The sequence below is a fragment of the Terriglobales bacterium genome (assembly GCA_035543055.1).
In the GTDB taxonomy this organism is placed as follows: Bacteria; Acidobacteriota; Terriglobia; order Terriglobales; family Acidobacteriaceae; genus JAIQFD01.
The window spans coordinates 1-57,671 of sequence record DATKKJ010000148.1 but is presented as its reverse complement, the minus strand read 5'-3'; the positions used below and the strand labels follow the sequence as shown (position 1 = coordinate 57,671).

The window sequence follows — 57,671 nt, the reverse complement described above, 5'->3', positions numbered from 1 at the left end:
CCGTGGTATTGAATGTGCCATCGCCGTTGCCCTGGAATACCTCTATCTTGTGGGCCGCGGCCTCGGCCACTATCAGGTCGAGGTTGCCATCGCCGTCCATGTCGGCCAGCACAGCGGCCGTGGCGTTGGCGGCGACCGCGAGCGGGGAGCCGGTCGCTGGCGTCACGCTTGCCCATGCGGGTCCCGCAGCAATGAATCCGATGAGAAGGATGAAAACTGTGGTGATGATGAGACGGCTCCGGCTCATGGTGGCATTCCTCCCTGACAACGGTCCAGCTTCTCTCGATTCGCGCACGACGGCTCCTCGGTGAAGCGAGTGCTCAAGAAACTCAAATCGAATGGCCCGACTGCTTGACTCGGCCCTGGTGCAGCCAACAAAGCGCGCCTCTCCTGGGAGACAAAGGCGCAAGTGGGGGAGATGTGGTGATAGGGAGGGAAAAATCGTATGCCCGTCACCTACCACGGTCAAGCGCCGACCCTGCCCATCAGGCCATGTCGCCGCCTAACCTTCCTAACCTTACCTTCCTTGCCATCGCCTGCTCGCGTCGCCGCGGCGGCGATGCCGAGGCCCAGCGTGACCGTCTGCGGGCCCTTGTCACTTCCCAGCCGCAGCATCCAACCGGGAGGCTGCGGCTGGGAAGTGGCCCTCCTGGGGGAGGGCCGAGTCCCTTACCAGCTAAAGCGCACGGCCAACTGGATCTGCCGTGGGTCGTGCGCCGACTTGATCTGTCCGAACGCTCCGCTCTCTGACACCCCGTTGTCGCTGATCGAGCTGATCGGGTTGTAGTAGTTGGCGCGATCGAGCAGGTTGAACAGTTCGGCGCGGAGATAAAGCTTCTTACCCTCGCCGAAGATAGTGAAGCCCTTCTGGATCCCTACGTTCAAATTGATGTATTTGGGTCCGATGAACGCGTTGCGGCCCGAGCGTCCGGTGCAAGCTACGCCGGGCGCCGGCATGAACGTCGATGCGTTGTTCGCGGGAATGAAGGAAGGGCAGACAGTGCTGTTCAGGACGAAAATGAACTGCGACGGATCGATTGCGCCATTGGGGTTGTCAGTGATGACGATGTCACCGGCCGGCACGCCGAGCTCGGCGCGCTGGTCGATCGCCCCCGCGATCGGTCCGCCAAAGATGCTGAACGGCTGCCCGGATTGCGCGGTGAAGATCCCGCTGAAGCTCCAGTCATCCCACCATTTCGAGGAAGACTTCGTTTCCCAGACATAGTCCAAGGTAAAGCGGTGCTTGGTGTCGAAATCCGACCGTCCGTAGTCGTTGACCAGGAAGTTGAATGGATCCTGCGGAATCAGATAAGGCGTGACCAGTACCGGTCGAGCACCGGTGGTGGTCAGCGCGCCTGGGCTGAAGTCCAGGTTCGGGAAGACCAGGGACGCGCTCTGGGCTGCTCCCGGTAGTGGGAACCCGAGGATGTCTGTGTTGCCGAAGAGGATTACCGCCGCCGGGTAGGAGGAGTTGGCAAAGTACTGCCCGCTCAGCAGCATGCCGCGCGGTGACATGGGCAGCGTCGGGAAGACCCCGGTGGAAGAATTGTCCAGCGATTTCGACCAGGAGTAGGTGCCGTTCACGCGCAGCCCGTGCCACCCGAGCAGGCGGGCGCGCGCCATCAGCCCGTGGTACGACGACTTGCCCCGGTTGGTCATGGTGTACACGGGGACCTGGGACATGTTGTCCTGCATCACACTGCTGATTGCAGGACCCGTCCCAAGGAACTGCACGTGGCCCCATTCGTTTGCGTAGTTCTGGTCGTAGATGACCGGCAACGAGCGGGCGTGCGTGTACACGTAGCCGACCTCGGTGGTCAGCTTGGACGAGATCTGCTGCTGCACGGTGAAGCTGGCCTGGTATGCCCAGGGAGTGCCAGAATGCGCCGTATCACGCGCGGAAACCGCGAATGGCTGGGTCATCGCGCTGTAAAAGCTCCACGTTGCTCCAGCGGGAGGAGGGAGGAAGCTGAAGGGATTCACCGGCGCTACGCTTGTCTGCACGGAGGGATCGATGATGGTGTTGCCGAGGCCGCACTGGGATGCTCCCGTTCCCCCGCCATTCCCGACGCAGATCGCAGAGGCGGCCAGGTCGGTACCCAGGAAGTGTTGACCGAGCACGGAATTCGGAGCGCCCAAGGGCTTGTTGTACAGCATCTGGGAGAAGTAGCTGAGCGGCGTCTGGTCGTAGAACATGCCGAAGCCGGCGCGGACGACGGTGGGGCGGGCCACGGCGTCTCCGCGGACGTTCCAGGCGATGCCCACACGAGGCGCGAAATTCTTCTTGTTGCTATCGGCAATCTTGTTGTAGCCGCCGCTGCCGGCGGCTGCGCATCCCGCCGTGGAGTAGGGAGCTTGCGCGGTCGTGGCCCAGTTGTCGACGGGCAGACCACCAAACAGGTAATTGAGATAGGGGTCGATTACGCCCCAGAGCGGATTCGTCGCGCTGCAGCTGTTACCATACGCGTCGACGATGCCGGTGCCATTCTGCTGCACCAGCCCGTTCGCCGTTGGATCAAAGTTCCAGATGTTGTTGTTGATCTCGTAAGGAACAGAGAAGTATTCGTACCGCAGTCCGTAGTTCAAGGTCACGTTCTTGTGGATGCGCCAGGTATCCTGCGCATATCCCGCGATCACATACGAACTGAACTTCCCGCTGTACCAGGGATTGGATTGGGCAAAGTCGAAGCTGGGACGCATGAACGCATTCCCAAAGCAGGCGCCGAAGAAATTAATGTCGATATTGCAGCTCTCGCTATCGTTGGTGAATTCGCCGATGTTGCCCGAATAGATGAATCCGCGGTTGAAGGCGCCATTGGAGAAGTCGTTGTCCAGGTGGCGGAACTCCCCGCCGAACTTGAAGGAATGCCGGCCGATTGACCAGCTGACGCTGTCAGAAACGGAGAAGGTGGAATCCCGGCGTTCGCCGGGAGCTCCGAGAGGCGCGCCCAGGCGGGTAAACGGGAAGCGCCCGTCGGCCCAGGGGAACATGGTCGCGGTACCACCGCTGACGTCAAGCCAGGGTCCGAACGCACCCAGTGTCCCCGGGGCCGCGCCGCTGCTCTGGGTATCGATGCCGCTCAGCAGGATGGTCGGCATCTGCTTGCTCGGCAATCCAAGGGTAGTGGCATCAAAACTGGCGTCCTGGGGAGATTCCCCGATGTCAAAGCGGCTGTAGCCCAGGCGCAGCTCGTTGATGAGCTTTGGCGTGAAACTATGACTGAGGGCCAGGCTGGCATTCTGGTTGACGGCGTCGCGGAAGGCGCCATTGCCAGGATAGGCGCCCACTTGGGGCAGCGTATCGTCGTGGAGCTGCTTCAGGAACTGGGCCACATAGCGCAGGGAAACGGTGGTCTTTTCCGATTTGACGTAGTCGGTGCGGAACAGGAAGTTGTGCACGTGCGTGTAGTTCGGCGTTTCGCCTTGATAGAACTCAAGCACGCCGGGCACCGCCCCCGAGCCCAACTGATTGATCGTGGAAGCCGGGTACAGGCTGAGGATGTTCTGCGCCAGCGCGTAGTTCGGATCAGCCGTCCCCAACCCTGACGCGAATCCGTATCCGTGGTCGGCCTTATCAAAGCTGGACGGTACGCGCTCCAGGACCGGATTGCGGTTCTCGATCAGCGTCCCTTCGTAACTGCCGAAGACGAACAACTTGTCCTTGACCAGCGCCCCGCCCCCGCTGGCGCCAAACTGTTTCGAGTCGAACGGTTGGGAGAACGAGTTGTGGTTCTTCAGGATGACAGCTGGTTCGAACCTCGTATTCAGACCCATACCGCCGTTGGCGCAGGGGACGGATCCCGCCGCTCCGCTGCCGATGGAATCAGTGCAGAACCCCTGCGACTGGGCGTTGGCGACGAACTGGTTATAGCTGAACGGCGTGTAGTACGCCAGCGAGCCGCTGGCTTGGGGCGAAACGGTGGAGCTGCCTGCGTACGCGGCGGCCTGGTCGAAGGTCCCGCCGTTGTAAACCGATAAGGGAGTGTCCGCGTTCAGCGCCTCATTGGCGAAGTATCCATACGCACTGCCATGGAACGAATTGACCGCACGTTTGGTGACCACGTTCACCGTGCCGGAGAGGTTGCGGCCGTACTCGGCATTTGCCGTTCCTGAGATGACGCGGAACTCCTGGATCGAGTCGTTCACCTGAAAGGGAATAGCTTGGTTGCTGCTGCTGGCCAGGTTGTCGGATCCGTCGAGGAGGAAGTTGTTCTCCGTCGTGCGCCCGCCGGCCACGCTGAAAGAGGCGCCGGTCAGAGGCGAGCCCTGTTCCGCGTCGTGCACGTTGGGGGTGATCAGGCCCAGGACCAGGAAGTTGCGGTTGTAGAGTGGAAGGGCACGCAGCTGATCGCCGGTGACCACACCGCTGATGGCGGTGGTGATGGTTTCATTGCGCACGGTGGGAGCGCCGCGGGTCGGCTGCGGGGCCGGCTTCGCCCCCCCGGGGGCGCCCGCAGCCACCACCGGCTGTTCCGTCAAAGGAGGAAGGATCACGCGCTCGTCGCCCACGTTGACCGTGACCCCGGTGCGCTGGTCCAGGGTCCTGCCGCCCTGCTTCGCTGTCACCGAGTAGTTGTCGGCTGGAGGGACTTCGGTGAAGGTGTACGAACCGTCGGAGCCGGTGACCGTCGTTCGCGTGATGCCGAGCGCCTTGTTCTCCAGCACCACCGTGACGTCCGGCATCGGATTGCTGGCCACGTTGTACACGGTTCCGTAGATGACGGCGTTCTGCGACGCCCCCAGCATCCACCCGGTGCAGCCTAGGACGACCAGAATCAATAGAAGGGCGTGACGTGTGTTCCAGCTCATGTTCTCTCCTCCCCTGCGTGCGTCTGGCGATGGGTAGCGGTGCGCATAGGCCGACCTGGGAACGAAGCGGCTGTGCAGACGCATTGGTGCTCCCGTGTAAGGTGTGGGCAGTGTGTCGCCTGACGTTACTACTGTGGTTACTAAGCGGTCGAAGTAATACCACTTCACCGCTGAAAAGGCTACCTTCTTTCCTTTCTAAGGCTTCCGAACCTGGAACTCTTGACTTTGCTGTCAAGAGGGAGCATCTGTGCCGAGCTCACGCCGACACCTGAACCCGAAACCTTAACCCTGGGGGAGGCTGAATTTTGCCACTACTCCAGCTCAAAAAACAGCAAAAAAGACGCAGTAGTCACCGGCCAGTCAACGGGCTTGAGGTTGTGATTTGCGTCACGGAAGAGGGCCATCTTCGGGGGATATCGTAGAAGTAGCGATCCCCCGGGCAATGATCGAGGAGGTGGATGATGCTGCGACTGGCGCGTTACGTGATCTTCGCCACACTGGCTGTTGTTCTGTGGGGCAGCGCTTGGGCGACGGAAAAGCGTCCCAAGGTGAAATATGACCCCGCCACCGAGACCAAGATCAGCGGCACCATCGAAGAAGTGAAGGAATTCGAGTGCCCGGTCAGCGGGACCATCGGATATCACCTGGTTCTCAAAACCGGTGCCGGCGCGCTCACGGTGCACGTGGCGGCGTCGAAATTCATGAAGGAATACGACATCCTCTTCGAAAAAGGGCAGCACATCGAAGTCGTGGGTTCGAAGGTGAAGCTGGAAGGCGGGGAGGATGCGATCCTGGCGCGGGAGATCGTCCGCGGGCAGAACACTTTCGCCTTCCGCGACAAGCAAGGCAATCCTCTCTGGTAAAGTTCCCCCCGGGCTTCCCACCCGCCCGCTGCCGCCATCCTGCCTCTAGCCGCAGTATTTGACGCCGCTGGCGGCTTTGTTGAGAATAACAGGGCCTCCCAGGAACCTGGTTAGGTCGTTCCGGTTTCAGGTCACGCCTCAATGAAGCGCTACCCGACAGGAATCACGGCCCGTCGGCGCCGCGATCCATTACCTGAAATCAAGCACTCCCTAGAGGCACCTGAAATCGCCAGGAGAATCGGCGATCTCGAATGTGGGCGGTTGACCGCCAGGACCGGTGAACCTTGTTTCTGATCGAAGACCTCGGGGTGCTTGTTCTCTGGCTGATCGTCATGGTCATCGCCGTGAACACCGTGTTCCTGTGCTTCGTGTTCTATCGCCGCGCCGCCCGGAAGCGTTATTTCGAGGCCAAGGATGCAGCCCGCGACCGCTACCAGGTGCCGGTCGCCGAGTTCATCGCCCACAACATCTCCGTGGAGCACGCCCGGGAGGTCCTGCGCGAGGCGGATGCCGAGGCGGAGATCGACGCCGTGCAGCAGATGCTGCTGTCCCAGGTGACGCCGGAAAACGCCCGCCGGGTCTCAGAACTGTTCTTTGCGCTGGGCTATGTGGACCAGTGGGCGGCACAGGCGTTCGGCCGCAAGCGGGCAAGCCTCATGGTGCTGCGGTCCCTGCAGCAAGAAAAAATGGAGCTGGCCGCCCACGGGCGCGGCGGGTGGCTGGCGCCGGTGCGCCGTCTGAAGCTCCTTTACGTGACCCGCATGATCGCCGTGGACCACCTCGGGCGACTCGCCCCGGAGTATGCCCAGCCCTTTCTGGCGGAGGCGCTGCTCGACCCCGCGGTCGAGGTCCGGCGGGTGGCGGTCACTTCGATGGGTCGCAACCGCAGAGCCGAGGCCGTCCCCTTGATCGTCGAGGAGCTCCGACAGGCCCTGCGCGTGCCGGGATCGGTCTCGGCGCGTTCGGCCAAGTCCGCTCTGGTCTGTTACGGGCTAAGCGACCTCCACCGCTTCATCCCCTTCCTCACCCACCCCGACGATCAGCTGCGCTTCAACCTGGTGGACGCCATCCGCGAGATCACGGCACGGGAAGGGAAGCGGGGCATCCTCAACAAGAACGATTTTCCCGCCGAGTTGTACACCTTGTTTCTGGAGCACCTGGCGAGTGACCCTTCGCCCGATGTGCGCGCCCGGAGTTCGGCGGTGATCAAGCATTTCCGCGACCGGGCCGCCGCCGACGCCCTGCGAAAGCTGTTGCGCGATGAGAATGACATCGTACGTCTGCACGCGGTGCGCGCCTGCTCCGACCGCCATTACGCCGAACTGAGCGACGACCTGCTGCAGCGCGTCGGGGACCAACGCTGGCGAGTGCGCGAAGCCGCCGTGCGTGCCCTGGCTGCCCTGGGGCCCGCCGCCACCAACCGCCTTTACCAGCAATTCGTCGGTTCCCAGGACCAATACGCTAGCGAGCAGGTGGCCGACGAGATCCAGCGGACCGGCCTGTTCCGCGACATGCTGGCCGCCATGGCCGGCGGTGGAAGCGATGCCGAGATCGCGGCCGCCGCCTGCAAGAAGATGGTGGTCGTCGGCAAGACCTCGCTCCCCACCAACGCGGTGTTGAGTGTCGAATCCCAGCCCCTGCGCCTGGTGCTGCTGGATGCGCTGGCCGCCGCGCCCACGCAGGAGTTCGCCGAGGTGCTGGCCTATCTCCAGTCCACGGATACGGGCCCGGTGGGCTCCCGCGCCGCCTTCCTGCTGCAGAGCGGCCGCATGCAGGCATTCAAGGCTGGAGGAGCGAACTGAATGCAGAGCTTCCTCCTCCACCTCTTCGACTACGCCAACACCATCATCCTCATCTACTTCATCGTCACCAACACCGTCTATACCTTCTTGATGGTGTTGTCGTTGTACTCGGTGTCGCTGCACGCCAAGTTCGCCTCCCGCACCGGCTACACCGACCTGCTGGACTCGCCGGTCACGCCCCCGGTGACGCTCATCGTGCCGGCGTACAACGAAGAACCGGGGATCGTACAGACGGTGCAGTCCCTGATGGAGCTGAACTACCCGGAAAAAGAGATCATCGTGGTCGACGACGGGTCCACGGATGGCACGGCTAGCGCGCTGATCGAGCACTTCCAGCTCCTGAAGATGGACCTGATCTACCGCCCCTCGCTGAAGACCAAGCCGCCCACCGCGTTCTATTACAACCCCGACCGTCCGGAGCTGCTGGTGATCAGCAAGGAGAACGGGGGCAAGTCCGACGCCCTGAACGTCGGACTGAATATGGCGCGCAGCCCTTATTTCTGCACCGTGGACGCCGACACCCTCATCGAGCGCGAGGCCCTGCTCCGCCTGATGGCGCCCATCATGCACTCGCAGGAGAACACGATCGTCAGCGGCGGGGTGGTCCGCATCAGCAACGGCTGCACCCTGCAGGGAGGCAATGTCGTCGAGATCGACCTTCCCAAGACCTGGCTGGAGCGCTGCCAGGTGGTGGAATACATCCGCACGTTCCTGTTCGGCCGGCCGGGCTGGAACGCCCTCAACGCCACCTTCATCACTTCGGGCGCCTTTTGCCTGTTGCAGCGCGACGCGGTGATCAAGGTCAACGGTTTCAGCACCGACACCGTGACCGAGGACGTGGACATGGTGGCGAGCCTGCACCGTTACTTCCGCACCAAGAAGCTCAAATACCGGATGGTCTTCACCACCGACCCGATCTGCTGGACGGAGGCCCCGCTGACCATCTCCATGCTGGCGAAGCAGCGTCGCCGGTGGCAGCTCGGCCTGACCCAGACGGTGATGAAACATAATCAGGTCATCGGTTCTCCGCGGTACAGCCTGCTGGGGTTGCTCAGCGTGCCCTTCCACGCCTACGTCGAAGCGATGGGCTGTGTCATCGAAGCCGCGGGGACCTTCCTCATCCCCTTCTCTTTTCTCATCGGCGCCATGCCCTTTTCTCTCTTTCTGCTGCTGATGTTCCTGGCCGTCGGATACGGAACCTTGCTGTCGATGGGTTCCGTCCTGCTGGAAGAGACGACCCTGAAGCGCTATCCCGGCCTGAACCACGTCCTCATCCTTATGGGGTATGCGGTGCTGGAGAACCTGGGTTACCGGCAGATGGTGACCTTGTTCCGGGCGCAAGGCGTATTGCAGTATTTCACCGGGCTCCGCGAGTGGGAGCTCGTCAAGCATCGGGGATTGAAGTCCCGGATGGCCCCCGCGCACCAATGAGGCTGACGTTCTGGCTCACAAACCGGGTTTTGATCGGCATGGCCGTGTTCTTCACGGTGGTGGGTTTCTGGGAGTTCAAGTGGAAGCCGCAGTATCGCCCCTTCTACGAGAATGGCGTCGCCCAGTACCAGCGCGGAGATTACCGCCGGGCCCTCGATGAGTTTCAGAAGGCCTACCGCATCGCTCCCAACTCGCTGGACGTGATCATGATGCTGGGTTGGGCCAACCTGAAGATGCGTCGCTACGAGGAAGCGCGTTTTTACTTCGATCGCGCCATCCGCATCGACCCGCGCACCGAGGAAGCGCAATTGGGCGCCGCCTTCGTCGCTTTGGAGACCGGTCGCGGCAAGATCGAGACCGGCGTGCTGAGAAAAGTCCTGGGCCGGCGCGGTGGCGACCCCAATGTGCGCATCGTGACTGCCGGAGCCCTGGTGCAGGACGGCAACAACCTGGACGCGGCGGCGATCTACCGCGACTTGCTGAACGACCGGAACTACGGCCAGGCGGCCCAGGTCGCCTTCGAGGACCTGTACGGTCTGAAGGGGTTCGCGAACGACCGCGTGCCCGAGGGCCTCCCCGAGGTACGCCGTCCCTCCCAGACCCAGGTGCGTTACCGGGCCGCCGAGGGCGCCATGTGGCAACTGGGCCGCGGCGGGTGGGAGAAGATGTACGTGAACGGGATCGATCTGGGACCGGCCGCGCCGGGATACTACCCAGCGGCGATGCCCACCGACGGCGAGATGTATGCCGCCTGGGTGCAGCAGGCGGCGCAGTTGAACGCCAACGTGCTTCGCACCTACACGCTGCTGCCGCCGGCCTTCTATCGCGCCTTCAAACATCACATGGACCAGGGCAGAAAGCTGCTGCTATATCAGCAGGTCTGGGTGGGCCGGCCTCCGGACGATGACCTCTACGACGACAAGTTCATGGAAGACACGAAGGCCGAGATCCGCTACGTGGTGGATGCTCTGCACGGCCGCGGCAACGTGCCGCCCAAGAAAGCCCGAGGCAACGGGCTGTATGTCACCGATGTGTCCTCGCAGGTGGGCGCCCTCCTGCTGGGTGGCGAGATGGGCGCGGCGGTTGCCGTCCACACCAATGTCATCAACGCCGGCAAGAACAGGTACGACGGCAAGTACCTGTCGGTCAGCAACGCCGACCCCGCCGAGGTCTGGTACGTGCAGATGCTCGATTACCTGGTCTCCTATGAGACCGAGACCTACAATTGGCAGCATCCGGTGGCCATCGTCGATCCGCCCGCCTCGGACCCGGCGCTTCCGACCGAAGGGAAGATGGGGGTGAAGCCGGCCCTCTATGCAGGACTGTTCGCTGCCTACGCCGCCTTCCCTTATTACCCGGAGACGGTGATGCGGAACCCGCAGTTCCAGCGGGCGCGGGACAGCGAGGGTCCGAACCCGGTGTACGGCTACTTGCGCGACCTGCGCAGCCGGTTGACCTATCCGCTGGTGGTGAGCGCGTTGGGCGTGCCCAGTTCGATCGGCATCAAGCGCTTCCAGTCCACGGGATGGAACGAGGGTGGGCACAGCGAGGAAGAGCAGGCCAGGATCCTGGCGCGCCTGGTGCGCAGCGCTCGCGAAGCAGGCTGCGCCGGCAGCCTGGTCTTCGAACTGATCGACGAATGGTACAAGGACGGCTGGCTGAAACACGGCTTCAAACCGTCGCCCGAGCGCGCGCCCCTGTGGCTGAACGACATGGATCCGGCTGAACGCTACGGTCTGACCGGGTATCGCCCCCGTCAGTGGAGGTTGTTTGCCGGCCATGCCGCGGCCTGGGAGTCCCAGCAGAAGCTCTACGCCGGCGCTGCTCCGCAGCCGTCGGGCGATGGCTTTGACGCCGACCGCACCATCCGCAGCGTGCAGGCCGGTACCGACGAGGGCTACCTTTATCTGCGCATCAATCTCGAATGCCTGGACTGCGCCGCCGGAAAGCGCGACGGCAAGGCCCACTGGGACAAGGCCGCCTTCGCCGTGGCCCTCAACACCCAGCCGGGCCGGGCTGGGATCCGCAAGCTGCCCTTCGGCAACGTCAATATCGCGTCGGGGGCGAACTTCCTGCTCTACCTGGGCGACCCGGCGCATTCCCGGCTGCTGGCCGCGGACAACTACAATCCTTTCGACCTGGCGGCCGATGCGGAGCTTTCCGGCGATCTGCAGGTGGTGTATCGCCGTGGGTTCGAGTCGTTCCTGAAGGACGGCGGTTCTTTCGTAGAGATGGCGGTGCAGCCGAAATCTCGACCGTTGGACAAGGGCGCGGGCGTGGTCGCGGGCCAGGATTACAGTTTCAGTGTGCTGCGCTACGGCAACGGAAACCCGGCGGCCTCCGATTACAATTCGCTGGCCGAGTGGTATGCCGATGTGAAGGACAAGGCGATCCTGGTAAGGATCCCCTGGTCCAGGCTTTTGGTGACCGATCCGTCGTCCAACCTGGTGCTCGGTGGCTATAGCGACAAGACGGGCGCGCGGGTGGCGACCAGCACGATGCTGGAGGTGAGTGTCTTCGCACTGAAGCCGGGCGAGCCTGGCGGTGACCTGGGCCGTATGACGGTGGTCTCGGCGCTGCCCGCGTTGACGGACGGGCGCATCCAGAAACCGCAGAGCATCACCTGGAAGCGCTGGGACAGCGTGGCCCCGGAAAGATACCTGAAGAAGGCTTATTCTGCGCTGCAACAGACCTTCTTACAGACCAGCGCCAGAGAAGGTTTGCGGAATGAGCCCGCGGGACGGGCTTCCGCTTTGACCGCGGGCATGGAGTAGGTCAGCGGATTCCGTGCGATACACTGCTGGTCGCGTGAGGTGAGATGGTAGGAAAAAAGCCAGCAATACCGCGGGCCGCGCTGATCGCAGCCATTCTCTTGGGGATGGCTGCGCCGATCGCGGCCGGACAGGAGGCGGCGGGAGGGTACACGTTCTCCCGGGCCCGCGAGCTGGCGTTCGCGGGAAAGCAGCACCGCCAGGAGGCCCTAGAGCTGCTCAAGCAGCGGCTTGTCCAGAGTCCAGGCGACAATGATGCGCGCACCATCTACGGTACCGTGCTGTCGTGGGAAGGACAATACGACGAGGCCCGCCGCCAGCTCACCCAGGTGTTGGACAACCACCCGCACCACAGCGATGCTCTCCCGGCGTTGATCAACGTGGAACTTTGGAGCGACCATCCGGCGCGGGCGGAAGAATTGGCGGCGGACGGCCTGGAGCACAGCCCGAAAGACACCGCCCTGATGCTGCAACTGGCGCGCGCGCAGCGCAACCAGGGCCACTACCGGGAATCGTTGCATACCCTGGACGAGGTGTTGAAGCTCGAGCCCACCAACGCCCAGGCCCTGCGCTGGCGGCGTGCGCTCACCGTGGAGTCGTGGAAATGGGAGGCCGAATTCAGCCACGCCAGCGATTTCCTGAGCCGGCACCAGGGCACGCAGCATGAGGATTCCTTGCAACTCCGGGGTCCGACCCCGATCGGTTCGCTGATCGGCCGAGTGAGCCGGGCCGCCCGCTTCGGCATCTCCAGCTACCAGATCGAGGCCGACATGTATCCCCACCTCCGGCCGGGGACGTACATGTACGTGAACGTGGGAACCTCGCCGGACCAGGAGCTGTATCCGAAATACCGCTTAGGCGCCGACCTCTACCAGAGCATCGGACATGGCTGGGAGCTGTCGGGGGGCTATCGGCACCTGCAATTCTCCACCGGGACGAACATCTACACCTGGGCGGCCGCGAAGTATCTCGGGGACTGGCTGTTCACCGGGCGCATGTACCTGACGCCGGATGATCTGGGGGTGTCGAAGACCGTCCAGGTGGGGGCGCGGCGCTTTTTCGGAAGTGAAGGCTTGCACGACTACGTTGAGGTGCGCTACAGCCACGGCAGTTCCCTGGCCCTGGCGCAGACGACGCTGGACATCATCGGGCAGAACTCGACCCGGGTGACGGTCGAGGGCGACAAGACGCTGGGACACTGGGCCCTCAATCTCAAGGGCGGAGCGGGATCGGAAGACCTGCCCTTCGGGAAGAGGAACCGGTACACAGCGCAGGGCTCCGTATACTATAGGTTCTGAAATGAACCCCGAGGGAAAACCCACGGGCCGGGGATTGCAGAAGTTCGTGCATTCTCCGGTCGGGCGTGTGCTGCTGCCGCTGGCGTTGCTGGTCATCTTCTACGTCGCCATCTTCAGCCGCTACGGGATCTTCGGCCGGCGCGCGCGGCCGACCCTGACCCCAGCCGAGGCGCAGCAGCTCGAAGACAAGAGCAAGGCGCTGCTCGGCAAGCAGAAGTACCAGGAGGCGCTGGAGCCGACCCTCGGGCTCTACCAGGCATACCCGGAGAACCACATCTACATCGGGCGGCTGGCCGACATCTACAACCACCTCGGGCGCTACGCTGACGAGGCACAGATGTGGGAGAAGTACGTGGACCGGGCGCCCACCCCGGTGGAGGCCTGCCCCCAATACGGCCAGGCCCACTGGAAGCAGGGCGACGGGCACGAGAAACAGGCGATCGCGGCCTTCCAGCGCTGCCTGTCGTTCGATCCTAAGAATACGGATTCCATTTTTTACCTGGCACACGCGCTGGAAATGAACGGGGAGTGGGACCGGGCGGCGCAGCAGTACGAGCAGGGGCTGACGATCTCTCCGCAATACACCGACCTGCTGCTGGGATTGGCGCGCTGCCGGGTACGGCAGGACCGGCACGACGAAGCAAAGCAGATCGCGGAGAAAGTGCTGGCGAAGTCGCCCGACAAGGCGGACGCCATGCTCATTCTCGGCATGGTGTACCTCCACCAGGACAAGTACGGGGAGGCCCGCAAGGTCCTGGAGCAGGGGGCGAAGCTGGCGGACAGCGACCCCGACTTCCATCTGCTTCTGGCGCGCGCAGCCTCGGGACAGAACGACCGGGCCGAGGAGCTGCGCCAGTACAACCGCCTGGTCCAGCTGAAGCCGAACGACCCTGAGATCCGCGCCAAGCGGGACTCGCTGGCAGCAGAAAAATGAGACTGGCACGGCTCGCGTTTTTCCTGGGCCGGCTGACGTACGCGACCGTCCTGCTGATCACGTCGGTGTACTGCCTGCTCGCGTTCATCCCTTTCACCTACCAGCAAGTGCACGTCGGCCGTCTGCTGCCCTGGCTGACCACCGTCGTCCACATCCATCCTTACCTGTACGTGGCTGCGCTGGTGCTTCTGGCGCCGACGCTGCTGGCGGACCTGCGGACGGGGCGGTCCAGGACGGTGACCGGTCTGTTCCTGGTGTCGGCGGCGGGCGCGGGGATAGCGCTTTGCCTCCATCCGCTGCTCGCCGAGCTCGGCAACGACCGGGTGAGCCTGCTGTGGAGCCTGGCTGCTCTGGTGCCCCTGGTGTGGGTCGCGGCCTGCGACTGGCTGGCGAAAGGCGGAGCCCTGGAGGGCGGCGCGCAGGATAGCGCCGATGAAGGGCGGGTCTTCCGCGCTGCCTGGCAGTCGGCCCTCTTCCTCGCGTTGCTGTATGCAGCGGTGCAGTGGACGCGCAGCGCGCTGCTCCACAACGTCCGATTCCCGGCGCGACAGTGGGCCTGGGGGCTGACCTGGAGCGTGCTCTCGCACCTGCTGTTCTTCATGGGGGTCTTCGTGGTGCTCAGCCTGACGATCGCGGTGGCGGCCCTCTTCCCGCAGAAGCGTAAGGCCGAGTTTGCGGGGGCGACGCTGATCGCAGTGGCGCTGGTTTGGGTGGTGTTCCGCTCTGTGGTTTTCCCGCCACTCTCCTTCCGCGGGTGGATGGCGGACGGCATGGCCTTGGCTCTGGCGGTTGCGTTGGTGGCGTTCAGCACAGGGATGAGCGTCAGCCTCTACCGCGAGGAAGAGGGTCCGGCCGAAAGCGGGCTGGCGCTGCTGCTGTGGCCCATGAGCTTTCTGCGCCGCTGGCGGCCCTGGATGCGGGTGGGATTCTTCGCCGGCCTGGCGGTGCTCACCTACTGGCTGGCAACGGCAAGCGCGATGCTCGACTGGGAGTACCTGGTGCAGAAATTGGTCGTGGTCTTCGTCTGGACGGTCAGCTTCGCGGCTTTCTATGCCATCGCCCCAGCGGGACGGGAGAAGGGAAGCGCGACCATGCACTACGTGGCGGCCGGCCTCGTCCTGGTCACGTACGTCATCCTGTTGAAGGCCGAACCGCGGCAGCCAGAGCCGGCGGGGGAACCGGCCGGCGAGGTCGCGGGCCTGCTGGACGAATACGCGAATTACGACGTGTCCTTCCGCCTGACCGAGGAACTGATCTCCGGCCCGACGCGGGGGACGGCAGCCGGCGGCGATGCAAGCTCGTCCTTCTACGCTTTCCTGGCGGAGAACACGCACATCTCGCGATCCCGGCGGGTCGCGCCGGTGGACATCAATCTGGTGGACCGGTTCCCGCCGGCGAACGGTCCCCGGCCCAACATCTTCCTTTTTGTGATCGACAGCCTGCGCAGCGACTACCTGGGCGCTTACAACCCGGCGGTGACCTTCACCCCGGCGCTCGACCGCTTTGCCCGCGACGCCGTGGTGATGGAGAACGCGTTCACGCGCTACGGCGGCACAGGGCTCTCCGAGCCCTCCATCTGGGTGGGCGGCCTGATGTTGCACAAGCAGTACATCACTCCCTTCCCGCCCATGAACACACTGAAGAAGCTGGTGGACGCGGCGGGGTACGACGCCTACGTCTCCAAGGACACGATCCTGCAGACCGTGCTGGGCCCGTCGCCGGAGATCCACGAGCTGGATGCGACCGTCGGCACCATGTACTACGATTTTTGCCGCACCCTCGACGAGGTGACCCGGACGTTGCCGTCGCGGGCGGCGGGCCGGCCGATGTTCGTTTACACCCAGCCGCAGAACATCCACGTTTCCGTGATCGACCGCGAAGGGCGTTCGGTGCCCCCCGGGGCGACTTTCCCCCCGGGCTTCAACCCGCCGTACGCCGCCCGCGTGGCGCGCATGGACCGCTGCTTCGGGCAGTTCATCGGGGCTCTGAAGAAGGCGGGGATGTATGACGACAGCGTGATCATCGTGACCGCCGACCACGGCGACTCGCTGGGAGAGCGGGGGCGGTGGGGACACGCCTACGCCATCTTTCCCGAGATCCTGCGCGTGCCCCTGATCTTCCACCTGCCGCCCGCCCTGAAGGCAAAGCTGGCGTACGACACGAAGAAGCCGGCGTTCCTCACCGATATCACGCCGACACTGTATTACCTGCTGGCCGCGAAGCCGCGGAACGACCCGCTCTTCGGGCGACCCCTGTTCACCGAGACGATCGCGGAGCAAACCCCCTATCTGCGGGATTCGTATCTGGTGGCCTCGAGCTATGCACCGGTGTATGGCCTGTTGAGCCGCGACGGGAGCAACCTGTACATCGCCGATGGGGTCAATTATCGCGAGTACTTCTACGACCTCGCCCAGGACCCGCGGGGGGTGACCAGGCCGGTCACCGACGCGCTGAGGACCCGCGAGCAGGGCCTGATCCGGCAGCATTTGAAGGAGATCGCGCAGTTCTATCACCTGGATTAATAGCGCTGGCGCGCCCCGGGGCGATGCGCTAGACTTCTCCGAATCAGTACCCATCTCTGGCCCGTCTCGTTACGTGGGGACGCATATGATTGGTAGCAAGATCGGCGCCTACCGCATCGACAGCAAGCTCGGTGAAGGCGGCATGGGCGTTGTGTACCGCGCCACGGACACCGAGCTCGACCGTGCTGTAGCCATCAAGACCCTCATCGCTGCCCAGGATCCGGAGAGCGAAGCCCGCTTCTTGCGGGAAGCCAGGCTGGCGTCGCGGCTGCAGCACCCCTCGATCGTCACCATCTATCACTTCGGCCTCCATGAACACACCCGCTACATCGTCATGGAGTTCGTCGAAGGCAAGACCCTCAAGAAGATCATCAACAACAAGCCCATGCCGCTCATCCAGCTGTGCGAGCTGGCCTTGCAGGTGGGCGATGCGTTGAACGTGGCCCATGAGAAGGGCGTCGTGCATCGCGACATGAAGCCGGAAAACGTGCTGGTGACCCCGCGGGGGCAGGTGAAGATCCTCGATTTCGGCCTGGCCAAGCTCAAGGAATCGGAGCAAGCGGGCGACAACGAAGCGACCGCTATCTTCAAGACCCAGGAAGGCCTGGTGGTCGGCACCGTCAGCCACATGTCTCCCGAGCAGGCGATGGGGGGCGACGTGGACGCCCGGTCCGACATCTTCTCGTTCGGGGTCGTGATGTACGAAATGGCGACCGGGGAGATCCCCTTCAACGCTCCCACCGCCCAAGCCACCATGGCGCAAGTCCTGAAGCACAACCCCGTCCCGGTGTCGATGCTCAATCCGGAGATCCCTCCGGAGCTGGACGGCTTGATCCAGCAATGCCTGCAAAAAGACCGGATGCTGCGCCCGGCGGCCGCCGAGGTCGTATTCCGGCTCAAGAACATACTGGCCTCGCTGAGCGCCAAGAATCTGTCGTCGCCTGAGATCCGGGGAGTAAGCGGCACAACGGCGGCCCAGTCGGCCGCGACCAGCGCCTACCCCACGGCCGTCCCCGTCCCCTCGGGGGCACGGGTGGCGACAGTTTCGCCGGTCAGTGGTAGAGGCGCGGCTGCGTCCACGCCTGCGACCGTCCCGGCGGTGCCTTCGAGCGGCACGACGGCGGCAGCCCCGGCCCCTCCCGTGGCAGCAAGCGCCAAGGCCGTCTACTACGCGGTGCGCGCCTTCAGCATCATCCTGTCGATCGCGGCCCTGACCGTGCCGCTGTCGTTCCTGCTGTACTTCGTCATCAGCGGCGGATTGATCCGGCCGCAGGTAGTCGAGGGGACTGCCCTGATGAGGTTCGTGACCGCCGTGGTCGCGCCCGCGCTGCGCTTGTCGGAAAGCGTCTTCAGCTTCCGCACCGTGTACCAGGGGTGGAATTTCGTGCTGCTCGGGTTCGCCGTCCTCGGTTTTGTCGCCCGGCAGCTCGTCCTGCTGCCGGTGGAGAAGGTCGAGCACTGGGCGAAGTCGCGGGTGGTCCGGGCCAAGACCGCGGCCCCGGTGGCCATCACCGTCGCCTCCACCGAACGCCGCTCCGGCGATCGGCTCGCCATGTTGCGGGAATATGCCGAAGCCAAGAAAGCGCTGTTCCAGGAGAAGCGCCGGTTTGCGTTCCTTTCCATCGGAGTGGTCGGCGCCTCCCAGATGAAGGCCGGGGAGGACAAGCTGGTGGTCGAACACGCGTTCTCCGAGTACCGGAAGTTCATCGAGCGGGAACTGGGCGAGCAGAAGGCGTGGAAGTTCTCCTGGATGGCCGAGAACGTCCTGGCGGCGTTCGAGTCCGCCGACCAGGCCATGGCCGCGGCCCAGCGCGTGCTCTCCAACCTCGGGTGGTTCAACGATGGCGTGCACCAGCTCCGTTCCAAGTTCCGGCTCCATTGCGGCGTGAACTGCGGCGACGTCGTCTTCCCCGAGAGCAAGCGCATCGAGGAGATCAACGACGAAACCATCGATCTCACGGTGCACCTGCAGGAGGCCGCCGAGGAGAACGCCATCTGGTTCACCCGCGAGATGCTTGCCATGCTGCGGGACCAGTCTGGATTCCATCCCTTGACCATGCAGCAGGTGAACGGCCACGCCATCATCCAATGGCATCCGGAGCACAAGGCTGCCGCCAGTGCCGACTAGCCACCGTTCAATGCAAGAATGACGTGGTGGTAAGCTGGCGGCGCTCTTTCTCACAGGGACATATGACCAGGAAAACTGCGACCTTGGTCGTCGACCGCTGGGAGGTAGGCAGCGAATTCCACTGGATGGGACTCCCGAGCGAGCCCTGCCTGAGCTGGCCGCCATCCGCCACCTGGTATGCACTCGGCCGGCACGCCGTCTCCGATCTGGCAGCGGACATGAAAGCGCAGGCCATCTGGGTGCCGGAGTATTTCTGCCACGATGTGGTGGAGAGCTGGCGCGCCGCTCTCCCGGTGCGCCTGTACCGCGACGAGCCGCGCCGTGCGGAGCCGGATTGGAAGACACTGCAACCCGGGCCACGCGATCTGGTCATCGCAGTGAACTACTTCGGGATACGGGAAGGGAAAGCCTGGTGGGCTTGGCGGCGCAAACACGACTGCGTGCTGGTGGAGGACCATTCCCACGACCCCTTCTCGCCCTGGGCGCTGAAATCCCGCGCCGACTTCGCCTTCTGCAGTCTGCGCAAGACCCTGCCGGTGCCGGACGGGGGCATTTTATGGTCGCCCCACAAGCTGCCGCTGCTCTCGGTCTCCGAAGGGACCGACTGGACCGGCAGCGCGCTCAAGCTGGCGGCCATGATATGGAAAGCCGACTATCTGGCGGGAAATGCGCCGGCGGAAGTGAAGACCGCTTACCGAGATCTGCAAGCGGACGGGGAAAGACGCCTGGAGCGGTCCTGTCCTTCCACCATCTCGCCCTGGAGTTCCAGGTACCTGGAACAAGGAGTGCCCATCGCATGGCGCACGCGGCGGCGCGAGAATACCGCCGCACTGCTGAAGTCACTGGAAGGCTGGAGCGCAGCGCAGCCGTTGTTCAGGGATTGGCCGGCCAACGCGACTCCGTTCGGCGCCGTGCTGGTGTTCCCGTCGCAGTCGGCGCGCGATGAGCATCGCGCCTATCTGACCAGCCGCGGGGTCTACTGTCCCATCCAGTGGGAAGCCCCGGGCTCAGCCGCCGAGGAGGTCAGGGAGCTGGCTTCCTGCGTGCTGACCATACCCACCGACCAGCGTTATACCGCCGGCGACATGGAGCGGGTGGCAAAGATCCTGATGGACAAATGAATGCGTCCGGCTCAGGGCTGGGGCAGATCGCCGGACGCTTGCTCCCGTACGCGGGGCGCGATGATGGGGGTCGCGGCCAGGCCGCAGAAGGCGAAGAAGAGCGCGGCATTGGCCGGGATCTGCAGGTTGAAATCCCAGAAGCTGTGGGCCACGATGGCGGTGCAGGATGTCAGCGCCGCCAGGGTCATGGCATCGATGATGCGGCTCTGCTGGGTCCGGGCCTTTCGCAGTCCGGCGCGATAGAGGACGAACAGGAACCAGGCGATGGCCGCAGCTCCTACCACTCCCGTCTCGGCGATGAGTTCGACGTAGTCGTTGTGCGCGTGATTGATGAACAGGCTGGTGTAAAAGCTGCGGAACTGGGGGAAGACCAGGGGGTAGGTTCCCAACCCCCAGCCGGTCAGCGGCTTGCGCGCCCAAAGGTGAAGACTGTCTTTAAGGATGGTGAGACGGCCCGGCTGCGCCAGCTCCTGCGGCCGCGGGACCGAGAAGCGCTGCAGCAAGGCCTCGCCTCCCAACCAGCCGACGAAGGCCAGGAAGCAGATCGCCGCCGCGGCCAGCAGGAAGTTGCGCCGATGGTGCCGTCGCAACGAGCTTTTGGGCAGGGTCAGGGTTGCCAGGAACACCAGCTCGAGCAGCATTGCCAGCACTCCACCGCGGGACTGAGAGAGGAAGATGGACGCCGCAATGGTCCCTGCGCTCAGCCATAGAAGAGCGCGCTTGGGGCCGCGCTCGACGCCCAGAACTGCCAGCACCAGCGGAAGCGGCAGAAGCATCTCCATCAATCCCGCGTAATGGCTGTGGTCCACGTAGGGCCCGTAGGTCCAGCCCGGGTTCCGCGGCAGGCGCACCCAGTAGAGCTTGCCCGTCTTGTCTGTGAATCCCTGGACGATGGCGAACAACGCGACCAGGAAGCCGAAGACCGAGAACCAGATGGAGAACAGCCGCAAGTCGCGGTCGCTACGCAGAGTGTGGCTCACCAGGAAGAGGATGGCAGCGTAGGTCACGAAGAGCACGGCGCGTGACAGAGTGATGGAGCGGTAGGCGGTCAGCCCGGTAAGCAACTGGAACAGGACCAGCGCGCCCAGCAGCGCCATCGGCGGGTACAGCGGAATCAGGTGGATCTTGACCCGGCCAAGGCCCGCCTGCTTGCCCATCCACAGCAATATGAGCACGGCCGTGCCGATCTCAAGCACGGCCACCGACCACGATTCGGTGGCGCCGAAGGCCAAGGGACCGAAACTCAGCAGCGCGCACAACCCGTACACCAGCGCGTTGTGCAGGTAGCGCCCGCGCACGCTCCGGATGTTGGATGCGGGGGCGGCCATCTCGGCGGCGCCTGTTGGAGCGATCACTTGCGCACCACCGAAAGATCGTCCAGCCAGACCTTGCCGCGGATCCGCGTTTTGCCCGGCACCCGCACCACACGGAGCGCCATCAGCTTGGTATCGGCGCCGGTGCGGAAGTCTCCTGTGACTTCACGCCAGGCGCCGCTCGCGGCGAACGGCTCTGACAGGAAGAACGGTTTGCCGGTGCGATCGGCAACCAGCAGCTGGGGAGCGCCCGCCCCCTCCAGATCGTCGGTCCTCACTCGCGCGCTCAGGCGGTAGCCGGTGTCAGGCTCGACGGCGATGAACTGGTAGATTCCCGCGTCCTGGACGGCCTCACCGTCGAAGGTGATGAGCAACGAGCGCCGCCCGTGGTAGGCATCGCGCTGGTCGATGGCCAGCGCGACATGCGGCTGATTCTGGTAGCGCCAGGAGAAACCGCCGTTGACGATGTCGTCCTCGAAGCCTCCGTTGTCCACCAGGCTTTCCCCGGTGGCGCGCGTGCCCTCGCGCCGCCTTATCTGGGTCCAGGCAGCGTGTGCGCGCTCGATCCGGCCTTCGTCGATCAGGTACTGGATGTAAGGGAGAGCGGAATCCAGGGGAACATTCTGCTTGAGCGCCATGATGCCGTCCCAGGCTTGCAGCGCGGCGTCGGCCTGGCGGCGCTCCATCAGCACCTGCAGGAAAAGAAGGTAGGCGTCGGCCGTCGGCGGCAGGACTTGGTTCATCACCGCGCGCGCATCCTGGGTCGCGCGCCAGCTCAGGTCAATGGCGCTGCGGGCGTTCGGCGGATCGTAGCGGACGGTCATGGCCAGCAGCCTGAGGGCGGTCTGGGTATCACCTAGCACCAGGTAGTAATTGGCGGCTTCGCGCGTCACCATCGGATTGGTGGGATCGGCAGCCAGGGCTTGCTGCAACGACTTCCGCGACTCCTCCGCCTGCGCCATGATCTGCTGCGCGTTGGCCAGGTCGAGCCAGTAGCGTGCCGAGTAGCGGTTCAGACGTGTCGCGGCGCCGTAATGTTCGATGGCTACGGGCAGGTCCTGGCGCTGGTAAAACGCGATGCGCCCCAGGATGTGTGGATAGGCGGCATTGAAAGGGTCGAGATGCGCCGCCAGCGCCACCCGCTCGGGGCGCAGGCTCGTGGCCAGCAGCTTGGCGGCAAGGTCGGCGCCCACCCAGGCGATGAACAGCGCGACCACGGCGATGCCGCAGGCAAGGAATCGGAGGCGGCGCCCTCCCTCCAGCGGCCAGCGCAGGACCCTCTCCTGTCCGTCGGGCGCTCGTTCTCTGGGTCGCGAGTTCTTTGCCGGAGCGGACACTTAGTTGCGCGGGTTCTCTTCGTAGTATTGCCCGCCGTACTTGGTGCCGTAGTAGTAGTAGTGGAGGTCGGGAGACTGGAGGTCGACCGCGTTGAGGACCACGCCCATCATGCGCGCGTTCACCTGGGTCAATATGCTGCGGGCGCGGCGCAGGGCTTCCTTGGTCGTCTGTCCCGAGCGGATGACCAGCACCACCGAGTCGGCATCCACCGAGAGCAGGACCGCGTCGGTAACGCTGAGCACCGGCGGCGTGTCGATCAGGATGTGGTCAAAGCGCTCCCGCCACTGCGCCAGATAGTTCTTCATGAGGTCGGAGCCCAGCAGCTCCGCCGGGTGGGGCGGGGCCGGTCCCGCCGGCAACACGAACAAATTGGGCAGCTGGGGCGAGGGGATCACGAGATTGTCGAAAGTCTCGCTGCCGGCCAGCAGCGTGCTCAGGCCGGCCCTCGGCTTCAGCCCCATCTTCTGATGGATGCCGGGACGGCGCAGGTCGGCGTCCACCAGCAGCACGCGCGCGCCCTTCTGCGCCAGCACGATGGCCGAGTTGATGCTGGTGGTGGTCTTGCCCTCCTGCGGCAGCGCGCTGGTCACCAGGATGACCTTGGGCGGCGCGCCCAGCGACGAGAGCAGGATGGAAGTACGCAAGGCGCGGTAAGCCTCCGCCATCTCCGACTTGGGACGCGAATGCGAGACCAGTTCGATGCCGTCGCCCCGTGCGGTGGCGGCCGCCAAAGTCAGGTTCGGCCGGCCGTTGCCCGCTTTGGGGGCCAGGCGCAGGCTGCTGGGGATGATGCCTAGCGCAGGCAGGGCGGCGATCTGAGCCACGTGCTCCGGCGTGCGGATGGTGTTGTCGAGCGATTCGCGCACGAAGGCCAGGGCCACGCCGCCGGTCAGCCCGATGAGCAGTGCGATCGCCAGGTTCCGCGGGATGTCCGGCGTCGCCGGTGAAGTGGGAACACGCGCGGAATCGATGATGCGGATGTTACTCGACCTCAGGCCGGCCGCCATCCCCGCCTCTTTGAGCTTCTGCAGCAAGCCTTCGTAGAGCTGGCGGTTGGTATCGACATCGCGCTTCAGCAGGTTGTACTGGATGGCCCGCTGGTTGAGCTTGTTGGCCTCCGCCTTCTGCTCCTCGAGGGCGCCCCGCAGCAGCTGTTCCCGTTGCATGGCGGTCTGGTAATCGCGCTGCATGCGCGCCAAGGCCTTGCTGTTCTCCTGCAGGATGGAGGCTTCGACCTGCGCCAGCTGGTTCTTGACCTCCCTGACCTTGGGATACGACGGCCCAAACTGGGTGCTGAGCTGCGCCAGCAGCGTCTTGAGGTCGGACTCCTGGGTGCGCAGCTTCTCCAGCAGGTTGTTCGGCTGGCCGGAATTGAGCTCGGCGCTGCCTTTCTGCGCCAGCTTGTAGTTGGCCTCTTTCTGGATGCGGTCGGCCTGGGCTGCGATCAGGTCGCGGTTCAACTCGTCCAGCTTGACGGTGACGATGTTCTGCTTCTCGTCGATCCCCAGGATGTCGTTCTCTTTCTGGTACTTCACCAGCTTTTCCTGCGAGACCTCGACTTTCATCTGCAGGTCGGCGAGCTGCTTTTGCAGCCAGTCGGAGGCCTGCATGATGGATTCATAGCGGGTCTTCAGGTTCTCCTGGATGAAGGTGCTGGTGAGAGTGTTGACGACCTGCGCCGCGCGATTGGGATCGGGACTCAGGAAGCGGATCTCGATCATGCGCGTGTTGGGAATCGTGGTGATGGTCAGATTGGAGCGGATCTCGCCGATGGCGGCCTGCTCCTGCTTGGGATCCAGGCTCGCGGTCGTTCCCAGGGGGATGGTCCCCAGGTTCTGCACGTTCTCCTTGGCGGCGGCGCTGCCAGCGGCGAGATTTCGCCCCACCGCCAGCGCCATAGAGTCGCTTTGCAGGATCTTCACCTGCGTATCCATCGCGACGGTGTAGTCCCAGTCGTCTGAGGTAGTGGTGCCCACGTCCTTGAAGTTGACCAGGTCGTTGCTGTCGCGGAAGATCGCAATCTTCCCCACGGCCATGTATAGAGGCGTGGTCCGCAGCGAGATGACCGTAGCCAGGGTCATGACCACGACCAGGGTCGCGATGACGGTCCACTTCCGCTTTACCAGGATCCGCCAGTACTCGCCAAGGGACGCCTCTTCGGGAGTGCCGGGACCGTAGGGATAGGGCATCAGGGGAGGCCCGAGTTCGGCCGGCTGAGCGCTGCGGACTAGCTTGTCAGACTCCACCCGTACTACTCCTCACCATCTTGGGCTTCGCTGGGCGCAGAGGCAGAGAGGCCGAGGCTTTGAACGCTGGACCGGATTACACACGATTGTATCAGCGGCCACCCTATGGAGAACGGATTGCTTCGTATCATACCACCCCATCGCGCCGGTCCTTTAGAATCAACTACAATCAGCCGCACCAAAGTCATCACTTCTCTTCCCGGGGCGGTCCCAGGCGTTTCAAAAGGGGAGGGAATCGAGGCGAGAGGCCTTTCAAGGAGATTATGGGCGTTCTGGATCGGCAATCAGTCCTCATCACCGGCGGCACGGGATCGTTCGGGAAGAAGTTGCTGCAGATCGCGCTCAAGGAACACCACCCGAAGAAGCTGATCGTCTTCAGCCGCGACGAGCTCAAGCAGCACGAGATGCGGCGCGATTTCCCCGACGGACCGGGCTCGCCGCTGCGCTACTTCCTGGGCGACGTGCGCGATCGCGATCGCATGGAGCGCGCCTTCCGCGGGGTGGACATGGTCATCCACGCCGCCGCCCTCAAGCAGGTTCCGGCCTGCGAGTACAACCCCTTCGAGGCAGTGCAGACCAACGTGGTGGGAGCCAAGAACGTGATCGACGCCGCCCTTGACCAGGGCGTGAAGAAGGTCCTGGCGGTCAGCACCGACAAGGCGGTGAATCCCGTGAACCTCTACGGCGCCACCAAGCTGTGCGCGGAGAAGATGTTCGTGCAGGCCAATGCTTACTCCGGTGACCAGGATACGCATTTCAGCGTCTCCCGCTACGGCAACGTCGTCGGCAGCCGGGGAAGCGTGATCCCGGTGTTCCAGGCGCAACGAGCCAGCGGCCGGGTCACGGTCACCGATCCGCGCATGACCCGCTTCTGGATCACCCTGGACCAGGGCGTGCGCTTCGTCCTGGAGTGCATCCGCCAGATGCAGGGGGGCGAGATCTTCGTTCCCAAGCTGCCCAGCATGAACATCATGGACCTGGTCGAGGCAGTGGCGCCGGGATGCAAGACCGACACCGTCGGCATCCGCCCGGGAGAGAAGGTCCACGAGGTGCTGGTTTCGGAGGACGAAGCCCGGCACACCGTCGAGTTGGAGAACATGTACGTGATCAAGCCCAATCATCCCTGGTGGGAGACCAACGGATGGAGGCACGGCAAGTCTCTACCAGACGGCTTCCGCTATGCCAGTGACACTAACACGCAGTGGCTGCGCGTCCCCGAGCTCCAGGGGTTGATCCGTGAAGAGGCTGCACCGGAGCCGGTGACGGCCGCACAGCACGAGACGCGACCAGGCGCACGCTAGGCGCCGCCCGTCCGCTCTGTCCTGGCGCTGCCCAGGCGCGAGTAAGCTTCCAGCAGTTTTGGGAAATTCCGGTGCCAGTCAGCGCGGGACTCGACGGCCCGGCGGTTGGCCGCGCCCATCGCTTCGCGTTCCCTGGATGAAGCCTTCACGGCGCGGAGCAGCCCGGTAGCAAACGATTCTGCGTTTCCCGGAGCGCCAAGCCATCCATTCTCGCCCGCCGCGACCCACTCGCGGTTCCCCGGGGCATCGGTCAGCAGCACGGGAAGCGCCGTGGCCATGGCTTCCAGCATCGAGACGGAACTGCCATCGCTGTAGGAGCAACTCATGAACAGGTCGGCGGCGCGGAAATAATCGGGAAGCTGGTCGTGGTCAATGTTGCCGGGACGATGAGTGAATCCCTCGAGCCCGCCTGCTGCAATCTGGGCCTCGACGGCAGGGGCCAGACTCCCGCTGCCCGCCAGCAGCAAGCGCAGGCGCGGTTCGCGCCGCGCCGCAAGGCGGAACGCCTCGACCAGCACGTCGATGCCGTACAGAGGTTCCCAGGAGCGGGTGGAGAGCACCACGAAGGCATCTTGCCAGCCGAGCCGCTGGCGTGACTGAGGCGCCGCTCCCGGACGGAAGCGCTGCAGGTCCACGCCCCATGGGAACTGCACCACGCGGTCGCCCGTGGGGCCGCCCAGGCTTTGTGCCTTCACTCGCACCGCATCGCAATCGCAGAACAGCGCGTCAGCGTGCGCCAGGGCCGACCGGGTGGCCTCTTGGTGGGCGGCATCACGATCGGCATCCACCAGGATGTCGGAGCCCCAGGATTGCAGCAGGAGCGGGTGGAAGCCGGCAAGCGCTGCCAGGTATCCGCACGACGGCACCGGGCCCGCGTGCACCAGGTCGGGTCGGATCTTGCTGAGTGAGGCTTGCAACCGGGGAGCGAGCCCGGGAAGCTGCCTGATCCCGAAGCCCGCCGCGCCGAGAGAGGGGGCGGTGCGCACCTTCGCGGCCAGGTCGCTGGGCAGCGGGGAATGCTCCTCCAGCGCCAGGAACCAGATCTCGTGCTCCGACTCCGCCAGCTTGGCCAGGAAGCGCCGGTCGTGGCCGGTGAGCGTCCGCGAGAAATAAAGGACGCGCATGCTCAGCTTTGGCCCGCGGCTTTCGGCTCGCCCTCGAGCATGGTCCAGCGAAGGTGCTGGCCGGCTTCGACGCGGGCGCGCAGGCGCATCCCGATCACTTTGTCGATCTCGTAAGGAAAGATGGCGTCCCGCGGCGCCGGGCGCAGGACGTCGAGGCAATCCCGGGTGAGCAAGGTACCCGGCTCGAGGTTGCGGGCAGCGCGGAGGCAGCGGCGCTGCACCACCACCGTGTCCTGTTCGTTGCCGGCGACCTTCTTCTCGGCGCTGCCCAGGGCCAGCTCCAACTCACGGGTGCGGTCCACCATCTCCCGCCAGGTGGCGGGCGTCATGGAGAAGGGGTGATCGGGGCCCTCGCGGGCATTGTCATCGGTGAAGTGCTTCTCGACCACGCGCGCGCCCAGAGCTACCGCCCCTAACACGGTGGCATGTCCGGGGGTGTGGTCCGACAGGCCCAGGACCAAGTCGGGGAACATGGTGCGGAAGGTCCTTAGCACATTGAGATGGATATGGCGGAAGTTCTCCAGACTCGCGGTGTAATTGGTGTTGCACTGCATGAGGCCGAGCCGGGGATTGACGGCACGGATGGTGTCCACCGCCGCCTTTACTTCACCGATGTCGGAGGCGCCGCAGGCCAGCAGCACCGGCTTGTTCTTGCTCGCCACCTTGCGCAGCATCTCCGGCCAGGTGATGTCGCCGGAACCGATCTTGTAGATCGCGACGTAGGGGTCGAGCATGTCCACGGCGTCGAAGTCGTAGGGCGTGGAGGAATACTCGATCCCGGCGCGGTCACACTCCGCCTTCAATACCGGCGTCCATTCCCAGGGCAGACTGGCTTCCTGATACACCTGGTAAACCGACTTCTTCCATTTGGCCTGATGGGAGAGCTGGGCGCTGAGGCTGCGGAACCCCTGCTCGCTGACGATCTTGGGTGCGCGGAAGTTCTGGAACTTGGCCGCATCAGCGCCGGCCCGAGCGCAAAGCTGGATGAGCATCTTCGCCCGCTCCAGGTCGCCGTCGTGATTGGCGGAGATGTCGGCGATGAAATAGGTGGGCTGGTCGTCGCCGATGCGGCGGCGCCCGATGTCAAGACTGAGCATGAGCGGGTCCTCTGTCCTTCATCCGTGCTGCAAAACCGGTGTCACGCAGGGCGTCGAAGGCGGCAATTCCTTCATCCACCGTGGGCATCGTCCGCCCCAGTGCTCGCGCGATCTTACCGGTGTTGAGTGACAGGTTCCGGGGCCGGCGGGCAGGACGCGGCACGTCCTCGGTCGTGCCCGGCCGTACCAGAGATTCGTCCAGGCCGAACTTCCTTGCCATGCGCTTGCCGAAATCATACTTCGTACAGGAATCGGAGGCGGCCACGTGGTACACGCCTTGCAGGCTGCGTCCCATCATTTCCAGCAGGAGCTCCGAGAGGTGATTCACCAGGAGCGGGGAGAAAACCAGGTCGCTAAAGCCGATGACGCTGCGGCCCGAGGAAAGCTCGGCCACCAGCCACTCGCCCAGGCTTTGTTTGGGCTGGAAATTCCATCCGTAGATGGTGGTGCGAACGATGAGCGCCGCTCCCAGCTCCTCGCGGACGGCGACCTCGGCATCCGCTTTGCTGCGCGAGTACTCGTTGACGGGATTGATGGTGTCGTCCTCGGCGTAGTTGCCGCGGGCGCCGTCGAAGACGGCATCGGTAGAGATGTGGACGAGGCGAGCGCCGGCACGGCGCGCTTCGCGGGCCACCATGCGGGAGCCGTCCACGTTGATTCGCCGGGCCTCGTCAGGATGTTGTTCGCACCAGTCGACGTTGGCGGCGGCGGCGCAGTGCACCACCCAGGCAGGCCGCGCTTTCTCCATCAGCCCCGAGACCGCAGCGGCATCGGTCAAATCAGCCCGGATCGAGGTCACGCCCAGCTCCTCGGTCGGATGCTGACGATACTGGGCCACGACCGGCCGGCCAGCGGCCCGGGCCACTTGCACGAAGTTCGCGCCCAGCAGACCGCTGGCGCCGGTGACAAGGATCATGTCGCTCGCATTGTGGCCCATACGCGGGTGCGGATCGGTGGGACCTGGATCGATGCTAGCCGGATGTTATCAGAAGCGCGCCGCGGGAGGGGGCGTGGAGAAGTTTGCTAGAATCGCATGCAAACATGCCTCCGTCCCCACAGCGGCCTCGGCGATTCCTGGTCGTCGGTTGCGGTTCCATCGGAAAACGGCACATCAGTAACCTCCAAGCCTTGGGCGTGGACGATGTGATCGCCTTCGATCCCCGCCCTGACCGCCGCGCCGAGGCCTCGGAGAAATGCCACGTGCCGGTCGTGGAGCGGTTGGAAGACGCCTGGCCGCTCAAGCCCGACGTGGCCGTCATCGCCACGCCGACCGCCATGCACATCCCTCCGGCGATCGAGGCGGCGGAGCGGGGCTGTCACCTGTTCATCGAAAAGCCTCTTTCCGACAGCCTGGACGGTGTAAGCCGCTTGCTGGAACTCGTCCGGAAGAAGGACCTGATCACGTTCGCGGGCTTCAATACGCGATTCATTCCCGGCATCCGGCAAATGAAGGCGCTGATCACTGAGGGGGCTGTCGGCAAAGTAGTGGCCCTCCGGGCCGAGACCGGGCACTACCTGCCCGAGTGGCACCCTTGGGAAGACTATCGCCAGGGCTACAGCGCGCGGCGCCAGTTGGGAGGGGGCGTGATCCTCGATGCCATCCACGAGCTGGACTACGTCCGCGAGCTGATGGGAGAGGTGGAGAGCGTGTCGTGCCTCGCGGGCAAGCTCAGCCACCTAGAGATCGATACCGAGGATGTGGCCGCCATCCTCCTTCGGCACAGCAGCGGCGCTATCTCCGAGATCCATCTTGACTACGTGCAGCGGGCCAGGAGCCGGACCTGTCATGTGATCGGAGACCAGGGCACGATCCGGTGGCACTTCGTGACCGGACAGGTCCGTTGCTATCGCTCGGCCACCGGGCAGTGGGAGACCTGGACCAGTCCCCCCGACTGGCAGCTGAACCAGATGTACGTGGACGAGATGCAGCATTTCCTGAACTGCCTTGACGGCAAGGACCGGCCGCTCTGCGACGTGTGGGAGGGCGAGCGGGTGCTGCGCATCGCGCTGGCGGCCCGGGAATCGGCGCCGACCGGTGCGGCGATGAGGATCCGCCCGCCGGACCGCCGGTCGTCCAAGGTCGTTGCCATCGTGCAGGCCCGCATGGGTTCCACTCGTTTGCCCGGCAAGGTCCTGGCGGACGTCGCCGGGAGACCGATGCTGTGGTACGTCACCCAGCGCGTGCGCCGGGCCAAGACGGTGCAGGAAGTGGTGGTGGCTACCACCACCTCCGCGAGCGACGAAGCGGTGGTCGGGTTCTGCCAGGGCGAACGGCTCCCGGTGTTCCGGGGGAGTGAGGACGACGTCCTCGACCGCTATTACCAGGCGGCGCGAGCGCACGGCGCCGGCGCCGTCGTGCGTATCACCGCGGATTGCCCGTTCATCGACCCTGGCGTGATCGACCGCGTGGTCGGAGCCTATCTGGACGGCGATGCCGATTACGTTTCGAACACTCTGGCCCACACCTTTCCGGACGGACTCGACACCGAGGTCTTTTCCATGGCTGCACTCGAGACCGCCTGGAAGGAAGCGAAGCGCGAGCCCGAGCGCGAGCACGTAACCCCGTATATCAAGCTCTCTGACCGCTTCCGCGTGCAGAACGTCTCCGCCCAGGATGGAGAGGGGCCGCCGGACCTGCGCCTGACCGTGGACGAGGGCGCAGACCTGGAGTTCACCCGCGCGCTGTACGCGTTGCTCGGAGGGAAGGTCAGCTTTGCTCTCGGCGAACTGCTGAAGGCAGTCAAGGAACACCCGGAAGTGGCTGCGCTCAATCGCGGGATCATCCGCAACGAGGGGTACTACAAGAGCCTGATCGCGGAGGAACCGATGGCTGCCACAACCCGCACGCTCGCCGCCTCCCAAGGCCTGAAAGAAGAGGCACGCCGGCTCATCCCTTCGTATTCGCAGACGTTCAGCAAGGGGCCGACGCAGTTCGTGCAGGGGGTTTCGCCAGTGTACCTGGCGCGCGCTCGCGGGTCGCACGTCTGGGACGTGGACGACAACGAGTACATCGACTATTCCATGGCCCTCGGCCCGGTGATCCTGGGCCATGCCGATCCCGACGTGAACCGGGCGATCGGGCAGCAGATGGAAAGCGGCTATGCATTCTCGCTGCCGCATCCCCTGGAGGTCGAGCTTGCTAAGGTCCTGGTGGAAATGATCCCGTGCGCGGAGATGGTGCGCTTCGCTAAGAACGGCTCCGACGTCACCGCGGGCGCGGTCCGGGCGGCACGCGGGTTCACCGGCCGCGACATGGTCGCCTTCTGCGGATATCACGGCTGGCAGGACTGGTACATCGGCGCCACCACCCGGAACAAGGGCGTCCCGGCGGCGGTCCAGCAGCTGGTCGCCGGCTTCGAATACAACAACCTCGCCAGCCTGGAACGGATCTTCGCCGAACATCGTGGCCAGGTCGCTGCCGTGATCATGGAACCGGCCGGAGTCATCGCTCCGCAAGAAGGGTTCCTGCAGCAGGTGAAAGACCTGGCGCACCGCGAGGGCGCTCTGCTCATCTTCGACGAGGTGATCACCGGCTTCCGCATGGCGCTCGGGGGCGCGCAGGAATATTTCAAGGTCACGCCGGACCTGGGTTGCTTCGGCAAGGCCATGGGGAATGGATATCCCATCGCCGCCGTGGTCGGGCGTAGAGACGTGATGGAGATCTTCGACGAGGTGTTCTTCTCCTTCACCTTCGGCGGTGATGCCTTGGGTCTGGCGGCGGCACTGGCCACCATCCGGGCGCTGCGGGAGCGAAAGGCGATCGACCGCATTTGGGAGCAGGGCGAGCGGCTGCGCGACGGGTACAACACGCTGGCCCAGAAACTCGGGCTGGAGCGCTACACCGCATGTATCGGGTACCCGCCTCGCACCGTCATCAACTTCAAGGACGATACCGGCGCCGAGTGGCTGGCGCTGAAAAGCCTCTTCCAGCAGGAAGTCATCAAGCGCGGGGTACTGTGCGCCGGATACCACATGCTCTGCGCCAGCCATAGCGCCCAGGATGTCGAGCACACGCTCCGCGCTTACCGGGCGGCGCTGGGCGTGATGGCGGAAGCCATCGCGGCCGGCAACGTCGAGACGCGCCTGGAGGGGCCTCCGGTCTCCCCGGTCTTCCGCCGGGCATGAGAAGGGAAGGGTCCACGCCATAAAACGATGCTCCGTTCCCTGAAGCACATGGTTCGCGATCACCTGCCGTATTCGCTGCTGCTGCCCTTGTACTATTGGCGGGCCCGGCGGACGTTTCAGCCGTTGCATGAGAAGGCCCATCGCCGGGCAGGTTTCAAGCGGCTGCAGGACTGCGACCTCGGCAGCGTCAAGCGGAGCGACGTCCTGTTCGTGCTGGGCAGCGGCGCCTCCATCAACCAGATCACCGCCGAGCGCTGGGCCGCCATCGCCGCGCACGATTCCGTGGGCTTCAATTTCTGGCCCATCCACCCCTTCGTGCCCAGGATGTACTTCTTCGAGAGCAATCCGGCGGACTTCTATCCCGAGCACGACCGGCGCCTCCTCCAGGTCCTGACCGAACGCGCGGCCGACTACGAAGACACGCTGAAGGTGGTGATGGACATCGCCAACCCCGCCCACCAGTACATCTTCGATCTGCCGGAGGAGTTTCGTCGCGCGACCTATTCGGCCGAGACCATCCGGCTGATCGCACGCGATCGCCAGGAACTGGCGGAGGGGATCCGCCGGCTGGCCGAGCGCGGAGAGTTCGCGCGCAGCGACCATGTCGGCGCCCTGCTCAAGGTGACCGGGACGCTCAGTACCATGATCACGCTGGGGGTCTGCATGGGGTATCGCAAGATCGTGCTGTGCGGCGTGGACCTCACGCGAGCGGAATACTTCTATCAGGACCCGGTGCTGTACCCAGAAACGGCCCAGCTCGAGTACATGCCGCGGACCGGTAAGCACTTCACCCTGACCCGCTACGCCTGGGGGACCATGCCCATCGATGAAGTGGTGGCGGAACTGAAACAGCAGGTGCTCGATCCGGCCGGCGTCGAGCTTTACGTCGAGAACCGGTCTTCGGCGCTCTGGCCGAACATCGCCGAAGTCCCCGGCGCCTTGCTGGAGCTCGCCGGCGCAGGCAGAGCAGCACGATGACCGCACGGAAGAAGTCCGGACACGCTTCCCGCTGTGACTATGAGGGGGTCGAAGCGCCCGCGAACTTCCCCTCCCGGCTGGAACTGGAGCAGTACCGCGCGCTCCTGTTACGCAAGACCGCCGCGCAGGTGGAGTTCATCCGGCGCAAGCTCACCCCCCGCGGCCGGAAGTTGCGCGTCCTCGAGTTCTGCTGCGGTAATGGGCGACTGCTGGTGGCTCTGGCACAGGCAGGGCTGGTGGAATACGGCCTCGGCATCGACCTCGCCGCCTCGCGGATCGGCTTTGCCCGGGATTGGGTCGCCGAATTGGGTCTCCGGCAGGTCGAATTTCGCAACGAGGATGTATTGCAGGTCGAGGCGCCGCAGAGGTCCTTCGACCTGGCCGTCTGCCTGACGGGAGCCTTCCAGTACTTCCGGCCCATCTCGGCCGCGGCGCCGGCCAAGGTCCTGTCGCGGCTACATGCCGGTCTCGCCACCGGCGGGAGGGTTCTGCTGGAGCTCTATCCCCTGGCGCCGAAGATGCGCAGGATGTTTGCTCTCAACGGGAACCATCTGCGTACCTGGGATCCACTTCCTCCGGAAGACCGCTTCGCCTATTACTTGCACGAACGGCAATACTGGCCGAAACGCGGCATCGTCCGCCATCAGAAGACATTCATCGGCCGCGACGGCGCCATCGACGCAGGGCGTACGGAGACCCTCGCCTATTACAACCGGGCGCAGATCGGAACCATGCTACGTAAGTCCGGGTTCGGCTCCGTTCAGTTCCTTCGCGGATTCGAAGCAGCGCGGAGGTCCGATTCCTTGCTGGCTAGGGGGGTGAAGTCTTGAGGGCGACAGTCTTCCCCCTGACCGCCCTGGGGCCGTTGCGATAGAGTTTCCCTCATGAGCATAGCCGACACACTGCTGCGAAAGTCACGGACGCTCATAAGTCAGGTGGCTGACTTTCGTTCCGACCCGCTGGCTTCTCTGGCTGCGGTCAAGAAAGGATTTGCTGACCGAGGGCAACCTGCGAATCCCCAACTCGTTTTTCGAGTCAGGGAAGCCTATCGCGCAGCGAAACGTGACCAGGCCGGTGCTGCGCCTTTCTATCAGCCGACCGGCGAGTGGACCACTATCATCGCAGAGAAACTGCAGTTGCTAAGTGACGATGTAGGGCCGCTAACGAAAGTGCTTGAGAACATGTTTCGCAACGATGCGGTTGCGAGTATCGCCGACCGGAGCGACCCTAAGGCCCTGTCCACGTGGTATACGAAGGTCGGGTTCGCCAACGCCGCACTGCACGATTATCAGGTGTGGCGGAAGCTCATTGGAGGCGATCTGACCGCACTGAATGCGCCACCGGTCGGAAACCCTTGTGGCTACTGGATCGGCGACACCTTGGTGATGGGAAGTACGTTCCGCCATCATTACACCACGTCCAGGATACTCACGTTATTGGGTGGGCCCGGGACTGTCGCCGAAATCGGCGGTGGATACGGCGAATGCGGTCATTTTGCCCTGCAACATCGCGGCGTCACGTACCTGGATTTTGACCTCCCCGAAGTACTGCTGATCGCCTCCTTTTGGCTGTGTTCTGTCAACCCAACAGCAACGGTCGCGCTGTACGGTGAATCGGACCCCCAAACCGTACTTGCTGACCCCAGGCGGTATGACGCTGTTCTTTACCCCAATTATTGTTTACCAACCCTGCCCGATATGTCGGTGGATGTGCTTTTCAATACGCGTAGTCTTTCCGAGATGGACGTTGGGACGATACGGGAATACCTAGCTCACATAGCGCGATGCACTCGTGGCTATTTCTATCACGAGAATAGCGATGTGGCGTTTCAGACACACGGCCACGTGGAAATACCAGCGTCAAGTTTTGCGATCGACGGCTTCCGCTTGCTCAGCAAGACGATTTCACCTTGGTATGCTGGTGCGGGCAGGTACCGCGAGTTCCTATACGCGCGAACTTGATACCCAGCCTATGACTGAAGCTCACCATCGTCGCCCGATTGCGCGGGAGCTCTCTTCCTCTTGCCGCTGACCCCAACCTCCGCCAACTCCACCACGGGCGAAGCCGGCTTGCCCGACGCACTCGATCCAGCCTCGATCAACGCTCCCTCGCTCGACCTGCGCGCCGTCGGTCTCCGCCTGGTGAAGGGCGCCGCCATTTATGGCGCCGCCACCTTCGGGATCAAGGCGCTCAATTTCCTGCTGGTGCTGGTCTTCACGCGATACCTGGGGCCGGCGGATTACGGCATCATCGCCCTCGCCGAGACCCTGGCGGCCCTGGTGGGATTGGTCGCCGGGATGGGCTTCGCCACCGGCCTGACGCGCTTCTACTTCCAGTACCTGGGCGATCCGGCGGCACTGCGCCGCTATGTCTCCACCGTGTCCTGGGCTTCCACGGTAATGATCGCCGGGATTTCCGGCCTGGCGCTGCTGTTCCTGCCCTACCTGCTCGCTGCCTTCCGCTTCTCCGTCCCGTTCTATCCTTATCTGGCTCTGGCCATCGGGACGGCAGCCTTCTCCGCCTTCTCCGACCTGCGCCTCACCCTCTACCGCTGCGAAGAGCGGAGCAAGGCTTATGCCGCCCTATCGGTGGTGACGTTCGTGCTCACCACGGCGGCCGCACTCGTCCTGGTAGTAGCGATGAGGCAGGGCGCCGTCGGCATGCTGCTGGGCCGGTTTCTGGGTGCGGGCGTCGCCTGCGCCTTCGCCGCTGTGCTGTTGGGACGCTGGTTCCTGGGCGGATGGGACTGGCAGCATCTCCGCGAGACCTTCGCTATTTCCTTGCCGGTGGTGCCGCACCAGGCCATGGCACTGGGATTGATTGCCGCCGACCGCCTTATCCTGGAGCGCTACCGGCCGGTCTCCGAGGTCGGCCTGTATTCGGTGGCCTACACCTTCGGCATGGTGATGTACCTGGTGACGTCGTCAGTACTACAGGCCTGGTCGCCCATCTTCCTCGACGTGGCGCGCGGCGGCGACGCTGCCCGGCCGCTGCTCGGGCGGATCTCCAGCGGCCTCATCCTGTTCTACGTAGGCGTGGCCTGCTTCGGCTGCCTGATCGCGCAGGACGTTGCCCGGCTGGTGCTCGACCCGCGCTACCACGCCGTCGGGCGCGTCATCCCCTGGGTCATCGGCGGATATCTCTTCCACGGACTCTTCGGCCTCTTCCACCTGGCCATCATGCAGGAGAAGAGGACGGGATTCCTGCTGGCCGCGAGCTTCGCTGCCTGCGCCGCCAACATCGCTCTCAATTTCTGGTGGATCCCGACCTGGGGGATGTACGGCGCCGCCTACGCCACCCTGGCCGCCTATGTGCTCGAGGCGCTCCTGGCCTACGCCTTCGGTCAACGGCTTTTCCCGCTGGCTTTTGAATCAGGGCGAATCTTGCTGGCGCTCGGCGTTTTCGGCGGCGTTCTGGCCTTGACCCAGGCGCGCTCGGGAATCGCCTGGATGAGTGCCGGAGTGCTGGTCAGCGGCGCGCTGCTGTGGGCCATCGGGGGCGGGGAAATGGTCCGTGCCTGCCGCACTCTGGCGCGCCGGCCCTCTGCAGCTTCCTGAACGGGTACTGGCGAGACCCTCTCGGACTGTTATATTTTCTGGAAACACCGGTGTCGTATCCAAAACTCAAATCGCCCGGCGGGTCGGGATAGGCGATGCGGCATGCTCTGCTGGAGGTCCTGGCATGTCCGCGCTGCCAAAGCCGGCTGGCGTGTCTTGCGGAGACATCGGCGGGTGGCGAGGTCCTCTCGGGAAGTCTCGAGTGCGCGCCCTGCGGGCAGCGGTTTCCCATCGTGAACGGCATTCCTCGCTTCGTCCCGGCCGAGAACTACGCCGCCTCCTTCGGCCTGCAGTGGAACCGTTTTCGCCTGGAGCAGATCGATTCCGACAACTTCACTCGCCAGTCCGAGCAGCGCTTCTTCTCCGAGACCGAGTGGACTTCGGACTGGATGAAGGGCAAGTGGCTGCTGGAGGTGGGTTGCGGTTCGGGACGCTTCCTCGAAGTCGCGTCCCGTGCTCCGGCGCAGGTGGTGGGCGTGGACCTGAGTAATGCCGTGGACGCGGCCCGCCAGACCCTCGCCTCGCGTCCCAACGTTCATCTGGTACAAGCCAGCATCTACGATCTGCCATTCCGCCGCGGGGCCTTCGACGGCTGCTACTGCATCGGAGTGATCCAGCACACCCCCGATCCGGGGCGCTCGCTGCAAGCCCTGGCTCCGGTGCTGCAGCCCGGCGGGCGCATCGCGGTCACGGTCTACGAACGCGGGCGATGGACCCGCTTCCACGCGAAGTACCTGCTCCGCACCATCACCCGCCGGATGGACCCCAAGCTGCTGCTCTTCCTGGTGCGCTTCTTCATGCCGGTGCTGTTCCCCCTGACCGACCTGCTCTTCCGCATCCCCAAGCTGGGGCGAGTCTTCCGCTTCTGTATCCCGGTGGCGAATTACGTGGAGAAGCGCGACCTCTCCTGGCGCCAGCGCTACCGCTGGGCGGTGCTCGACACCTTCGACATGCTCTCCCCGGCCTATGATCAGCCCATGACCGAGTCCGAGGTGGTAGCCGCGCTGGGCAGTGCGGGGATCGGCGGCTTGAAGCGTCTGCCCAACATCGGCGTCAATATGGTCGGCGAAAAGAGTTCCGTGTCGGCTGCGGTGGAGGCCTGAGCGATGTGCGGTTTTGCCGGACGTCTCCACCGCCAGCCCATGCCCGCGGAACCGATGCAAGCGGTTGCCCGGCGCATGAACTCCTGCCTGCGCCACCGCGGCCCGGACATGGAGGGCTATTGGACGGACCCGCAACGGCTGCTGACGCTGGCGTTCTCCCGCCTCGCCATACAGGACCTTTCCCCCGCCGCCAACCAGCCCATGCACTCCGAGAGCGGGCGCTTCACCATCGTGTACAACGGCGAGATCTACAACGCCGGCGAGCTGTGCCGGCGCATCCACCGTGATGCCGCCTCCTTCCGCACGCATTCCGATACCGAGGTGTTGCTCGCCTGCTTCGAGAGCCTGGGGCTGGAACCGACGCTGCAGGCCGCCAACGGCATGTTCGCGTTCGCCCTGTGGGACGCGACAACGCGCTCCCTGTTTCTGGTCCGCGATCGGTTGGGGAAGAAGCCGCTGCATTATTCGCTGGCGGACGATTGCCTTACCTTTGCCTCCGAGATCAAGGCCCTCCTGCGCGCCGATACCAGGCCGCACACCGTCTCGCGCGAGGCCACCGAGGCCTACTTCCAGCTCACGTACATCCCCGCGCCGCTCACCATCTTCGAGGACGTGCGCAAGGTGCGTCCGGGCCATATCCTCGAGGTCAAGGCTGATCTCTCGACCCGCGAGTGGCCCTACTGGTCGGTGGAAGCGGTCCTCCGCGCCCAGAGCCGGCGTCGCCAGTCGCACCGCGACGCCCTCGAGCAGGCCGCTGCCCTGCTGGAGGACGCGGTCCGCTGCCGGCTGGTCAGCGATGTTCCCGTGGGCGTGCTCCTGTCCGGTGGTGTGGACTCCAGCCTGGTCGCATTCATGCTGTCCAAGCGACTCAACATCTCTTTACAGACCTTCACAATAGGACTGGAAGATGAAGTGTTGGATGAAGCCGAGGCAGCGCGGGCCATCGCCCGGCGGCTTGGGGTTCAACATCGAGTTTTGACGCTCTCGCGCCAGGATGCACTGGAACTCGTCGACTCCGCTATGAGTGTTCTTGACGAACCCTTCGGCGACCCATCCTCGGTGCCCATGTATGCTGTTTGTCGTCTGGCGCGAAGCGGCGCCACGGTGCTGCTCACCGGCGATGGCGGCGACGAGGTTTTCGGTGGATATACCCGCTATCTCTGGGGCACTGGGTGGAGAGGCGCCGTGGCCCACCTCTATGCGCGTTATCGGCGGATGCGGCCGGCACTTTCCAACTCGCAAGTAGCGCTTGAAGTCTATCGCCGGCTGATGACTGTGGGCAGCGAGGGGGGCTCCGCCTCGCCGGGATTCCTCAAGCGCTGGGCTGCCGGCTTTGGTCGGCTTCCGAAGCTCACCGTCCTGGAGTATCTCCGCTACCTCGACTTCCAGCTCTACCTGCCCGACGACATCCTGGTCAAGACTGACCGCATGTCGATGGCGAACAGCGTTGAGCTTCGTTCCCCCTTCCTCGATTACCGGCTGGTGGAATTCAGTTGGCGGCTGGCCAACGACGCCCTGGTGAGCGGAAGCGTGCGCAAGCCCATCACCCGGGAGCTGTTCGTCCGGCACATCGGGCCGGAACACCTTCAGGCAGCCAAGCATGGGTTCGCACTTCCCATAGGGCAATGGCTCGCCGGACCGTTGCGCCCGCAACTGGAGGAGGCCGTGGACTGGGTTGCAGAGCTGCCGGGACTGCCGCTCGACGCCGCCGAGCTGCGTCGAATGCTCAGCGGTTTGCGCGCTCAGGACATGATGACGGCGTACAGGCTGTGGGTGGTTTATGCCTACTGGCGATGGGCACGCACTTGGCGGACTGTGGCGCCGCAGGAAACTCGGGCGTGATTTGCGCACCATGAATCGTACGGCGATAAAGCGTCTCTACCTCCGATTGCTGGAACTGGCGGGCCAGGAGCAACGTCTTGTGCGCCGCATCCAACGGGGTAGGTTCCTGGCTGTTCTCAACCTGCACCGTGTGTCGCCTCGGATGAACCCTTTCTCGCCACCCATTTCTCCCGAAGATTTTGCGGATCTGCTCGTCTTTCTCAAGCGCCACTTCTCGATGGCAAGCCTCAGAGAAGATCCGCCCCGTCCCGCGGTAGTGCTGTCGTTTGACGATGGCTACCAGGACTTCGTGGAGTACGCCATGCCGATTCTCTCCAGGCACGGGATGCGCGCCAACCAGAACATCGTTCCCCAATGCGTGGAGTCCGGCACGCCCCTGTGGAACACTCAGCTTTACGACTTCTTGGGGGCGGCATCGCCGGCCCTGCTGCGCAGCTTCCGGCTGCCCGGATTCTCGTTATCGCCTCCCGACTCGAGCGTTCGATCCAAGGCCGCCTTCGGCGCCGCCCTGAGCCATTTCCTGAAGATGCGTCCCAGGAGCGAGCGTGAAGCACTTTGGCAGTCGATCGTCCCCCTGCTGCAAGAAGTCAAGCCGGATGGGACCACCCGGATGATGGACCGCGCTTCCGTCCTCCAGGCGGCCGCATTTCACGATATCGGAGTTCACTCCTACGCGCACGATTCGATGGGACATGAAAGCGACGGGTTTTTCGAGCAGGACCTGGCCCGATGTGCCGCTTACTTCAAGGATGTTCTGCACCTGCCGTTGGAGATTTATGCTTTTCCGAACGGCAGCTTCCGGCCTTCTCAGCTCGACATCCTGAAGCGCCACGGGATGCGTCATGTACTGTTGGTCGAGGAGAAATTCGCCCGAGGGGACGGAGGCGTATACCCACGCATCTCGGTGGCCGGCGAATCGGCCTGTGAAGTGCGATTCCAGGCCTTGGGGTACCGGGCTCGAGGCGTCCTGTGAAGGCCGTCATTCTCACCAACGACGCGCCGAACCAGGCCGCGCTCTGCCGCAAGCTGGCTGAACACTGCCGGCTCAACGCCGTGGTGCTGTCCCGCAACGTCCCTATGAAATCTCCACCCCCCGGAAAAAGACTGAGTATCCTGCTGAACCGGATCGAGGGCAGGATCGTGGGCAGACCATTCATCCGAGCGTGGTTGGACCTTCAGGACCGTTACGCGCGCGAGTACGGCGGCTTCCCCCAAGTGCCGACTGTGCGCGTGCGCAATATCAACGATCCTGAAACACTTGCCGCATTGACCGGCCACGAACCCGATCTCGTCATCGTTTCCGGTACCAATCTTGTCGGGAAGAGGATCATCGAATCGGCGGCCCAGCGCCTGGGAATCATTAACATGCACACCGGCATTTCCCCTTATGTGAAAGGGGGGCCGAACTGCACCAACTGGTGTCTTGCCCGGCGTTGGTTCTACCTGATCGGGAGCACGGTGATGTGGCTGGATTCTGGGATCGACAGTGGAGCCATCGTCGCCACCGAGCAGACGCCTCTGGACGGCTCCGAAAGCCTCGCGGAGCTCCACTGGAAAGTGATGGAGCATGCGCAAGACCTGTACGTCCGGGTGGTTCAGGCCCTGGCGGCAGGGGAATCTGTACCGCGCATCGCCCAGCCGAGTGTTTGTGAGGGCCATACCTTCTACACCCAGGAGTGGACAGGAACCGCCATGCGGACTGCGTGGAAGAATTTTCGGTCGTTCTACCGCCCCGGATACTTCCAAAGCCGCGAATTCGCCGAGGCCAACGAGCGAATCAAGCTATTTCCCTTCGCAGCCCACGCTCGCAGATGAATATCGTGGCCTCAAATTCGCTGCAGCAGGGCTTCGCTTCCGCCACGCACGCTCCTATCCTGTACATCACGCTGAACGGGGTCCTCGAGCCCCTGGGACAGTCGCAGGTCCTGCCTTACATCTTCGCCCTCAGCCGCCGCGGGTTCCCGTATGCGCTGCTTTCCATGGAGCGGCAAAGGGACCTCGCGGATGAAGGTGCCGTCGAGCGACTGGAGCGCGAGCTGGGAGCGCACGGGATCACGTGGGCACACCTGCCCTATCACACCGGCGGCATCGGGCCGGTCTTGCAGAACTGCTGGGCGCTGTTCTGGGCAGGACGCAGGCTGATCCGGAGCGAGCGCATCCGCTTGGTGCATGCGCGTTCCTATGTCGCCACCTCGGTTGCCTGGGCCCTGCGCCTAGTGACCGGTGTCCCGTACGTGTTCGACATGCGCGGGTACTGGATCGACGAGAGCGTCGCCGAAGGCCGCTGGTTTGTCCGGCCATTCGTGTATCGCGTTGCCAAGCGGCTGGAGCGGCGTCTGGTGGCGGATGCGGCCGCCGTCACCACGCTCACCGGTCTGCAAGCCGATGACGTGCGCACTGGCAAGCTGGGCAACAGGGCAGGGAAGGCGGCGGTGACCATCCCCACCTGCGCCGACTATGGGATGTTCGCTCCGCGAGAGTTGTCCGTGGTTCCGCCGGAGGTCCGGGCGCGGCTGGAGGGGAAGCTGGTCATCGGCCTGGTCGGCTCCATCAATGCCTCCTATCGGGTGGAAGATTGTCTCCGCCTGTTTCAGGCAGTGCTGGAGCGGCGTCCCGAGGCTCACTTGCTCTGCCTGACGCAGCAGCCTGAGGCCATGGCGCAACTGCTCTCGCACTTTTCGCTCACGCAGAATTCGTATACTGTTCGCACAGTCGCCCACGCCGAGATGCCGGGCTGGCTGTCCGCGATGGATTGGGGCCTGCTGCTGATGAACGAGGGGATCGCCAAACGCGGCTCCATGCCGACCAAGCTGGCGGAGTTCTTTGCCGCCGGCGTGCGCCCGGTGATGGCTGGGTGTAATCCTGAGGCGCGCGACTGGGTGCGCCGCGCGGGCTCGGGCATTGTGCTGGAAGACGTCACCGACGCCGCGTTGCAAGAGGCCGCGGCGCGTATCGCCTCCGCCGTCAATGCCGACGAGCTGGCCCGCGCGCGCGAGGCCACGCGCCCGCACTTCAGTCTGGAGTCCGGCGTGGCCCGCTATGAAGCGCTCCTGCAAGACTTGGCGTAAGGGAGGACTGGATTTGAAAGCCGTCATATTGGCCGGGGGAATGGGGACGCGCATCAGCGAAGAGACCGTGCTGCGCCCCAAGCCCATGATCGAGATCGGTGGGCGCCCCATCCTCTGGCACATCATGAAGATCTACTCCGCCCACGGCATCCACGATTTCGTCATCTGCTGCGGCTTCAAGGGATTCCAGATCAAGGAATACTTCGCCAACTACTTCCTGCACACCTCCGATGTCACCTTCGACGTCTCCCGCAACAGGGTGGAAGTGCACCGCAACACCGCCGAGCCCTGGCGGGTGACCGTGGTGGACACCGGGCTCGAGACCCAGACCGGCGGCCGCCTGAAGCGTGTCCGCGAGTACCTCGGCAAGGACGATTGCTGCTTCACCTACGGCGATGGCCTGGCCGACATCAACATCAAGGCGCTGGTGGCCTTCCACAAGAAGCAGAAGACGCTGGTCACGGTCACTGCGGTCGAGCCGCCGGCGCGCTTCGGCGCCCTCGAACTGCGCGGCTCGCGCGTGGTGCGCTTCCGCGAGAAGCCGAGCGGCGAAGGCTGGGTCAGCGGCGGATTCTTCGTGCTCAAGCCGAAAGTCATCGACTACATCGCCGACGACCACACCATCTGGGAGCGCGAGCCCCTGGAGCGCCTGGCCCGCGAAGGCCAGCTCTCTACCTACAAGCACAGCGGTTTCTGGCAGCCCATGGACACGCTCCGCGACAAGAACCACCTCGAGGAACTCTGGAACTCCGGGCAGGCCCCGTGGAAGGTATGGCGGTGAATCCCGCATTCTGGAAGGGGAAACGCGTCCTGCTCACCGGCCACACCGGCTTCAAGGGAAGCTGGATGGCGCTGTGGCTGCGGGAACTGGAGGCGCAACTCGCAGGCTTCGCGCTGCCCCCGCCCACCGATCCCAGTCTGTTCGATCTGGCACGCGTCGGCGGCGGCATGCGGTCCGTGATCGGGGATCTGTGCGCTGCCGGGCGCTTCGCCGCGGTGGTGCGGGAGGAGCGCCCGGAGATCATTCTCCACATGGCGGCGCAGTCGCTGGTCCGCCGCTCCTATGCCGATCCGGTCGGCACGTATGCCACCAACGTCATGGGCACGGTGCAGGTGCTGGAGGCGGCGCGGCAGGGCGCGGAGGTGCGCGTCGTGCTGGTCATCACCAGCGACAAGTGCTACGAGAATTCGGGTTCCGAGCGTGGCTACACCGAGGATGACCCCATGGGCGGCCGGGACCCGTACTCCAGCAGCAAGGGTTGCGCCGAGCTGGTGACTGCGGCCTACCGCGATTCGTTCTTCGCCCACCGGACTACGGCGGTCGCCTCGGCGCGTGCCGGCAACGTGATCGGCGGTGGCGACTTCGCCGAGGATCGCCTGGTGCCCGACGCCATCCGCGCCTTCCTCGCCGGTAAGCAGGTTCTCATCCGCAATCCCCGGGCGGTGCGGCCCTGGCAGCACGTCCTGGAACCGCTGGGCGGCTATCTTGCTCTCGTGGAAAAGCTCTGGCAGGAGCCCCAGGCCTACGCTGGGAGCTGGAACTTCGGTCCTGGAGAGCTTGACTGCGTCCCGGTGTCCAACGTGGTCACGCGCCTGACAGAACTCTGGGGACAGCGGTCCTCCTGGGCGGCCGACACCGCGCCACATCCGCCGGAGTCGCAGGTGCTCAAGCTCGACTCCAGCAAGGCTCGCGCCCGGTTGGGGTGGTCTCCCCGCTGGGACCTGGAACGCGCCCTGCAGGCCACGGTCGAGTGGTACAAAGCCTATCGCGACGGCGCCGATGTTCGCCGGCTGGCGCTCGACCAGATCTGCGCCTATCAAGCCATGCCCGCGCCAACGGGGGCGGAGCGATGAGTGCGCTCCAGTGCCGCCTCTGCGGCGCGCCGCTCTCCCACACCTTCCTCGATCTCGGCGTCTCGCCGCTGGCGAATTCCTACCTCAAGCCCGAGCAGCTCGCGCAGCCGGAGGTCTTCTATCCGCTGCATGCGCGCGTCTGCGACCGTTGCTTCCTCGTCCAGGTTGACGCCTTCGAGCTCCCGGAGCACATCTTCTCCGATTATCTCTACTTCTCCTCTTATTCCCAGAGCTGGCTGCGACATGCGAAGGACTACGTGGAGATGATCACCGGGCGATTGGGCCTTGGCGCCTCGAGCCAGGTCGTCGAGATCGCAAGCAACGACGGCTACCTGCTGCAGTATTTCGTGGAGCGGGGCGTCCCGGTGCTGGGCATCGAGCCGGCGGAGAACGTAGCCCGCGTGGCCCGCGAGAAGGGCGTGGCCACTCTCGTCAAATTCTTTGGGACGCAGACCGCGCGCGAGTTGGTGACGCAGGGAAAGCAGGCCGACCTCCTCATCGGGAACAACGTGCTCGCCCATACTCCGCTGCCGAATGATTTCGTCGCCGGACTCAAGCTGCTGCTCAAGAGAACGGGCGTCGTCACCATGGAGTTCCCCCACCTCCTGCGCCTGATCGAAGACAACCAGTTCGACACCATCTATCACGAGCACTTCTCGTACTTTTCTTTTCTGACCGTCCGCGAACTGTTCGCGCGGCATGGCCTGGAGCTCTTCGAGGTACAACAACTCGCGACCCATGGCGGCTCGCTGCGTATCTACGCCCGGCACGCGGAAGACCGGACCAAGGCAGTCATGCCCTCGGTCGCGGCACTGCTCGCGGCCGAGAAGTCTGCCGGCCTTTCTGACCTGGCTACCTACACCTCGTTCTCTCAGAAGGCCTATGCCGCCAAGTTCGGGTTGCTATCGTTCTTGGCGCACGCCAAGTGCGAGGGGAAGCGGGTTGTCGGTTACGGCGCCCCGGCGAAAGGGAACACCCTGCTGAACTTCTGCGGCATCCGCACCGACTTCCTCGACTACACCGTGGACGTCAGCCCGTACAAGCAGGGAACCTTTCTTCCAGGCACCCACATCCCAGTCTTTGGGCCGGAGAAGATCGCCCAGACCCGGCCCGACTACGTGCTGATCCTTCCGTGGAATCTTCGCGACGAGATCGTCCCGCAGCTTGCGCACGTGCGGGATTGGGGCGGCAAGCTGGTCGTGCCCATCCCCCGGGTCGAGGTGATCGCGTGAAGTTCCTGCCTACTTCGCTGGCAGGGGCCTGCGTCATCGAGATCGACCCCCTCACCGACGAACGCGGCTTTTTCGCCCGCACCTGGTGTCGCGAAGAGTTCCGGCGCAACGGCCTCAATCCCGGCCTCGCCCAGTGCAGTCTTTCCGTGACCACGAAGAAGGGGACTCTTCGCGGGTTGCATATCCAGCGTGCCCCGCACGAAGAGGCCAAGATCGTCCGCTGCACCGCCGGGCGTATCTATGACGTCATCGTGGACCTTCGTTCCGCTTCTCCGACCTTCAAGCGCTGGTTCGCCCTCGAACTCACCGCCGCCGCCCACAACATGCTCTATGTGCCCGAGGGTTTCGCCCACGGGTTTCAAACCCTCGAAGACGGATGCGAGGTCTTCTACCAGATGTCGTGCCCGTACCACGCTCCGTCTGCCTCCGGCGTGCGCTGGGACGATCCCGCGTTCCAGATCTCCTGGCCCCTTCCGGTCTCGGTCATCTCCCAGGCGGATCGCTCCTACCCGGATTTCCGTGGATGATTTTGATTAGAATGCTGCTACAAACCATCCCGAGCAAAGCTAGACCAGACTTGATCTGCATCAGAGCCATCGCTGGGACCCAGGGAAGGAAACTCTCCAGGCCGTGACCATCCCCCGCGATCTTCGAGTTGGCTACGTGCCCTTCGAGCCGACCTTCGCCCATCCCGGGGACCGGCGGCGCTTCTGCTTTTACGCGAAACAACGTGGCTTGGATTTCGAGATTGCCGACCCGCGCCGGGATTACGACGTTGTCGTTGTTAGCCCGGGTGGCGACATCAGCGTCTGGCAGCGGTATCGCGGCTCGGCCAAGATCATTTACCAGCAGATCGATTCCTATTTGGCCGCCGGGAACAGCGACTGGAAGGCGGTCTTCCGGGGAGCGGCCAAGTTTGCCGTCCGCCAGAACCGGCACTTGCTTCTTGATTACGTCAAGGGCATCCAGAGGATGTGTAGCCGCGCCGATGCCGTTATCTGCACCACCGCCGAGCAGCAGGACGACATACGTCCCTATTGCTCCAACGTGCACGTCATCCTCGATTTTCACTCCACGGTCACTGCTCGGGTGAAGCAGGACTATGCCGCGGGCGACGTCTTCAACTTTGTTTGGGAGGGGTTGCCGGGCAATCTCGCGTATTTTTCGCAGATCCGCGGTGTGCTGGACGAGATCAAGCGACGGCGCCGGATCGCCCTCCACCTGGTCACCGACCTGGAATACGGCGAGTATCTGCACGGCAAGGTGGGCAAGCGCCACGCCACCGACCTGGCGCGGCGGACCTTCGGCAGCCTGGACGGCGTGTACCTCTACGCCTGGAATGAACAGACGGCGGCCGCCGTCATGACCGCCTGCGACTTGGCGCTCATCCCCATGGATCTGGAGCATCCGTTGATCCGCGGCAAGCCGGAGAACAAGCTCCTGCTCTTCTGGCGCATGGCCATGCCTGCCATCGTCTCCGCCACCCCCGCCTACGCCCGCGCCATGTGCGACAGCGGCCTCCACATGGCTTGCTCGACGCCGCAGGAGTGGACGGCGATGCTCGACCGCTTCATGTCTGACGAAGAGGCGCGCCGGACCGCGGGCTGGCGGGGGAAGCAGTTCGCCGAGCAGTATTACAATGTCGAGAAGATGCTGTCGCAGTGGGACGAAGTCTTCGCATCCGTGCTGGGCCAGCCACACGAACCGCTCGCCACAGGAGCGCGGAGGTAGTCATGGCCACGCCGGCAACGGTCGCGGGGCAGTGGACGGGCGCTCCCGTTTCCCCGGGGCTCCAGGCCACCATGGCGCGCTGCAAGCTGTTCGCCGGCGCGGTCGGCGCGATGTGCACGCTGACCTCGCCCGCCTGGATCCAACTCCTGTTCTTCCCCGAGAACTTCGACCCGGGCACCGCTCTGTTCTTCACTCCGGTCCTGCTCCTTCTGACCTTGGCTTGGATCCTGCGGTCCACCAGCCGGGACGGCTTCATGCGGCGGCTTTTGCTGGCTGCCCTCGCCATGAAGTTGGCGGGCGCGGCCGCCGTCGTCTACGTCTTTTTCAGGGTGTACGGCGGCAACGCCGACATGATCGGTTACTTCAACGCGGGACAGCGGGTGGTCCTCGCGCTGCGCAACCAGGGCGATTGGCCCTTCACCCGCTACACCAGCACCGAATTCGCCGGCATCATCACGGGGTTGGTGCTGCTGGTGATCGGCACGTCGTTTCCCGCGGCCGTTGCCGCCTTCGCGCTTCTCTCCTACTTCGGGCAGTTCCTCTACTACCGCGCTTTCCTGGCGGCCCTGCCCAACGGCAACCGCTATCTGGCTGCCACGTTGCTGATGCTCCTTCCCTCGATCGTCTACTGGACCGCTCCCATGGGCAAGGACTCGCTGATCCTGTTCTTCATGAGCCTGGCTATATACGGTTATGCGCGGATTTACAGCAAGATGGATGCCAAGTCCTGGGCGCTCTTCACCTTCGGCATGGTGGGAGCCGCCTTCGTCCGTCCCCACATCGCCGCCATGCTGGCCATGTCGTGCACGGTCCCCTACCTGCTCAGCCGGAACCGGCAGGGTTTGCTGGGCATGCTGGCCCGGATGTTCGCCATCCCGCTCCTCTTGGTCGGGACCTACTTCCTGGTTTCGCAGGCAAGACAATTCGTCCAGGTGGAGGATGTCCAGAGTGCCATGACACGGCTCGAGACTATTCAGAAAGGGTTGCAGGTAGGAGGCGGGTCGTCGTTCGGCGGGTCGCTCGCCAGTCGCCTGGCGCTCGCGCCCTTCCTGCCCTTCCGCCCCTTTCCCTGGGAGGTCCGCAGCTCCCAGATGGCGATCGCCTCTCTGGAGGGGGTCGCGCTGATGGCCTTGTTCTGGATGCGGCGGCGCAAGCTCCTCGCGGCCCTCGGTCGCTGGCGTCACAACCCGGTCATCTTCATGGCTGCCCTGTACTGCGCGGAGTTCCTGATCATCTTTTCGGCTGCTTCGGGCAACTTCGGGACGCTCAGCCGCCAACGCGTCATGATGCTGCCGCTTCTCATCATGCTGTGTTGCGCATGGGAAGGCGATCCCGTGGCTGCCCCGCTCCCGGCCCAGGTGCGCGCCCCGATGATGCCGGCAGCGATTCCTGGAGTCCGCCGCTGATGGCCGAAACCCGTCCCTTACGGCTCCTGATTGCCGTGACCTCGCCACTCAGCCTGCTGATGCTCGCCGGTCAGCCGGCGTTCCTTCGTCGCCACGGATTCGAGGTCACAGTGGCGGCCGGCAGCGGCCGGCCCCTCGCCGATCTGGCTGAGAGCGAGGATGTCCGCGTCCTGGAGCTGCCCTGGGAACGTGGCATTTCGCCTTTGGGCGATCTGCTATCGCTGGGGCGCCTGTTCTGGTGGCTGCGCCGCAACCGGCCCCTGATTGTGAACGCCGGGACTCCCAAGGCGGGCTTGATCGCGGCCCTCGCGGGCGTGCTGGCGCGCGTTCCCTGCCGCGTATACGTCCTGCACGGCCTGCGTTACGAGACCTTCACTGGCATGCGCCGGGCGCTGCTCTTTGCCAGCGACTGGATCGCCTGCCGCTGCTGCCACCGGGTGTATTGCGTGAGCGACAGCGTGCGCCACAGTGCCCTCGCGGCCGGCCTCACCCGTTCCCAGCAGAGTACGGTGATCGCCCACGGCAGTTGCAATGGCATCGATGCCGATCGCTACGAGCCCACTGCGGGCCTGGCCGCCCGATCGGCAGCCGCCCGCCGCTCGCTGGACATTCCCGCCAATGCGCCGGTGCTCGGTTTTGTCGGCCGCCTTGCCCGCGACAAGGGGATCCACGAACTCTTGCTGGCGTTCGAGAGATTGAAGGCCAGGGTGCCGGACCTTCGGCTGCTGGTGCTTGGCGATCCTGACCCGGTCGATCCTTTAGAGGAGTCTGAGCTTCGCATCCTGCGCGAACGCCAGGACATCGTCTGCACCGGCTTTGTGGACGATCCTGAGACCTATTACGGGATCATGGATGTTTTCGTTCTTCCCACCTACCGGGAAGGCTTTCCCACCACCGTGCTGGAAGCCCAGGCAGCGGGGAAGCCGGTGGTGACCACCACCGCCACCGGCGCGGTCGATTCCATCGTCGACGGCGTCACCGGGATCCTGGTCCCGCCGCGCGACGTGGAGGCGCTCTGTGGCGCCATCGAGCGCCTGCTGCTCGACCCGGTGACGGCAACACGGATGGGCACAGCCGGACGCGAGCGTGTCCTGCGGTATTTTCAGCGGCAGCAGGTGTGGAACTGGCTCCTGCATGCTTACCGCGACCTACTCTCTACCCGCGGTTTGCCGGTGCCTGAAACAGCGAGCCCCGTCTCCGGCGCCGCCCGCGAGGTGGTCCGCTGATGCCGGAACCCACCCGCACGCCGAACATCCTGTCGATCGATCTGGAGGAGTGGTATCAGCTCTCGCATCGCTATCTCTCCGGCCAGTCGATCCCCCCGCGCGATTCCATCTTCCGCGAGGTGGATTATCTCCTCGATGTGTTGCAGCGCCACGGCGCCCGCGCCACCTTCTTCGCGCTCGGCCTCCTGATCGAAAGTCACCCGGAGCTGGTCCGACGCATTGCGACCGCCGGCCACGAGATCGGTTCTCACGGATACGAGCACCTGCAGATCTTCCGCCTGACCCGGGAGCAGTTCCAGGAGGATACCCGGCGCGCGAAGCAGGTCGTGGAAGACGCGCTGGGCGCGCCGGTCCGCGGCTACCGCGCCGCCTATTTCTCCATCAACCGCGCCTCCCTGTGGGCGCTCGAAGTCTTGGCGGAAAACGGGTTCGAATACGATTCCAGCATCTTTCCCGTGCGCCACCGCCGCTACGGCATCGCCGACTTCGACCGCCGCATCTTGCGCTACCGCCTGCCCAACGGCCTGACCATCACGGAGGTCCCGCTGGCGACGGTGCGCCTGGCCGGGACTAACCTTCCCGTCGCCGGCGGCGGCTACGTGCGCCTCCTGCCGTATCCGCTCCTGCGCCGTGCGGTCAGGAAGCTCAACGCATCGGGTGCGCCCCTCGTCACCTATTTCCATCCGTATGAGTTCGACGACGAGCGGCTCGACCTGTTGCGAGTGTTCCACCCCGCCGGCCCATCGGCGGCGCTGCGCGCGCGGATCGTGAATTTCCAGCAGAACCTCGGGCGTTCTTCCATGCGGGGCAAGCTGGAGCGGCTGTTGCAGGATTTCCGCTTTACCACGTTCGCGGAGTACCTGAGAGAGGCTGATCTGAGTGAGAGTCGAACGCTACTTCCAGCAGAAAGCGGACAAGTTCGACGCGCTGTATGCGGATGAGAACAAGTTCCGCTACCTGCTGAATCGCATCTTCCGCCGGCCCATTTTCCTCCGCGCCCAACTGGCCGTGGACGCGCTGGCCGGCCTCCCCGCCGGTTTCACCGTGCTCGACGTGGGCTGCGGTTCCGGCCGCAACAGTGTGCTATTCGCCCAGGCCGGGGCGGGAAAGGTCGTGGGCATCGATTTCTCCGAGCGCATGCTCGAACTCGCCCGCTCCTTTGCCTCCTCCCACCAGGGCGGCGAGCGCTGCGAATTCGTGCGTGGCGATTTCCTGGAAAGCGATGCTTCCCGGCAGTACGACGCCGTGGTCGCCCTCGGAGTGTTTGATTACGTCAGCGACCCCGCCGGGTTCCTCGGCAAGATGTCCCAGGCGGCCCGGCACGTGGTGGTCGCCAGCTTTCCCGGCTTGTCCTTGGTGCGCATGCCGCTGCGCAAGATCCGCTACGCCCTGCGCGACTGCCCGGTCTATTTCTATCGCCGCAAGGAACTGGACACGATCGCCCGCGCCGTCGGGTTCACCGACTACCGGCTTCATCCTTGCGGCGCCTATGGCTCCGGCTTTGTCCTCGTGGCTCAGACCGGACCCGCCCGGTGACTGTCATTTCCGTCGGACGTGGGTTATGGTTAGCCGGAGTATGAAGCGGCTCTTCGACCTGCTGATCGCAACTCTGGCCCTGGTTCTGCTGTCGCCGCTCATCGCCATCGTCGCCGTTCTTGTACGGCTTCGTATGGGGAGGCCGGTGCTGTTCCGCCAGGTACGGCCGGGCTGGCACGAGTGCCCCTTCACCGTCCTGAAATTCCGCACCATGCGCCAGGCCCGCAGCGAAGAAGAGCTCCTGCAGCCCGACGGCGAGCGTCTTACGCCCCTCGGGCGCCGGCTGCGCCGCCTCAGTCTCGACGAACTCCCACAGCTCTGGAATGTGGTTCGCGGCGACATGAGCTTGGTCGGACCGCGTCCGCTCCTCACCGAGTACCTGCAGCGCTACACCCCCGAGCAACGCCGCCGCCATGAGGTCCGCCCCGGCATCACCGGCTGGGCCCAGGTGCACGGCCGCCAGGACATCCCGTTCAGCAAGCGTCTCGAACTCGACGTGTGGTACGTTGACCATCGCAGCTTCGCACTCGACATGAGAATCCTCTTGATGACCTTCCTTCGGGTGTTCGGCGGTGGCGGCATCCACTCCGGCCAGGACGTGGTCGAGGTGGACGATCTCGGCCTGCACCCGCGGACCCGCAAGACTCGCGAGGGCGCGAAATGATCCGTCTCGGCGACGTCGTTCTCCGACCCCTCGAGCCCCGCGATGTGGCCAGCCTCTACTCGTTCCGCAACGACTGGGAGGTCATTCAGTACCTCGGCGGGTTCTCCGCGGGATACTCCCGGAAGAATCTGGAAGAATGGGTGACCGCCCACCGCAATCGTGCCGACGAAGTGCTTTGGACCATCGCCGACGCGTGCAGCGACAAGTCGATCGGCCACGTCGGCCTCTACAAGATCGACAACCGCGTGCGCAAAGCGGAGTTCGCCATCGTCATCGGCGACAGAGGTTCTTGGGGCAAGGGTCTCGGCCGGAAGGTCACCCAGGCTGTCGTGGACTGGGGTTTCGAGCAGCTCAACCTGCACAAGGTCTCCCTCTCCGTGCTTGCCTTCAACAAACGTGCCATCGAACTCTACCGCTCGCTGGGATTTCGACAGGAAGGGGCACTGCGCGACGAGCAGTTTCGCAGCGGCCGCTATCACGGCCTGGTGCTGATGTCCCTCCTTGACCGGGAATGGCGAGCGCACAAGCGCCGCCGCGGGTGACTCCGGATGCCCGTCCTGCTCACCGCAGAGGATCCTGTCCAATCTCAGCGGTGGAACGATCTGGTAGACGCCTCTCCGGCGCCTGACCTCTACTACCGTCCCGGCTACACCCGCGCCTACCAAGTCGAGGGGGAAGGGAAGGCGGTCGCCCTGCACGTCGAGGCGGGCGATACCGCCTTCCTGTTCCCCTTATTGCTGCGCCCTCTCTCCAAACTGCCCTTCGCGCCAGGGACCGCCGGTCAGGATGCGATCACGCCCTACGGCTACGGCGGCATCCTCCCGTTGCGCTCCGCCCACGCCACACCCGACCAGTTGCGTGCCGGGCTCACAACCCTGGCCGATTGGTGCAAGTCGAATGATGTCGTCAGCATCCTGCTGCGGCTTCATCCCTTGCTTGCCCAAGATGAGGAGTTCGAAACGGTGGTGGGTCCCGAGTTGATCCTGCACCCGTTCGGCCCGACGACGGCCGTGGTGCTGGCCGAGTGGTCGGAAGAATCGCTTCGCAAGGACCGCCGCTGGAATCTGGCCGTGGCCCGTCGCGCGCTGCGCACCACCTGGAGCGCTGCGGTCGCGCCTTCTCCTCCGGCTCCATCTCTGCCCGAGGCGCTTTCCCTTTTCCGCGGTCTCTACGAGGCCACCATGGATCGTCTCGGTGCCGCCACCTTCTATCACTTCTCGCCCGCTTACTACCAGGCGCTTGCCGATGGTGTCGGGGACCGGATGGCGGTCGCCCTGGCCTGGAGCGGCGACCAGGCCGTCGCCGGCTCCATCTTTTTCGCCGACCGCCGTTACGCCCACTATCACCTCAGCGCGACCAACGATGTCGGGCGGAAGTCGAAGGCGACGACTTTGTTGATCCGCGAAGCCATCGACTGGGCGCGCGCCCGCGGTTGTCTCCGTCTGCATCTGGGCGGCGGCGTCCGCGGCGACGACAGCCTCTTCGACTTCAAGAAAGGCTTCGGCGGGGCGGTCCATCAATACTGCTTCGCCGGCCTGATCTGTGATCCTGTCCGCTACCAGGGTCTGGTGGCCGCCCGTCTTGCCCAGGGCGGTGCGCCTCCGCGCCAGGATTATTTTCCCGCGTATCGCGCCTGATCTGCCGGTACCCGTAACTGACCTGATTCGCGCATTGAAAACCGCCGCAGGCCGGAGTACCGTTACTCAGCCGGATCCGTAACAGAAAGCCTTACGGAGGAAGCAATGGAAGGAATGGTCCGGGCCACTTACTGGTTGGGTTGGGTCTTCTTCGCGATCGCGGTCATCGCCCGGATCCTGCTCTTGACCTCGGTGAAGGACAGCATGGTCGCGATGAGCGTCTTGCCGCGCAACTTCATCCAGCTCAGTTTCCTCTTTTTTGTTGCCGCGATTGCCAGCTATGTCTGCGGTAAGGTGTCGAAGTACTGAGCTCGTGGCGCTCTCCCGCCGTTCGGTTATAGGATTGTCCGCAGGTGCCCCACTCCGTTAAACCCCAGTCGGCCTCTTCCCTCGCCATCGCCGGCGGCGCGCCCGTGCGCACCGCTCCGCTGCCGCCCTGGCCGCATTTTGCCCCCGAGGACGTCGAAGCCGCGGCCGCGGTCCTGCGCTCCGGCAAGGTCAACTACTGGACCGGCGAGCAGGGCCGCGCCTTCGAGCGCGAGTTCGCCGAGTTCGTCGGATGCCGGCACGCCGTCGCCTTGGCTAACGGGTCCGTCGCCCTTGAAGCCGCGCTGTACGCGCTGGGCATCGGCCCCGGTGACCAGGTGGTCGTCCCCAGCCGCACCTTCATTGCCTCGGCTTCCTGCGCCGTCATGCGCGGCGCCACTCCGGTCATGGCCGACGTGGACCGCGATTCCGGTACTCTGACCGCGGCCACCGCCCGGGCCGCTCTCACTCCGCGGACCAGGGCCCTTATCGCTGTCCACCTCGGCGGCCGGCCCTGCGACATGGATCCCATCCTGGCGCTGGCCCGCGAGCGCGGCCTCAAGGTGATCGAGGACTGCGCCCAGTCGCTCGGCGCGTCTTACAAAGGCCGTCCCACCGGCTCGCTGGGCGACATCGCCGCCTTCTCCTTCTGCCAGGACAAGATCATGACCACCGGCGGCGAAGGCGGCATGGTCACCTGCAACGACCCCGTGGCCGCCGACAAGGTCTGGTCCCTCAAGGACCACGGCAAGAGTTTCGATGCCTGCTACAACCGCCAGCATCCGCCCGGCTTCCGCTGGCTGCACGAATCCTTCGGCACCAATTGGCGCATGACCGAGATGCAATCGGCCCTGGGACGCGCCGTGCTGCCCAAGGTGCCGGAGTTCCTCCGCCTCCGCCGTCGCAATGCGCAGGTCCTCTTCGATGCCTTCAGGAGTATTCCGGCGCTGCGCGTGCCTGCGCCGGGCGTGGACGTCGCGCATGCCTTCTACAGGTTCTATGCGTATGTTGAGCCGGATCGCTTGGCGGCGGGCTGGGACCGCGACCGCATCATGGATGCCGTCAACGCCGAGGGCATCTTCTGCCAGAGCGGCAGTTGCAGCGAGATCTATCTGGAGAAAGCGTTTCCGGCCGAGATGCGGCCGGCCGAGCGCCTCCCGGTGGCCCGCGAACTGGGCGAGACCAGCCTCATGTTCCTCGTCCACCCCACCTTGAGCGAGCGCGACATGGCTGACACCGCCCGCGCTGTCGAAAAGGTCATGGCCGTCGCCGCCAGCCCCTGAAGCCTCTCCTACTGCACCGTCCAGGAGCCGAACTGCTGGAACCCGGTGGTGGTGCCGTTGGTGTCGCTGACGTTCATGTAGATGTTCTTGTTGCCGTTGAAAGCCGGGGTGGTGAATGTCACGGGCACATTCAGTACCAGACTGTTGCCCGCAGAACCCACAGTGGCGCTCGCAATACTAAGCGTGCATTGGTTGTTCGAAAGGGATGGGCCGACCCCAGGTGTCGCTGTCGTCCCGCCAAGCGTTCCGGTATTGTCGTAGATCCTGAAGGTGTTGGCTCCTCGGTCGTAGTGGAAGGCGCAGGAACTCGTAAGGCTGTTGCCCGAATTGAACAGTCCCTCTGCCGCCGTAATCAGCGCGAAGCCTCCGGTATCCGCGTACAGGAAGCTGAACGTCCCGCCGCTGCCGCTGCCCGAATCGGGCGTGACGGAGATGTTCGACGGCGTGCTCTGGCACTGCGCCAGCTTGAAGCTGCCGATGCGCGTCCTCCAATCGAATTCGGTCGGTGCCGGCGGCGTGGCGTAATACTCATTCGTGTACCAGAACGTGCAATCGTCTTGAGGATCGACAGTCAGGGCGCTGTAGTCGCCCCACCTGCCAAACCCCGTCGGCTCCGACGCATTGCCGGACACCAGGGTGACTTCATCGGCCAGTGTTCCGGCGAGATCGCCCGCAGAGCGCGCGGCGTAGCGAATGGCCGGGTTCATCGACCCGCTGGACACGCTGTACCCGATCGCCAGGTTGCCGAACTTGTCCATGGCCGCGCTGCCCATCCATCGCCAGTTGCTGTCCGGGGGCGACCCGCTCCATGTGCCGCTCTGGAACACGGTCGGCGGCGTGCTTTGCAGGTCGCGGAGCTCGTACCAGCGGATCGCCGAGTGTCCGCTCACCGTCACCGTGTGGTTGGTGACCAGCGATTCGTGACTCCCGAAGTTCCGGTATGCCAGCCGGTGCATCACGGTGTGGGAGAGCGTGTCCAACTTCTGGGTCGTGCCCAGCTGTGGCACGCACATCTCCGAGCTCAGCGGTGGGCACGTTGTCTGCGTGAACGCCGTCACCGGGATCTGGATTGGGGAGTTTGGCGGGTTCAGCGCTGCAGTATTCGGATCGGGTCCGACCGGGCTGACCCAATTGACGCCATTCAACGTCGAATTGGTGAGTGTGTTGAAGTCCACGTGGAACTTCCACAACCCGAGATGCGACGTGTCGAACCATTCCAGGAAGTAATTGGGCGAACCGGCCGGAGGAAGGGTCGCCCCATCCAGGTCTGATGGCAGCAAGGCAAAATCGTTGATGGTGAAGCAGACCTGGTTCTCGCCTGCCGGAAGGCCGCCTCCGGACGGCCCGGGCACCCCGCGCAGGGTTCCTGCCCCATCCAGCATGTTGCTTCGGTCCAGAGCACAGAGGAACCCAGCGACAAAGGTGTTACTGCTACTCGAGGCAAAGGCGTTGTAAGTGAAGTAGTACGCGTCCGGCCAAACCCCGACTTTCGGATAGTCGGGGAACGGTTTGATGGTCTGCGTGAAGTCAATGAAGGTGAAAAAGTATAGGAAGTACTGCCCGGTCGCATCGGCGGACTTTGAGATGGCCACGCACTCGTAGTAAGGCCCGCTGCCTGCGCTGAAGTTCGCGAATTGGGTGATGATCCACCGGTCCGCCAGGTGGTCGTAGAGAACGATCCCGTCGCCATCGTTGCTGGTAATGCAGGGGTTGGGTCCCGGCAATGTGGACCACAGGTTCTTGGTGTCCGTCGGTCCCGCCACGATGGCGTGACTGGTCTTGTCGAACACCGTGAACGAAGTGTTGACCAGTTGGACATACTGCGTCCGGCCGACCGCTCCGTCGGTATCGGGGGGCACGCTCGTCCCAAAGAAGCTGCCCAGCCCCGCCCCCATGCCCTCGAAGTTGGCGTCCGCGAAGGTCGGGGCGAGCGGTCCGAACCCCGTCTGCGCCGCGGCGTCTGTGACCGGCGCCTTGCTCTCCGGCGCTGGCGGCGCCGGTCGGGGCGGCAGAGGTCGCAAGGGG

The 57,671-nt window shown here is 64.4% G+C and carries 43 protein-coding genes (1 of these 43 running past the window's edge); 34 read left to right on the top strand and 9 right to left on the bottom strand.

The features are described from left to right. Together VMS96_10280 and VMS96_10275 are read right to left on the bottom strand one after the other, a co-directional pair. Positions 1-247, bottom strand: partial view of a VCBS repeat-containing protein gene (locus VMS96_10280; GenBank protein ID HVP43811.1) — the beginning only. The gene continues 4,046 nt to the left of window position 1, outside the view; only the first 247 of its 4,293 coding nucleotides appear in the window; it begins with the start codon at positions 245-247; the stop codon falls past the left edge of the window. Between the two features lie 422 nt (positions 248-669). Continuing rightward, positions 670-4,809 carry a TonB-dependent receptor gene (locus tag VMS96_10275; GenBank protein HVP43810.1) on the bottom strand — a complete coding sequence of 1,380 codons (4,140 nt, stop codon included), beginning with the start codon at positions 4,807-4,809 and terminating at the stop codon, positions 670-672. Between the two features lie 458 nt (positions 4,810-5,267). On the opposite strand from VMS96_10275, the gene VMS96_10270 reads away from it, so the two are divergent. The 9 genes from VMS96_10270 (at position 5,268) to VMS96_10230 (ending at position 19,679) form a co-directional block, all read left to right on the top strand. Continuing rightward, entirely contained in the window at positions 5,268-5,672 is a 405-nt protein-coding gene (locus VMS96_10270; protein ID HVP43809.1) for a hypothetical protein, read from the top strand. 284 nt (positions 5,673-5,956) lie between these two features. Beyond that, on the top strand, positions 5,957-7,474 hold the full coding sequence (locus VMS96_10265; GenBank protein ID HVP43808.1) for a HEAT repeat domain-containing protein: 1,518 nt from the start codon (positions 5,957-5,959) through the stop codon (positions 7,472-7,474). After that, positions 7,475-8,905 (top strand): glycosyltransferase, encoded by a 1,431-nt coding sequence (locus tag VMS96_10260; protein HVP43807.1) that lies wholly within the window; start codon positions 7,475-7,477, stop codon positions 8,903-8,905. It abuts the gene before it with no gap. Between the two features lie 38 nt (positions 8,906-8,943). Next, positions 8,944-11,679 (top strand): tetratricopeptide repeat protein, encoded by a 2,736-nt coding sequence (locus tag VMS96_10255; GenBank protein ID HVP43806.1) that lies wholly within the window; start codon positions 8,944-8,946, stop codon positions 11,677-11,679. A gap of 104 nt (positions 11,680-11,783) precedes the next feature. Next, positions 11,784-12,974 carry a YaiO family outer membrane beta-barrel protein gene (locus tag VMS96_10250; GenBank protein ID HVP43805.1) on the top strand — a complete coding sequence of 397 codons (1,191 nt, stop codon included), beginning with the start codon at positions 11,784-11,786 and terminating at the stop codon, positions 12,972-12,974. Between the two features lies 1 nt (position 12,975). Beyond that, entirely contained in the window at positions 12,976-13,908 is a 933-nt protein-coding gene (locus tag VMS96_10245; protein HVP43804.1) for a tetratricopeptide repeat protein, read from the top strand. After that, positions 13,905-16,430, top strand: a complete 2,526-nt coding sequence (locus VMS96_10240) for a sulfatase-like hydrolase/transferase (GenBank protein HVP43803.1) — start codon at positions 13,905-13,907, stop codon at positions 16,428-16,430. The genes VMS96_10245 and VMS96_10240 overlap by 4 nt, the downstream gene beginning before the upstream one ends. Positions 16,431-16,515: 85 nt before the next feature. Continuing rightward, on the top strand, positions 16,516-18,558 hold the full coding sequence (locus tag VMS96_10235; protein ID HVP43802.1) for a serine/threonine-protein kinase: 2,043 nt from the start codon (positions 16,516-16,518) through the stop codon (positions 18,556-18,558). A gap of 62 nt (positions 18,559-18,620) precedes the next feature. Then, complete coding sequence (locus VMS96_10230; protein HVP43801.1) at positions 18,621-19,679, top strand: hypothetical protein; 1,059 nt, start codon at positions 18,621-18,623, stop codon at positions 19,677-19,679. Between the two features lie 11 nt (positions 19,680-19,690). On the opposite strand, the gene VMS96_10225 is transcribed toward VMS96_10230, so the two are convergent. Genes VMS96_10225 through VMS96_10215 form a run of 3 tightly spaced genes read right to left on the bottom strand, consistent with a single transcriptional unit; the run spans position 19,691 to position 24,576 of the window. After that, on the bottom strand, positions 19,691-21,034 hold the full coding sequence (locus VMS96_10225; GenBank protein ID HVP43800.1) for an O-antigen ligase family protein: 1,344 nt from the start codon (positions 21,032-21,034) through the stop codon (positions 19,691-19,693). Further along, on the bottom strand, positions 21,031-22,329 hold the full coding sequence (locus VMS96_10220) for a carbohydrate binding domain-containing protein (protein ID HVP43799.1): 1,299 nt from the start codon (positions 22,327-22,329) through the stop codon (positions 21,031-21,033). The genes VMS96_10225 and VMS96_10220 overlap by 4 nt, the downstream gene beginning before the upstream one ends. Further along, on the bottom strand, positions 22,330-24,576 hold the full coding sequence (locus VMS96_10215) for a polysaccharide biosynthesis tyrosine autokinase (protein ID HVP43798.1): 2,247 nt from the start codon (positions 24,574-24,576) through the stop codon (positions 22,330-22,332). Between the two features lie 263 nt (positions 24,577-24,839). Between VMS96_10215 and pseB the strand changes: the two genes are divergently transcribed. Next, positions 24,840-25,877 (top strand): UDP-N-acetylglucosamine 4,6-dehydratase (inverting), encoded by a 1,038-nt coding sequence (gene pseB / locus VMS96_10210; protein ID HVP43797.1) that lies wholly within the window; start codon positions 24,840-24,842, stop codon positions 25,875-25,877. On the opposite strand, the gene VMS96_10205 is transcribed toward pseB, so the two are convergent. The 3 genes from VMS96_10205 to VMS96_10195 are packed head-to-tail and all read right to left on the bottom strand — an operon-like array spanning position 25,874 to position 29,014. Further along, the gene (locus VMS96_10205; protein ID HVP43796.1) at positions 25,874-27,001 is read right to left on the bottom strand and encodes a glycosyltransferase; all 1,128 of its coding nucleotides are present in this window, start codon (positions 26,999-27,001) and stop codon (positions 25,874-25,876) included. The genes pseB and VMS96_10205 overlap by 4 nt on opposite strands. A gap of 2 nt (positions 27,002-27,003) precedes the next feature. Beyond that, positions 27,004-28,098, bottom strand: a complete 1,095-nt coding sequence (locus tag VMS96_10200) for an N-acetylneuraminate synthase family protein (protein ID HVP43795.1) — start codon at positions 28,096-28,098, stop codon at positions 27,004-27,006. After that, positions 28,085-29,014, bottom strand: a complete 930-nt coding sequence (locus tag VMS96_10195; GenBank protein ID HVP43794.1) for an SDR family oxidoreductase — start codon at positions 29,012-29,014, stop codon at positions 28,085-28,087. The genes VMS96_10200 and VMS96_10195 overlap by 14 nt, the downstream gene beginning before the upstream one ends. 125 nt (positions 29,015-29,139) lie before the next feature. Between VMS96_10195 and VMS96_10190 the strand changes: the two genes are divergently transcribed. From VMS96_10190 to VMS96_10075, 24 genes are all read left to right on the top strand, one after another. Next, positions 29,140-32,223: an aminotransferase class III-fold pyridoxal phosphate-dependent enzyme gene (locus VMS96_10190; GenBank protein ID HVP43793.1), complete on the top strand. Its 3,084-nt coding sequence runs from the start codon at positions 29,140-29,142 to the stop codon at positions 32,221-32,223. 27 nt (positions 32,224-32,250) lie between these two features. Next, positions 32,251-33,201, top strand: a complete 951-nt coding sequence (locus VMS96_10185; GenBank protein ID HVP43792.1) for a hypothetical protein — start codon at positions 32,251-32,253, stop codon at positions 33,199-33,201. Beyond that, on the top strand, positions 33,198-34,031 hold the full coding sequence (locus VMS96_10180) for a class I SAM-dependent methyltransferase (protein ID HVP43791.1): 834 nt from the start codon (positions 33,198-33,200) through the stop codon (positions 34,029-34,031). The genes VMS96_10185 and VMS96_10180 overlap by 4 nt, the downstream gene beginning before the upstream one ends. 105 nt (positions 34,032-34,136) lie before the next feature. Beyond that, the gene (locus tag VMS96_10175) at positions 34,137-35,162 is read left to right on the top strand and encodes a putative sugar O-methyltransferase (protein HVP43790.1); all 1,026 of its coding nucleotides are present in this window, start codon (positions 34,137-34,139) and stop codon (positions 35,160-35,162) included. 60 nt (positions 35,163-35,222) lie between these two features. Beyond that, on the top strand, positions 35,223-36,758 hold the full coding sequence (locus VMS96_10170) for an oligosaccharide flippase family protein (protein ID HVP43789.1): 1,536 nt from the start codon (positions 35,223-35,225) through the stop codon (positions 36,756-36,758). Positions 36,759-36,853: 95 nt separating this feature from the next. Then, a complete protein-coding gene (locus tag VMS96_10165; GenBank protein ID HVP43788.1) occupies positions 36,854-37,861 on the top strand; it encodes a methyltransferase domain-containing protein in 1,008 nt (335 codons plus the stop codon). Between the two features lie 3 nt (positions 37,862-37,864). Further along, complete coding sequence (gene asnB / locus VMS96_10160) at positions 37,865-39,703, top strand: asparagine synthase (glutamine-hydrolyzing) (protein HVP43787.1); 1,839 nt, start codon at positions 37,865-37,867, stop codon at positions 39,701-39,703. A gap of 10 nt (positions 39,704-39,713) precedes the next feature. After that, positions 39,714-40,676 carry a polysaccharide deacetylase family protein gene (locus tag VMS96_10155; protein ID HVP43786.1) on the top strand — a complete coding sequence of 321 codons (963 nt, stop codon included), beginning with the start codon at positions 39,714-39,716 and terminating at the stop codon, positions 40,674-40,676. Further along, positions 40,673-41,518 (top strand): formyltransferase family protein, encoded by an 846-nt coding sequence (locus VMS96_10150; protein HVP43785.1) that lies wholly within the window; start codon positions 40,673-40,675, stop codon positions 41,516-41,518. Before VMS96_10155 ends, VMS96_10150 begins: the two co-directional genes overlap by 4 nt. A gap of 5 nt (positions 41,519-41,523) precedes the next feature. Next, complete coding sequence (locus VMS96_10145) at positions 41,524-42,771, top strand: glycosyltransferase (protein ID HVP43784.1); 1,248 nt, start codon at positions 41,524-41,526, stop codon at positions 42,769-42,771. 13 nt (positions 42,772-42,784) lie between these two features. Next, positions 42,785-43,552, top strand: coding sequence for a glucose-1-phosphate cytidylyltransferase (gene rfbF, locus VMS96_10140; protein ID HVP43783.1), 768 nt, complete (start codon positions 42,785-42,787; stop codon positions 43,550-43,552). Then, positions 43,549-44,625, top strand: a complete 1,077-nt coding sequence (gene rfbG / locus VMS96_10135; protein HVP43782.1) for a CDP-glucose 4,6-dehydratase — start codon at positions 43,549-43,551, stop codon at positions 44,623-44,625. The genes rfbF and rfbG overlap by 4 nt, the downstream gene beginning before the upstream one ends. After that, positions 44,622-45,857 (top strand): class I SAM-dependent methyltransferase, encoded by a 1,236-nt coding sequence (locus tag VMS96_10130; GenBank protein HVP43781.1) that lies wholly within the window; start codon positions 44,622-44,624, stop codon positions 45,855-45,857. Before rfbG ends, VMS96_10130 begins: the two co-directional genes overlap by 4 nt. Beyond that, positions 45,854-46,384, top strand: a complete 531-nt coding sequence (gene rfbC / locus VMS96_10125) for a dTDP-4-dehydrorhamnose 3,5-epimerase (protein ID HVP43780.1) — start codon at positions 45,854-45,856, stop codon at positions 46,382-46,384. The genes VMS96_10130 and rfbC overlap by 4 nt, the downstream gene beginning before the upstream one ends. Positions 46,385-46,487: 103 nt before the next feature. Then, the gene (locus tag VMS96_10120) at positions 46,488-47,588 is read left to right on the top strand and encodes a hypothetical protein (protein ID HVP43779.1); all 1,101 of its coding nucleotides are present in this window, start codon (positions 46,488-46,490) and stop codon (positions 47,586-47,588) included. Positions 47,589-47,590: 2 nt separating this feature from the next. After that, entirely contained in the window at positions 47,591-48,994 is a 1,404-nt protein-coding gene (locus VMS96_10115; protein HVP43778.1) for a hypothetical protein, read from the top strand. Continuing rightward, a complete protein-coding gene (locus tag VMS96_10110) occupies positions 48,994-50,220 on the top strand; it encodes a glycosyltransferase family 4 protein (protein HVP43777.1) in 1,227 nt (408 codons plus the stop codon). The genes VMS96_10115 and VMS96_10110 overlap by 1 nt, the downstream gene beginning before the upstream one ends. Further along, positions 50,220-51,161: a DUF3473 domain-containing protein gene (locus VMS96_10105; GenBank protein HVP43776.1), complete on the top strand. Its 942-nt coding sequence runs from the start codon at positions 50,220-50,222 to the stop codon at positions 51,159-51,161. The genes VMS96_10110 and VMS96_10105 overlap by 1 nt, the downstream gene beginning before the upstream one ends. Then, entirely contained in the window at positions 51,100-51,756 is a 657-nt protein-coding gene (locus VMS96_10100) for a class I SAM-dependent methyltransferase (GenBank protein HVP43775.1), read from the top strand. The genes VMS96_10105 and VMS96_10100 overlap by 62 nt, the downstream gene beginning before the upstream one ends. A 40-nt stretch (positions 51,757-51,796) precedes the next feature. Next, positions 51,797-52,420 carry a sugar transferase gene (locus VMS96_10095; protein ID HVP43774.1) on the top strand — a complete coding sequence of 208 codons (624 nt, stop codon included), beginning with the start codon at positions 51,797-51,799 and terminating at the stop codon, positions 52,418-52,420. Next, positions 52,417-52,962, top strand: coding sequence for a GNAT family protein (locus VMS96_10090; protein ID HVP43773.1), 546 nt, complete (start codon positions 52,417-52,419; stop codon positions 52,960-52,962). The genes VMS96_10095 and VMS96_10090 overlap by 4 nt, the downstream gene beginning before the upstream one ends. Positions 52,963-52,968: 6 nt before the next feature. Further along, a complete protein-coding gene (locus VMS96_10085) occupies positions 52,969-54,057 on the top strand; it encodes a GNAT family N-acetyltransferase (protein HVP43772.1) in 1,089 nt (362 codons plus the stop codon). Between the two features lie 105 nt (positions 54,058-54,162). Next, complete coding sequence (locus tag VMS96_10080; GenBank protein HVP43771.1) at positions 54,163-54,366, top strand: hypothetical protein; 204 nt, start codon at positions 54,163-54,165, stop codon at positions 54,364-54,366. Positions 54,367-54,410: 44 nt separating this feature from the next. Then, positions 54,411-55,646, top strand: a complete 1,236-nt coding sequence (locus VMS96_10075) for a DegT/DnrJ/EryC1/StrS aminotransferase family protein (protein ID HVP43770.1) — start codon at positions 54,411-54,413, stop codon at positions 55,644-55,646. Between the two features lie 8 nt (positions 55,647-55,654). On the opposite strand, the gene VMS96_10070 is transcribed toward VMS96_10075, so the two are convergent. After that, the coding region (locus VMS96_10070; protein HVP43769.1) for a hypothetical protein at positions 55,655-57,671 on the bottom strand (2,017 nt) is incomplete at its 5' end.

What these genes read in the sequence shown, in the direction of transcription:
- VMS96_10155 (HVP43786.1), top strand. Translation starts at nt 39,714, where the DNA reads ATGAATCGTACGGCGATAAAGCGTCTCTACCTCCGATTGCTGGAACTG.
- VMS96_10095 (HVP43774.1), top strand. Translation starts at nt 51,797, where the DNA reads ATGAAGCGGCTCTTCGACCTGCTGATCGCAACTCTGGCCCTGGTTCTG.
- VMS96_10180 (HVP43791.1), top strand. Translation starts at nt 33,198, where the DNA reads ATGACCGCACGGAAGAAGTCCGGACACGCTTCCCGCTGTGACTATGAG.
- VMS96_10080 (HVP43771.1), top strand. Translation starts at nt 54,163, where the DNA reads ATGGAAGGAATGGTCCGGGCCACTTACTGGTTGGGTTGGGTCTTCTTC.
- VMS96_10260 (HVP43807.1), top strand. Translation starts at nt 7,475, where the DNA reads ATGCAGAGCTTCCTCCTCCACCTCTTCGACTACGCCAACACCATCATC.
- VMS96_10190 (HVP43793.1), top strand. Translation starts at nt 29,140, where the DNA reads ATGCCTCCGTCCCCACAGCGGCCTCGGCGATTCCTGGTCGTCGGTTGC.
- VMS96_10130 (HVP43781.1), top strand. Translation starts at nt 44,622, where the DNA reads ATGAGTGCGCTCCAGTGCCGCCTCTGCGGCGCGCCGCTCTCCCACACC.
- VMS96_10275 (HVP43810.1), bottom strand. Translation starts at nt 4,809, where the DNA reads ATGAGCTGGAACACACGTCACGCCCTTCTATTGATTCTGGTCGTCCTA.
- VMS96_10205 (HVP43796.1), bottom strand. Translation starts at nt 27,001, where the DNA reads ATGCGCGTCCTTTATTTCTCGCGGACGCTCACCGGCCACGACCGGCGC.
- VMS96_10270 (HVP43809.1), top strand. Translation starts at nt 5,268, where the DNA reads ATGATGCTGCGACTGGCGCGTTACGTGATCTTCGCCACACTGGCTGTT.
- VMS96_10085 (HVP43772.1), top strand. Translation starts at nt 52,969, where the DNA reads ATGCCCGTCCTGCTCACCGCAGAGGATCCTGTCCAATCTCAGCGGTGG.
- VMS96_10185 (HVP43792.1), top strand. Translation starts at nt 32,251, where the DNA reads ATGCTCCGTTCCCTGAAGCACATGGTTCGCGATCACCTGCCGTATTCG.
- VMS96_10110 (HVP43777.1), top strand. Translation starts at nt 48,994, where the DNA reads ATGGCCGAAACCCGTCCCTTACGGCTCCTGATTGCCGTGACCTCGCCA.
- VMS96_10115 (HVP43778.1), top strand. Translation starts at nt 47,591, where the DNA reads ATGGCCACGCCGGCAACGGTCGCGGGGCAGTGGACGGGCGCTCCCGTT.
- VMS96_10245 (HVP43804.1), top strand. Translation starts at nt 12,976, where the DNA reads ATGAACCCCGAGGGAAAACCCACGGGCCGGGGATTGCAGAAGTTCGTG.
- VMS96_10105 (HVP43776.1), top strand. Translation starts at nt 50,220, where the DNA reads ATGCCGGAACCCACCCGCACGCCGAACATCCTGTCGATCGATCTGGAG.
- VMS96_10250 (HVP43805.1), top strand. Translation starts at nt 11,784, where the DNA reads ATGGCTGCGCCGATCGCGGCCGGACAGGAGGCGGCGGGAGGGTACACG.
- VMS96_10195 (HVP43794.1), bottom strand. Translation starts at nt 29,014, where the DNA reads ATGATCCTTGTCACCGGCGCCAGCGGTCTGCTGGGCGCGAACTTCGTG.
- VMS96_10235 (HVP43802.1), top strand. Translation starts at nt 16,516, where the DNA reads ATGATTGGTAGCAAGATCGGCGCCTACCGCATCGACAGCAAGCTCGGT.
- VMS96_10090 (HVP43773.1), top strand. Translation starts at nt 52,417, where the DNA reads ATGATCCGTCTCGGCGACGTCGTTCTCCGACCCCTCGAGCCCCGCGAT.
- VMS96_10230 (HVP43801.1), top strand. Translation starts at nt 18,621, where the DNA reads ATGACCAGGAAAACTGCGACCTTGGTCGTCGACCGCTGGGAGGTAGGC.
- VMS96_10165 (HVP43788.1), top strand. Translation starts at nt 36,854, where the DNA reads ATGCGGCATGCTCTGCTGGAGGTCCTGGCATGTCCGCGCTGCCAAAGC.
- VMS96_10255 (HVP43806.1), top strand. Translation starts at nt 8,944, where the DNA reads ATGGCCGTGTTCTTCACGGTGGTGGGTTTCTGGGAGTTCAAGTGGAAG.
- VMS96_10200 (HVP43795.1), bottom strand. Translation starts at nt 28,098, where the DNA reads ATGCTCAGTCTTGACATCGGGCGCCGCCGCATCGGCGACGACCAGCCC.
- asnB (HVP43787.1), top strand. Translation starts at nt 37,865, where the DNA reads ATGTGCGGTTTTGCCGGACGTCTCCACCGCCAGCCCATGCCCGCGGAA.
- pseB (HVP43797.1), top strand. Translation starts at nt 24,840, where the DNA reads ATGGGCGTTCTGGATCGGCAATCAGTCCTCATCACCGGCGGCACGGGA.
- VMS96_10240 (HVP43803.1), top strand. Translation starts at nt 13,905, where the DNA reads ATGAGACTGGCACGGCTCGCGTTTTTCCTGGGCCGGCTGACGTACGCG.